This window comes from Hydrogenophaga sp. (assembly GCF_022844385.1).
Classification (GTDB): Bacteria; Pseudomonadota; Gammaproteobacteria; order Burkholderiales; family Burkholderiaceae_C; genus Hydrogenophaga.
Genome location: NZ_JALHLX010000004.1, coordinates 1 through 53575, shown reverse-complemented (window position 1 = coordinate 53575; position 53575 = coordinate 1). Strand labels below are relative to the sequence as shown.

At 63.9% G+C, this 53575-nt stretch carries 65 protein-coding genes and 1 pseudogene (1 of these 66 cut by a window edge); 26 read left to right on the top strand and 40 right to left on the bottom strand.

Features of this window, described 5'->3' with window-relative positions:
* Positions 1–457, top strand: the 3' portion of a protein-coding gene (locus Q0C59_RS01820; protein WP_291210860.1) for a hypothetical protein. It extends 986 nt beyond the left edge of the window; the window shows 457 of its 1443 coding nt (coding positions 987–1443); the start codon falls outside the window, past its left edge; it ends in the stop codon at positions 455–457.
* Here the strand turns inward: Q0C59_RS01820 and Q0C59_RS01815 are convergent.
* The 4 genes from Q0C59_RS01815 to Q0C59_RS01800 form a co-directional block, all read right to left on the bottom strand.
* Positions 377–925 carry a hypothetical protein gene (locus Q0C59_RS01815; RefSeq protein ID WP_251711552.1) on the bottom strand — a complete coding sequence of 183 codons (549 nt, stop codon included), beginning with the start codon at positions 923–925 and terminating at the stop codon, positions 377–379. The genes Q0C59_RS01820 and Q0C59_RS01815 overlap by 81 nt on opposite strands.
* The gene (locus Q0C59_RS01810; RefSeq protein ID WP_251711553.1) at positions 922–1266 is read right to left on the bottom strand and encodes a hypothetical protein; all 345 of its coding nucleotides are present in this window, start codon (positions 1264–1266) and stop codon (positions 922–924) included. The genes Q0C59_RS01815 and Q0C59_RS01810 overlap by 4 nt, the downstream gene beginning before the upstream one ends.
* A 9-nt stretch (positions 1267–1275) precedes the next feature.
* Positions 1276–1464, bottom strand: coding sequence for a hypothetical protein (locus Q0C59_RS01805; RefSeq protein ID WP_251711554.1), 189 nt, complete (start codon positions 1462–1464; stop codon positions 1276–1278).
* Between the two features lie 106 nt (positions 1465–1570).
* Entirely contained in the window at positions 1571–1903 is a 333-nt protein-coding gene (locus Q0C59_RS01800) for a hypothetical protein (protein ID WP_251711555.1), read from the bottom strand.
* 211 nt (positions 1904–2114) lie between these two features.
* Between Q0C59_RS01800 and Q0C59_RS01795 the strand changes: the two are divergent.
* Positions 2115–2267, top strand: a pseudogene (locus Q0C59_RS01795) (helix-turn-helix domain-containing protein); the annotation flags it as partial.
* A gap of 3 nt (positions 2268–2270) precedes the next feature.
* Here Q0C59_RS01795 and Q0C59_RS01790 read toward each other — a convergent pair.
* A complete protein-coding gene (locus Q0C59_RS01790; RefSeq protein ID WP_251711557.1) occupies positions 2271–2417 on the bottom strand; it encodes a hypothetical protein in 147 nt (48 codons plus the stop codon).
* 311 nt (positions 2418–2728) lie between these two features.
* On the opposite strand from Q0C59_RS01790, the gene Q0C59_RS01785 reads away from it, so the two are divergent.
* Together Q0C59_RS01785 and Q0C59_RS01780 are read left to right on the top strand one after the other, a co-directional pair.
* Complete coding sequence (locus tag Q0C59_RS01785) at positions 2729–3757, top strand: response regulator (protein ID WP_291210851.1); 1029 nt, start codon at positions 2729–2731, stop codon at positions 3755–3757.
* A 26-nt stretch (positions 3758–3783) separates the two neighbouring features.
* Entirely contained in the window at positions 3784–4263 is a 480-nt protein-coding gene (locus Q0C59_RS01780) for a PAS domain S-box protein (protein ID WP_251711184.1), read from the top strand.
* Positions 4264–4346: 83 nt separating this feature from the next.
* Here the strand turns inward: Q0C59_RS01780 and Q0C59_RS01775 are convergent, their stop codons facing one another.
* Positions 4347–4841, bottom strand: a complete 495-nt coding sequence (locus tag Q0C59_RS01775) for a helix-turn-helix domain-containing protein (protein WP_291210848.1) — start codon at positions 4839–4841, stop codon at positions 4347–4349.
* A 114-nt stretch (positions 4842–4955) separates the two neighbouring features.
* Positions 4956–6341, bottom strand: a complete 1386-nt coding sequence (locus Q0C59_RS01770) for an FAD-containing oxidoreductase (RefSeq protein ID WP_251711182.1) — start codon at positions 6339–6341, stop codon at positions 4956–4958.
* A gap of 200 nt (positions 6342–6541) precedes the next feature.
* Between Q0C59_RS01770 and Q0C59_RS01765 the strand changes: the two genes are divergently transcribed.
* Positions 6542–6745 carry a hypothetical protein gene (locus Q0C59_RS01765; protein WP_251711181.1) on the top strand — a complete coding sequence of 68 codons (204 nt, stop codon included), beginning with the start codon at positions 6542–6544 and terminating at the stop codon, positions 6743–6745.
* 240 nt (positions 6746–6985) lie between these two features.
* Here the strand turns inward: Q0C59_RS01765 and Q0C59_RS01760 are convergent, their stop codons facing one another.
* The 20 genes from Q0C59_RS01760 to Q0C59_RS01665 all read right to left on the bottom strand — a co-directional run bounded on the left by Q0C59_RS01760 (position 6986) and on the right by Q0C59_RS01665 (position 23090).
* Positions 6986–7207: a GDCCVxC domain-containing (seleno)protein gene (locus tag Q0C59_RS01760; protein WP_291210844.1), complete on the bottom strand. Its 222-nt coding sequence runs from the start codon at positions 7205–7207 to the stop codon at positions 6986–6988.
* Entirely contained in the window at positions 7204–7485 is a 282-nt protein-coding gene (gene merP / locus Q0C59_RS01755; RefSeq protein WP_251711178.1) for a mercury resistance system periplasmic binding protein MerP, read from the bottom strand. The genes Q0C59_RS01760 and merP overlap by 4 nt, the downstream gene beginning before the upstream one ends.
* A 7-nt stretch (positions 7486–7492) precedes the next feature.
* Entirely contained in the window at positions 7493–7864 is a 372-nt protein-coding gene (locus Q0C59_RS01750) for a mercuric transporter MerT family protein (protein ID WP_291210840.1), read from the bottom strand.
* A 77-nt stretch (positions 7865–7941) separates the two neighbouring features.
* Positions 7942–8370 (bottom strand): MerR family DNA-binding protein, encoded by a 429-nt coding sequence (locus tag Q0C59_RS01745; RefSeq protein WP_291210837.1) that lies wholly within the window; start codon positions 8368–8370, stop codon positions 7942–7944.
* Positions 8371–8938: 568 nt separating this feature from the next.
* On the bottom strand, positions 8939–12073 hold the full coding sequence (locus tag Q0C59_RS01740; protein ID WP_291210834.1) for an efflux RND transporter permease subunit: 3135 nt from the start codon (positions 12071–12073) through the stop codon (positions 8939–8941).
* Positions 12070–13674: an efflux RND transporter periplasmic adaptor subunit gene (locus Q0C59_RS01735; protein ID WP_291210832.1), complete on the bottom strand. Its 1605-nt coding sequence runs from the start codon at positions 13672–13674 to the stop codon at positions 12070–12072. Before Q0C59_RS01735 ends, Q0C59_RS01740 begins: the two co-directional genes overlap by 4 nt.
* Positions 13671–14945: a TolC family protein gene (locus tag Q0C59_RS01730; protein WP_291210829.1), complete on the bottom strand. Its 1275-nt coding sequence runs from the start codon at positions 14943–14945 to the stop codon at positions 13671–13673. Before Q0C59_RS01730 ends, Q0C59_RS01735 begins: the two co-directional genes overlap by 4 nt.
* Before the next feature lie 93 nt (positions 14946–15038).
* A complete protein-coding gene (locus tag Q0C59_RS01725) occupies positions 15039–15401 on the bottom strand; it encodes a hypothetical protein (RefSeq protein WP_291210826.1) in 363 nt (120 codons plus the stop codon).
* Between the two features lie 56 nt (positions 15402–15457).
* Complete coding sequence (locus tag Q0C59_RS01720; RefSeq protein WP_251711172.1) at positions 15458–16000, bottom strand: peroxiredoxin-like family protein; 543 nt, start codon at positions 15998–16000, stop codon at positions 15458–15460.
* A 78-nt stretch (positions 16001–16078) separates the two neighbouring features.
* Positions 16079–16774 (bottom strand): haloacid dehalogenase type II, encoded by a 696-nt coding sequence (locus Q0C59_RS01715; protein ID WP_291210820.1) that lies wholly within the window; start codon positions 16772–16774, stop codon positions 16079–16081.
* Between the two features lie 30 nt (positions 16775–16804).
* Positions 16805–17113, bottom strand: a complete 309-nt coding sequence (locus tag Q0C59_RS01710) for a hypothetical protein (protein WP_291210817.1) — start codon at positions 17111–17113, stop codon at positions 16805–16807.
* Positions 17114–17125: 12 nt separating this feature from the next.
* Positions 17126–17695: a carboxymuconolactone decarboxylase family protein gene (locus tag Q0C59_RS01705; RefSeq protein ID WP_291210814.1), complete on the bottom strand. Its 570-nt coding sequence runs from the start codon at positions 17693–17695 to the stop codon at positions 17126–17128.
* Between the two features lie 161 nt (positions 17696–17856).
* Positions 17857–18711, bottom strand: a complete 855-nt coding sequence (locus Q0C59_RS01700; RefSeq protein WP_251711168.1) for an AraC family transcriptional regulator — start codon at positions 18709–18711, stop codon at positions 17857–17859.
* 43 nt (positions 18712–18754) lie between these two features.
* Positions 18755–19099 carry a thioredoxin family protein gene (locus tag Q0C59_RS01695; RefSeq protein WP_291210809.1) on the bottom strand — a complete coding sequence of 115 codons (345 nt, stop codon included), beginning with the start codon at positions 19097–19099 and terminating at the stop codon, positions 18755–18757.
* Positions 19096–19665 carry a carboxymuconolactone decarboxylase family protein gene (locus Q0C59_RS01690; protein ID WP_291210806.1) on the bottom strand — a complete coding sequence of 190 codons (570 nt, stop codon included), beginning with the start codon at positions 19663–19665 and terminating at the stop codon, positions 19096–19098. The genes Q0C59_RS01695 and Q0C59_RS01690 overlap by 4 nt, the downstream gene beginning before the upstream one ends.
* Before the next feature lie 62 nt (positions 19666–19727).
* The gene (locus tag Q0C59_RS01685; protein WP_291210804.1) at positions 19728–20474 is read right to left on the bottom strand and encodes a YiiX/YebB-like N1pC/P60 family cysteine hydrolase; all 747 of its coding nucleotides are present in this window, start codon (positions 20472–20474) and stop codon (positions 19728–19730) included.
* 25 nt (positions 20475–20499) lie between these two features.
* Entirely contained in the window at positions 20500–20943 is a 444-nt protein-coding gene (locus Q0C59_RS01680; RefSeq protein WP_251711187.1) for a DoxX family protein, read from the bottom strand.
* Positions 20944–21038: 95 nt separating this feature from the next.
* Entirely contained in the window at positions 21039–21809 is a 771-nt protein-coding gene (locus Q0C59_RS01675) for a DNA-binding domain-containing protein (RefSeq protein ID WP_291210802.1), read from the bottom strand.
* Positions 21806–22732 carry a DUF692 domain-containing protein gene (locus Q0C59_RS01670; RefSeq protein WP_291210800.1) on the bottom strand — a complete coding sequence of 309 codons (927 nt, stop codon included), beginning with the start codon at positions 22730–22732 and terminating at the stop codon, positions 21806–21808. Before Q0C59_RS01670 ends, Q0C59_RS01675 begins: the two co-directional genes overlap by 4 nt.
* A 37-nt stretch (positions 22733–22769) precedes the next feature.
* A complete protein-coding gene (locus Q0C59_RS01665) occupies positions 22770–23090 on the bottom strand; it encodes a DUF2282 domain-containing protein (RefSeq protein ID WP_291210798.1) in 321 nt (106 codons plus the stop codon).
* Positions 23091–23282: 192 nt separating this feature from the next.
* Here Q0C59_RS01665 and nrtS point away from each other — a divergent pair, with 192 nt between their 5' ends.
* Positions 23283–23531, top strand: coding sequence for a nitrate/nitrite transporter NrtS (gene nrtS, locus Q0C59_RS01660; protein ID WP_291210795.1), 249 nt, complete (start codon positions 23283–23285; stop codon positions 23529–23531).
* 6 nt (positions 23532–23537) lie between these two features.
* On the opposite strand, the gene Q0C59_RS01655 is transcribed toward nrtS, so the two are convergent.
* Positions 23538–24437 carry a DUF547 domain-containing protein gene (locus Q0C59_RS01655; protein WP_291210793.1) on the bottom strand — a complete coding sequence of 300 codons (900 nt, stop codon included), beginning with the start codon at positions 24435–24437 and terminating at the stop codon, positions 23538–23540.
* Positions 24438–24476: 39 nt separating this feature from the next.
* On the opposite strand from Q0C59_RS01655, the gene Q0C59_RS01650 reads away from it, so the two are divergent.
* The 9 genes from Q0C59_RS01650 (at position 24477) to Q0C59_RS01610 (ending at position 31967) form a co-directional block, all read left to right on the top strand.
* Positions 24477–25172 (top strand): sigma-70 family RNA polymerase sigma factor, encoded by a 696-nt coding sequence (locus tag Q0C59_RS01650; protein ID WP_366518797.1) that lies wholly within the window; start codon positions 24477–24479, stop codon positions 25170–25172.
* Positions 25169–25804: a DUF1109 domain-containing protein gene (locus Q0C59_RS01645; RefSeq protein ID WP_251711160.1), complete on the top strand. Its 636-nt coding sequence runs from the start codon at positions 25169–25171 to the stop codon at positions 25802–25804. Before Q0C59_RS01650 ends, Q0C59_RS01645 begins: the two co-directional genes overlap by 4 nt.
* A gap of 104 nt (positions 25805–25908) precedes the next feature.
* On the top strand, positions 25909–26955 hold the full coding sequence (arsS, locus tag Q0C59_RS01640; RefSeq protein ID WP_291210792.1) for an arsenosugar biosynthesis radical SAM (seleno)protein ArsS: 1047 nt from the start codon (positions 25909–25911) through the stop codon (positions 26953–26955).
* A complete protein-coding gene (locus Q0C59_RS01635) occupies positions 26952–27818 on the top strand; it encodes a phosphate/phosphite/phosphonate ABC transporter substrate-binding protein (RefSeq protein ID WP_291210790.1) in 867 nt (288 codons plus the stop codon). The genes arsS and Q0C59_RS01635 overlap by 4 nt, the downstream gene beginning before the upstream one ends.
* The gene (gene phnE / locus Q0C59_RS01630) at positions 27815–28711 is read left to right on the top strand and encodes a phosphonate ABC transporter, permease protein PhnE (RefSeq protein ID WP_291210788.1); all 897 of its coding nucleotides are present in this window, start codon (positions 27815–27817) and stop codon (positions 28709–28711) included. Before Q0C59_RS01635 ends, phnE begins: the two co-directional genes overlap by 4 nt.
* Complete coding sequence (locus Q0C59_RS01625) at positions 28708–29553, top strand: phosphonate ABC transporter ATP-binding protein (RefSeq protein WP_291210786.1); 846 nt, start codon at positions 28708–28710, stop codon at positions 29551–29553. Before phnE ends, Q0C59_RS01625 begins: the two co-directional genes overlap by 4 nt.
* Positions 29550–30554: a hypothetical protein gene (locus Q0C59_RS01620; protein WP_291210782.1), complete on the top strand. Its 1005-nt coding sequence runs from the start codon at positions 29550–29552 to the stop codon at positions 30552–30554. The genes Q0C59_RS01625 and Q0C59_RS01620 overlap by 4 nt, the downstream gene beginning before the upstream one ends.
* A 3-nt stretch (positions 30555–30557) precedes the next feature.
* The gene (locus Q0C59_RS01615) at positions 30558–31403 is read left to right on the top strand and encodes an S-methyl-5'-thioinosine phosphorylase (RefSeq protein ID WP_291210780.1); all 846 of its coding nucleotides are present in this window, start codon (positions 30558–30560) and stop codon (positions 31401–31403) included.
* A gap of 111 nt (positions 31404–31514) precedes the next feature.
* Entirely contained in the window at positions 31515–31967 is a 453-nt protein-coding gene (locus tag Q0C59_RS01610) for a DUF302 domain-containing protein (protein ID WP_291210777.1), read from the top strand.
* A gap of 5 nt (positions 31968–31972) precedes the next feature.
* Here the strand turns inward: Q0C59_RS01610 and Q0C59_RS01605 are convergent, their stop codons facing one another.
* The 11 genes from Q0C59_RS01605 to Q0C59_RS01555 form a co-directional block, all read right to left on the bottom strand.
* Positions 31973–32611, bottom strand: a complete 639-nt coding sequence (locus Q0C59_RS01605) for a TIGR04282 family arsenosugar biosynthesis glycosyltransferase (protein WP_291210942.1) — start codon at positions 32609–32611, stop codon at positions 31973–31975.
* A gap of 8 nt (positions 32612–32619) precedes the next feature.
* On the bottom strand, positions 32620–33294 hold the full coding sequence (locus Q0C59_RS01600) for a TIGR04283 family arsenosugar biosynthesis glycosyltransferase (RefSeq protein WP_291210774.1): 675 nt from the start codon (positions 33292–33294) through the stop codon (positions 32620–32622).
* Positions 33295–33377: 83 nt separating this feature from the next.
* Positions 33378–35528 carry an FAD-dependent oxidoreductase gene (locus tag Q0C59_RS01595; RefSeq protein WP_291210771.1) on the bottom strand — a complete coding sequence of 717 codons (2151 nt, stop codon included), beginning with the start codon at positions 35526–35528 and terminating at the stop codon, positions 33378–33380.
* Between the two features lie 121 nt (positions 35529–35649).
* The gene (gene selD, locus Q0C59_RS01590) at positions 35650–37935 is read right to left on the bottom strand and encodes a selenide, water dikinase SelD (protein ID WP_251711147.1); all 2286 of its coding nucleotides are present in this window, start codon (positions 37933–37935) and stop codon (positions 35650–35652) included.
* 154 nt (positions 37936–38089) lie between these two features.
* Positions 38090–38776 (bottom strand): glutathione S-transferase family protein, encoded by a 687-nt coding sequence (locus Q0C59_RS01585; protein WP_251711146.1) that lies wholly within the window; start codon positions 38774–38776, stop codon positions 38090–38092.
* Between the two features lie 56 nt (positions 38777–38832).
* Positions 38833–39711: a glutathione-dependent disulfide-bond oxidoreductase gene (gene yghU / locus Q0C59_RS01580; protein ID WP_251711145.1), complete on the bottom strand. Its 879-nt coding sequence runs from the start codon at positions 39709–39711 to the stop codon at positions 38833–38835.
* A gap of 348 nt (positions 39712–40059) precedes the next feature.
* On the bottom strand, positions 40060–40665 hold the full coding sequence (locus Q0C59_RS01575) for a TetR/AcrR family transcriptional regulator (RefSeq protein ID WP_092701574.1): 606 nt from the start codon (positions 40663–40665) through the stop codon (positions 40060–40062).
* Positions 40666–40691: 26 nt separating this feature from the next.
* The gene (locus Q0C59_RS01570; protein WP_092701571.1) at positions 40692–41786 is read right to left on the bottom strand and encodes an alkene reductase; all 1095 of its coding nucleotides are present in this window, start codon (positions 41784–41786) and stop codon (positions 40692–40694) included.
* Positions 41787–42184: 398 nt separating this feature from the next.
* Positions 42185–42379 (bottom strand): hypothetical protein, encoded by a 195-nt coding sequence (locus Q0C59_RS01565; protein WP_291210755.1) that lies wholly within the window; start codon positions 42377–42379, stop codon positions 42185–42187.
* A gap of 384 nt (positions 42380–42763) precedes the next feature.
* Positions 42764–43051 (bottom strand): hypothetical protein, encoded by a 288-nt coding sequence (locus Q0C59_RS01560; protein ID WP_133156668.1) that lies wholly within the window; start codon positions 43049–43051, stop codon positions 42764–42766.
* Positions 43048–43977 (bottom strand): LysR family transcriptional regulator, encoded by a 930-nt coding sequence (locus Q0C59_RS01555; protein WP_008904225.1) that lies wholly within the window; start codon positions 43975–43977, stop codon positions 43048–43050. The genes Q0C59_RS01560 and Q0C59_RS01555 overlap by 4 nt, the downstream gene beginning before the upstream one ends.
* 117 nt (positions 43978–44094) lie before the next feature.
* On the opposite strand from Q0C59_RS01555, the gene Q0C59_RS01550 reads away from it, so the two are divergent.
* From Q0C59_RS01550 to Q0C59_RS01500, 11 genes are all read left to right on the top strand, one after another.
* Positions 44095–45201 carry a YeiH family protein gene (locus Q0C59_RS01550; RefSeq protein ID WP_008904226.1) on the top strand — a complete coding sequence of 369 codons (1107 nt, stop codon included), beginning with the start codon at positions 44095–44097 and terminating at the stop codon, positions 45199–45201.
* Between the two features lie 161 nt (positions 45202–45362).
* Positions 45363–45794 (top strand): nuclear transport factor 2 family protein, encoded by a 432-nt coding sequence (locus Q0C59_RS01545; RefSeq protein WP_008904227.1) that lies wholly within the window; start codon positions 45363–45365, stop codon positions 45792–45794.
* 120 nt (positions 45795–45914) lie between these two features.
* A complete protein-coding gene (locus Q0C59_RS01540) occupies positions 45915–46232 on the top strand; it encodes a hypothetical protein (RefSeq protein ID WP_231624607.1) in 318 nt (105 codons plus the stop codon).
* Positions 46233–46278: 46 nt separating this feature from the next.
* A complete protein-coding gene (locus Q0C59_RS01535) occupies positions 46279–46782 on the top strand; it encodes an RNA polymerase sigma factor (RefSeq protein WP_008904230.1) in 504 nt (167 codons plus the stop codon).
* Between the two features lie 19 nt (positions 46783–46801).
* Positions 46802–47701, top strand: coding sequence for an anti-sigma factor (locus Q0C59_RS01530; protein ID WP_291210748.1), 900 nt, complete (start codon positions 46802–46804; stop codon positions 47699–47701).
* Positions 47702–47862: 161 nt separating this feature from the next.
* Entirely contained in the window at positions 47863–49257 is a 1395-nt protein-coding gene (locus tag Q0C59_RS01525; RefSeq protein ID WP_008904209.1) for a YncE family protein, read from the top strand.
* Positions 49254–49613 (top strand): DUF305 domain-containing protein, encoded by a 360-nt coding sequence (locus tag Q0C59_RS01520; protein WP_008904210.1) that lies wholly within the window; start codon positions 49254–49256, stop codon positions 49611–49613. Before Q0C59_RS01525 ends, Q0C59_RS01520 begins: the two co-directional genes overlap by 4 nt.
* Before the next feature lie 70 nt (positions 49614–49683).
* Positions 49684–50217, top strand: coding sequence for an RNA polymerase sigma factor (locus Q0C59_RS01515; protein ID WP_050813810.1), 534 nt, complete (start codon positions 49684–49686; stop codon positions 50215–50217).
* On the top strand, positions 50214–50816 hold the full coding sequence (locus Q0C59_RS01510) for a hypothetical protein (RefSeq protein WP_008904212.1): 603 nt from the start codon (positions 50214–50216) through the stop codon (positions 50814–50816). Before Q0C59_RS01515 ends, Q0C59_RS01510 begins: the two co-directional genes overlap by 4 nt.
* A gap of 85 nt (positions 50817–50901) precedes the next feature.
* On the top strand, positions 50902–52134 hold the full coding sequence (locus Q0C59_RS01505) for a sulfite oxidase (RefSeq protein ID WP_008904213.1): 1233 nt from the start codon (positions 50902–50904) through the stop codon (positions 52132–52134).
* Positions 52131–52478 carry a cytochrome c gene (locus tag Q0C59_RS01500; protein WP_008904214.1) on the top strand — a complete coding sequence of 116 codons (348 nt, stop codon included), beginning with the start codon at positions 52131–52133 and terminating at the stop codon, positions 52476–52478. Before Q0C59_RS01505 ends, Q0C59_RS01500 begins: the two co-directional genes overlap by 4 nt.
* A 501-nt stretch (positions 52479–52979) precedes the next feature.
* Here the strand turns inward: Q0C59_RS01500 and Q0C59_RS01495 are convergent.
* Positions 52980–53441, bottom strand: coding sequence for a tyrosine-type recombinase/integrase (locus Q0C59_RS01495; protein ID WP_366518796.1), 462 nt, complete (start codon positions 53439–53441; stop codon positions 52980–52982).
* Positions 53442–53575 lie beyond the last annotated feature (134 nt).

Here is a 53575-nt window from a genome sequence, read left to right as displayed (position 1 = left end):
CTCGCTGCCCACCTTCGTGCAGTGGCTTCCTCAGGACGCGGCGGGCGCAGCCTATGCGGCGCGCTACCAAGTGTACAAGCTCTTCGCGCTCAACCTGCTGCGCATCCGATCCTTGCGCTGGATCGAGGAAGTGCCTTGGAATGAACAATTCGAACCGGCTGCCTTCTCAGCGCCATGGCGGCACGTCGAGGTGGGGGGCGAGGCGATGACGGAGTTTCGGTGTCGCATGAGCCTTGCAGGCGCCTTACGGCTGATTCGGCGGTATGGGGACCGGTTGTTGCCGTCCAAGTTGGAGCAGGGCGGTGGCAGTGTTCTCGACGCGCTCGATCCGATGCCGAATCTGGCCGCCGGCAGTGCTTGGCCTCCGTCCGGCCTTTCAGACCTCCGCGCGCGCTTTGCCGGCAAGGATTTCGCCCATCTCTGCCGGGTCGCAGGAACCCAGGAAGGCGGCGGGTGAGATCTTGCGCACGCGCGAATTGCCACCTATGGTGAAGGGCAACTCCCACCACAGAGCCTGGCGGTCCAACCCAGAATGGCCTACCGCCAGGTCCACGAGCTCTTGTGCAATTGCGCGTTGCCTGTAGTTGGCGGCAACCCATACGCGTGCGATCACAGGGTGGGCACGCATGGTGGCATGCTCTGGCCGCAGCTCTACGCCGCCCGGCTTCGCATCGTTCCATGCGAGGTGCCAGACATAGTCGGTCTGGCCGATGAACACCATGGCAATGCAACGTCCAGCGTCCGCCAGCACGTACAGCTGCTGCTCGGGCCGCCCGTCGCCGTCGACGCCAGTTGGACCTTCGATCTCGCGTTGCGCGACCATCGCGATGCTTGCCACCTTGGCCGCGATAGCTTTCGGCGCTCCGGCATCGATACGATGGGCGGCAACGCCTTGGATCGAACCAAGCTTGGGCAGCCGCTTCAAGCCCGGGGCGCGGGGCCCTGGGGCGAACGCGGCATGCTCGCGGAGTCACGGTACAGCCTCAAAAATTTGAACATCTTCGGCCAATGGGCTCGCGGCTTGTACACGATTGCAACCTCTTGATTGTCGAGGGCCGATTCGGTGAGAACGACGTGGTCTGCAACCTGCTTCGCGTTCTCGAACTCCTTGGCGTTTGCCTTGCAAACTGCCTTGAAGAACGGTCCGTTCAGCCACTCACGTACCTCTGGCGTGTGCTGAAACGTCAGATATCCAGCCAGTGACGCGTGCGCAACGGCCACCATGGCATATCCCAGCGGTACATCGTCGCGAACGAGTATGTACATATTCACAGTTCAGGAGAGATTGAAGTGCATCCGCGAATTCGCATCGACCCAGACGCGCCGCTTTCCGCAACCTTCGACCGCATCGAGCATCGCCTCGCGCCAGATGAACCGGCTGATTTCGTTTCGTACCACGCCATTTTGGACCTCACAGCCTTTGGCGAACCAGTCGCCGATTTTCTCGGTGAAGTGGGCACGCATCTCGTCGCCAGTGCGAGCGTATGCAATGCACGCCATGATTGAGCGCCCCTCGCCAGTGGCGGAATAGTCGCACCACGCAGTCCACAGGACCCGGTCGTCAGCCGTTTCACTCATCCGCGCACCGCAACATTTCTTCGGCGAGGGCGTCCGGCGATGTGGAGGTCGAAAGCCCGGTGATACGGGTCACGATTTCGCGTTCAAGGCCCACCTGGTAGATCTGGAAGGCACGCATCAATCCCGCGTCCGATATCTGCAGTTCGCTCTTGTCTCCGGCGCTATCAGGGTGTTGCATTAGTAGGTTCATGACGACATACAAGGCGGCGGTAAGCGAGGGCTCTTCGTCCTTCGTCCCGGATTCAAGTGTGCCCGAGCCAGCCTCGACACATCGAAAGTCCAGTGCAAGGCGAAGCAGCACGGTGTCGGGCAGAGACGTCGGCATGGCCGATCTCCATCCCCTGCCGTCCAACAGATTGTGAAGTTGTAGGAGGCTGGTCCCTTGTTTCGGGCGCAAGGCTTGCAAATGCATCGGCTTCCTGTGGGTAGTGCCTTGGGTCGTACTCCCTAGAAGAGCACTCAATCGGTATGTTGATCTGCATTTTGTACCATATATGCAGGTGCATAAATGAGCCAGTCTGCCCACAGTGCGGGGCATGCGAAAAGCTCAGGACCTACCGGTCCTCCGTGCTGCTGCGGCAGAGATCAAGTCACGCCGCGCCAGCTTGAAAATCAGTCAGGAAGAACTCGCTCACCGGGCGGGAGTACATCGCTCGTTTGTGGCTCGGCTGGAGATCGCTGAGACCCAGCCCTCACTTGCCGTGTTTTTTCGGCTTGCGGAAGCACTCGAGGTGGATGTCGTTGAACTTACGCAGGCGATGGCGCTGCGATATCGTAAGGAAGTAGGGCAGTCCCGCCGCGCTGGCCGGTAAGGTCTGGTTGGTGCCCTTCGTGGCCAAGCGATTAGGTCGGCGTGTTCTGCAAGAGAGAGGAAAGCTCACTGGTGAGGAATCGGAAGGAGCCCGCCGCCTCCACGGTTTCTTACTTGCCACCCAAGAAGAGCGCGGTGAGCAGTCCCAGCCCAATAGCGACGGCAACCGGATTAATAGGTGCCCTTCGGTTGGCCCTGATCAATGAGACGTGGCGTCACAGCGCGTCTTGAGGCTGACGTTGCACGCAGTCCGATTGCGTTTGCTTAGCGTTCTCAGCATAGCTCTCAGTTCAGATCCGCCTCCGGTACCAGACCGCGCTGAATGGAGAGCGCCACCGCTTGGCTGCGTGTGTGCATACAGTCAGGCACCTGTTCATCACGCGCGGTGCGCAGATTTGCACGGCCATTCCCGCACCGCAGGCGACTTCACTGGACGGCAACGGCCTGCAATCGGCCACTTTGGTGCGCATGGTCGCCTTTGCAGCTGGGCGGGCGTCCTCTCGCACCCCAGCATTTCGCGACATCCCATTCCCCAACCAGCCGCTGCGCGCACCGACCGTGGCAGAAGCGCGCGCCCAGGGCCGACTGATTCTGATTGCGGAGGACGACCGAATAAATCAGATTGTCATCCTGCGCCAGATCGAAGTACTGGGCTACGCAGGGGAGGTGGCCAGCAACGGGGCAGAGGCTTTGCGACTTCTTGACAGCGGCCCCTATGCGTTGCTGCTAACCGACCTGCACATGCCCGACATGGATGGTTACAGCCTAGCGCAGGCGATTCGTCGAGAAGAGGCCAGGCGGCAACGACCCGGGCAACAGCGCCTGCCAATTCTTGCGCTGACCGCCAATGCCTTGCGGGGCGAGGCGATCCGTGCCGAGGCGGCCGGCATGGACGCCTGCCTGACCAAGCCGATGCAGCTGCACCTGTTCGAGGCAGCGTTGCGGAAGTGGTTACCACAGGAAGTAGGGCGCAGCGAGTCAAGTTCCGTTCCGGGCGCCAACGCGTCGGCGCTGAGGACGGCGGCGGGCGTGATGCACATCGAATTGCTCAACAGTCTGATTGGCGATGACCCGGCAATGGTGCGTGGCTTGCTGCGCGAATACCAGATATCGTCCCGCCGTCTTGCGGAACGTATGGACGCGGCGTTTCTGGCCGAAGACTTCGCCCGTCTGGGATCTATCGCCCACGAGTTGAAGTCGTCTTCGAGGTCGGTTGGTGCGCTGAACTTGGGCGATCTCTGCGCCGAACTCGAGAACGCCTGCCGCACGCTGGTGCGTCAGAGCATTGCGTGCAGCATGAGCGATTTCGACGCCGAACTTCAAGTGTTCGACGCCCATCTCGACGAGTGGATCGCCCTTACGGCATAACCCGAGACAACCCAAGTCCGATTTGCATGACCCTGACACGCCTGAAAGACGGGCTTTACCTTGAGGTCAACGACGCATGCGAGCAGGTGTTTGGTGGTCCTCCCCAACACTTCATTGGGAAGACATCGCTGGAAACAGGTATCTGGCCAAGCAAACAGGTGCGCGAAAACTATGTCAACACCATACGGCGCAACGGTCGCCTGATGGGCTACGAAACAGAGGTGTGCAACCTCAAGGGCGAACTGGTCGAGGTCAAGGTATGGGCCGAGATCATCGACATAGAAGGCGAAGCATGTGCCCTCTCCTTCGTCCTCAATGTGGCTGAAGAGAAGCGGCGCCGCAACATGCTGATCAATCTCGCTGAAGGGGTTTCACCCAAAATCGGACAGGCGTTCTTCCTGTCGGTGACAGAGCATATGGTGGCGGCCTTGGGGGCCACAATAGTTGTGATTGGTGAAACGGCAGAAGGAGGTGGAATAAGCACAACACTCGCTGCAGGGCAGTAGTTCGGCTTTGAAAATCAAACTTGGGTTAGCGTGATGAAGCCGTTTTTAGGCTAGCCAGGGGTGACTACTGAAGTAATGCGCATTCAAGCGGCAATCTGCGACTCCGCCTCACGCTTACCAAGGGCCAGACGCTCCAGGATCTGCGGCACTCTCGAGGCGCGAGGAGAAGCCCCGCCAGACTCCCACTTCCAGATCGAAAGTGATGAAACCTCCAAGAGCTTGGCCATCTGCTCTTGGGTAAATCCCAATCTGGCGCGTTGAGCCTTAAGGCGTTCGGACGTGAACACCACTTTGCGCCCCGGTTTCCCTTTAATTTGCACTGCGCTCGATTCTTGTACTGCACGCTCCGCGACCCGAACCTTTTCCACCTTGCCTTTGCCCTGATTCCTATTCATCCGGTTGACATGTGCCTGCACGGCCTTCAGCTGCTTCTTCAACGCAGCGATTTCGGAACGATGAGCCGTAGATGTCTTGCGCATCGCTGCAATTTCTTCTCGCAGTTCCTTGCGGGCAACTCGGGCGATTTCTTTTTTGAGAGAGTCGGCGAATGAGGTCATCTGCACATAGTAATGCAACAAACTTACGCGTCCTATAACTTAGCTAGTCGAAGTGGCCCACCCTAGGCTCCTTGGAATGGCTTCACGGAGTATCGTGGGGAATAAAGCGCCAAAGGCTGATGTTGTGAAGCGCTCTCAGTGCCCGTCCAGTGGCTTCAACTGCTGCAGCAGCGTGGGCAGCAGCTCCGACACCGTGGGGTGAATATGTACAGTGCGCGCCATCACGTCGCAGGGCTGTCCGGCGGCCATCTGGTCCAGCAGGCTGTGCACCACTTCGTCGCCATTGAGTCCGAGGATGGCCGCGCCCATCAGCAGCCGCGTGTCGGCGTCCACCAGTACCTTCATGAAGCCCTGGGTTTCACCCGCTTCGCGCGCGCGGCCCACCTTCTGCATCGGCATCTTGCCCATCAACACCCGCCGCCCACTCGCACGGGCTTCGGTCTCGGACATTCCCATGCGGCCCAGGGCCGGGTCGATGAAGAGCGCATAGCAGGGGATGCGGTCCGAGATGCGCCGCGGGTCGTTGTCGAACAGGTTCGCAACGACGATCTCGTGGTCGTTCCAGGCGGTGTGCGTGAAAGCGCCTTTGCCGTTGCAGTCACCCACCGCCCACACACCCTCAGCGCTGGTGCGGCACTGGTCGTCCACTTCGATATAGCCCTTGGCGTCCATGCGGATACCGGCGCTCTCCAGGCCGAGTCCGTCGGTGTTGGGGCGGCGGCCCACGGCCAACAGCACATGGCTGGCGACGATGGGTGCTCGTTCATCCGAGCATTGCGCGCCCACCGCGATGCCATCAGCGCGCTGCGCGAGCGACAGGCAATCAGCCTCCAGTTCGAAGCGCACACCTTCTGCCTGAAGAATCTCGCGGATGCAGTCCGACACGTCGGCGTCTTCGCGCGGTAGCAGACGCGCCGAGCGCTCCACCACTGTCACCTGGGCGCCGAAGCGCCGCATCATCTGCGCGAACTCCAGGCCGATGTAGCTGCCGCCCACAATGACCAAGTGCTCGGGCACGGTCGCCAGCTCCATGATCGATACGTTGTCCAGGGTGGGCACGTCGTCAATGCCCTGCAGTTCCGGGCGCACCGAGCGTCCACCCACGTTGAGGAAGATGCGCGGTGCTGTGAGCTGACGGCCATTCACCTCCAGCGTGGCCGGCGCCACGAAGCGCGCCTCACCGGTGATCACCTCGGTGTGGGCGAGACCCCGCATCCACGCCTCCACCGCCTGCCGCGAGTGCAGCACGATGCCTTCCTTGCGCGCCTTCACCCGCGCCATGTTCACCCGGATGTCTCCCGCGTCAAAGCCGTACTCGGCGCCGCGCTGCGCCTGGCGCACGGCACGCGCGCTGGCCACCAGTGTCTTGGTGGGCACGCAGCCCACATTCACGCAGGTACCGCCGAAAAGATGGCGCTCGATCACGGCGGTGCGCAGCCCTTCGCGGGCACAGCGCGCGGCCAGGGCGGGGCCTGCCTGGCCAGCGCCGACGACGATGGCATCAAAAACTTCCTTGAGCATGCGGGGGATCTCTGGGTTGGTGTAAACGACCCTGTTGATCATGTACCTTCGGTATAGGTGCTGTCGACCCATTCAGGCGCGGCCTGTCCTGCGCGTCGGAATCCACTAGAGAGACACCCATGGGCACCAACCGCAGTGTTGAGTTTTTCGACCGGCATTTCGAGCGGTAGATTCACCTTGTGCCAGGCGGCACGATGGTGGTGAACGTGCTGCTGGACGGAACGATCTACATGGACAAGTTCGACCCTAATGCCCATTGCCTGATTCCGCGGAGTTTCCTGCAGGTGCAATATTCCTGCTGGCAGGTGATCCCCTCTGCATATCGGGAGTTTGCAGCACTGGGGGACAAGGTGAAGTCGTTCGCCACCACCGGCAGCAGCTCTCACCCATGTCCAGCATGGTGAATGTCGAGATCGGGGCGGCGCGGGAGAGGGTGGCCCGCATTGCCTGAAATAGTCAGCTTTTCCGGAATTGTCTTAGTAGCACCCCTGTGCCAAGTACCAGGCCAAGCAGAGCCAAAAGCAAAATCAGCACAGTTGGCGCCATCATCAAGCCCATTCCGCTCATTCCATCCATACAGTTCATCATGGTCATTCCCGGGGTTCGTGTGTAAGTGGTCAGACTATGGGTCTGTCGTGCTGATATCAGCCGCAGCAGCCTTTGGACACGCTCGCCTGTACCGGGGGACACGCAACGGTGCCGTAGGAGCAGTAGACGCAGCAGTCGCCGGCCTTTGGCTTTAGCACTGCGCCGCACCCCTCGCAGTCGTAGAACCACTGACACGCATCCGTGGGCATGGTCTCGACCTTCGCGTGTCCGCAGCTTGGGCAGGTCAACACGGAGATCAGTTCCGGCTGCGTTGTCACTTGGCCACCTTCACGGGTGTTGATGGGAAGCCGGCGTTTTCAGTGGCCCTCGAAAGGGTCGCCACATCTACCTTGGTGTCGTCGTACACCACAGTCGTCTGCCGCTTGGCGAGGTCGCTCTTGATGGAGGCGACGCCAGGCACCTTTGATAGCGCGGCCTTGATCGTCACGGGACAAGACGCGCAGCTCATTGTGGGTACAGACAAGGTGACGGTCCGGGTGTCGGCGAAAGCAGGACCAGTTGCGAAGACCGCGAGAACGAAGAGTGCAGTTTTCATTTCAACCTCAATAGAACAGTGGGGCGACAAGAGGAAATCCAAGAACGACGACGAGGAGGATCACCCCCATCACGAAAACAGTTTTCTGGGCATGCTTGCCCTCTGGCGTAGCACAGGCGCGATCGTCCTCGCACACAGGTGCGCGCCAAATCATGCGCCAGGCCATGAAGAGGGCCAGGCCGGCTATCGCAAGGAAGATGGGCTGGTACTGCTCGAAGGCAGTGAGCTGCCCGATCCAGGCGCCTGACACGCCAATTAAGACCAGGACCAATGGGGCAACGCAGCAAAGAGAGGCCACCAAAGCGGCAAAGATCGCTGCCCCAAGTACAGGAGATGCGGAGCTCGAGGCTCCTTGTGTCGGCGGTTTCTCAGTGTTCATGCTGCCAAGACTAAGGCCGTACTAGGCTACGGAGTCAAGGCCATTGGACCAGGGTGGTCACTCCAGCGTACCTGGGCTCATTCAGAGCAATTGGTTTCGGTCGGTGCATGAAAGGAAGCGATCAGCGGGCAAGCCACCTTGCCCCGACCAACGCGGCAAGCCTTCACCAGGCCGGACAGAGCCACTTCCATGCGCGCCAACTCCGCCAACTTCCTTCGGATCTCGACAAGTTTTGCTTCTGCAAGGGCGCTTGCCTGCTTGCATTGGGCACCATCCTCAAGTCTCAGAAGCTCCCCGACTTCATCCAAGCTGAACCCCACACTCTGCGCGGACTTGATAAAGCGCAGCCTTTCAACGTCGGCAGCGCCATAGCGGCGGATGCTCCCGGCCTGCCGCGTTGGCTCGGACAGCAGCCTCTTGCGCTGATAGAACCTGATCGTTTCCACACCGACGCCGGCAAGGGCACCAAACTCGCCAATGGTCAGGTGATCGTTGTGCAGGTTCATTCGATGCTCTGTAGTTAGCTACGGTTCCAGCATAGCGCAGTCCAAGCTACGATCCCTGCTGATCGATGTTCGGTGCTGCGTTTTGTCTGCGGTGTCCATGCACCTCCGCTGAGCGAATAGAGACAAGCCAATGTCGAACTCGCTGAACGCCGCTACAAGTGGTTCTTCGAGTGACTCATGCATCGCCGTCACTCTCTCTTGGTCGAGTACCAAGCCTTTGGCTATGCGGTGTGCCGTCACGAGATCGAGTGCAGACCCGACACATCTTTGCAGTTCTTGGGGAACAAATTCTCTGAAGTCCATTGCCAGTCCAATACGCTTGCAATTTCTGCGTGTCCGTCTCTTCAACAGGGTCTCGAACATTCGCGCTCAAGGGCTTGAGCGGTTGAAAGGGGCAATCACCGGTCGATTGCTGGCTGTATCGAGAACGGCGGTAGCGCCCCCGACAGCGGTATTTCCGCAGAAGTTGCGGGCAGCCCCTCGCTGGAATATGCGTTCCCAGTTCGGTCTGCACATGGATTTCATGCAGGCGTGTTGCCTAGAAGCATTCTGCGTTCCCACCGAGTTCCTAAACAGTGGACGCTTTGCGCGGCCGCCGCATCAACCGATAGACCACCGGCACCACCAGCAGTGACAGCAGCGGTGCGCTGATCATCCCGCCAATCATGGGTGCGGCGATGCGCTGCATGACCTCGCTGCCGGTGCCCATGCCCCAGAACAGCGGCAGCAAGCCGGCCACGATGGTGGCCACCGTCATGGCCTTGGGCCGCACCCGCATCACTGCGCCCTCCCGGATCGCTTCCAGCAACGACGGTTCGTCCGTGCGCCCGGCGTCCAGCCGTTCCTGCCAGGCCTGCTTGAGGTAGATCAGCATGATCACGCCGAACTCGGCCGCCACACCGGCCAGCGCAATGAAGCCCACCACGCTGGCCACCGACAGGTTGTGCCCGAGCAGCCAGAGGAACCACACCCCGCCCACCAGCGCGAACGGCAGCGTGGCCATGATCAACAGGGCTTCGTCGAAGCGGCGGAAGATCAGGTACAGCAGCACGAAGATGATGAGCAACGTGACCGGCACCACCAGCTTGAGCTTGGCGGTGGCGCGCTCCAGGAATTCGAACTGCCCCGACCACGACACGGAGTACCCCGCGGGCAGCGCCACTTGCTCGGCCACCGCGCGCTGCATGTCGAGCACCGCGCCGCGCAGATCGCGCCCGCGGATGTCCACGTACACAAAGCCGGCCAGGCGCGCGTTTTCGCTGCGCAGCATGAGCGGCCCTTCGTTGATGCGCAGGTCGGCCACGTCGGACAACACCAGCCGCTGGCCGCCCGGCGCCACGATGGGCAGCGCGCGCAGCTCCGGCAGCGAATCGCGCAGCTCGCGTGGGTAGCGCAGGTTGATCGGGAAGCGTTGCAGGCCCTCCACCGTTTCGCCGATGTTCATGCCGCCCACACCGCCAGCCACGATGTCCTGCACGTCGGCGATGTTCAGCCCGTAGCGCGCGGCGTCCGCACGGCGGATGTCCACGTCGATGTAGCGCCCGCCCGTGAGGCGCTCGGCCAGCGCGCTGCTCACACCAAGCACGTTCTTCACTGCTTTTTCTATCTCGCCGGTGAGGCGGTCGATGGTGGCGAGATCGGGCCCGGCCACCTTCACACCCACCGGGCTCTTGATGCCGGTGGCCAGCATGTCGATGCGGTTGCGGATGGGTGGCACCCAGATGTTGGAGAGGCCCGGCACGCGCACGGTGCGGTCGAGCTCTTCGATCAGCGCCTCGGGCGTGAGGCCGGCGCGCCACTCGTCACGCGGCTTGAACTGGATCGTGGTCTCGAACATCTCCAGCGGCGCCGGGTCGGTGGCGGTCTCGGCGCGCCCGGCCTTGCCGTACACGCTTTGCACTTCGGGAATGGTCTTGATCAGGCGGTCGGTCTGCTGCAGCAGCTCGGCCGCCTTGGCGGCTGAGAGGCCAGGCAGCGCGGTGGGCATGTAGAGCAGATCGCCTTCGTCCAGCGGCGGCATGAACTCGCTGCCCAGCTGGCGCAGCGGCCAGACGCTGACCACCAGCACCAGCGCCGCCACCACCAGCGTGAGCTTCGGCGCCTTGAGCACCGCGTCCAGCACCGGGCGGTACAAGGCGATCAGCGCGCGGTTCAGCGGGTTGGCGGTCTCGGCCGGAATGCGCCCGCGAATCAAATAGCCCATGAGCACCGGGATCAGCGTCACGGCCAGCCCGGCGGAGGCCGCCATGGCGTAGGTCTTGGTGAAGGCCAGCGGGGCGAACAGCCGACCCTCTTGCGCCTCCAGCGTGAACACCGGGATGAAGCTCAGCGTGATGATGAGCAGCGAGAAGAACAGCGCTGGCCCCACCTCAGCCGCAGCGTCGCTGATCACGCGCCAGCGCGGCTCGCCCTGCAGCGTTTCGCCCGGGTGCTGGTGCGCCCAGCGCTCCAGGTGCTTGTGGGCGTTCTCGATCATCACGATGGCCGCGTCCACCATGGCGCCGATGGCAATGGCAATGCCGCCCAGCGACATCACATTCGCATTGATGCCCTGCTGCTGCATCACGATGAACGCCATCAGCACACCCAGCGGCAGCGAGATGCTGGCCACCAGCGCACTGCGCAGGTGGAACAAAAAGGCCAGGCACACCAACGCCACCACGATGAACTCCTCAATCAGCTTTTCGCCCAGGTTTTTCACCGCGCGCTCGATCAGGCCCGAGCGGTCGTACACCGGCACGATCTCCACACCCGCCGGCAGGCTGCGCTGCAGCTCTGCCAGCCGCGTCTTCACCGCCGCGATGGTCTTCAGCGCGTTCTTGCCCGAGCGCATCACCACCACACCACCCACGGCCTCGCCCTCGCCGTTGAGCTCACCGATGCCGCGCCGCATCTCGGGCCCGGTCTGCACCCGCGCCACGTCGCCCAGGCGCACCGACACACCGGCGCTGCTGGTGATCAGCGGAATGGCGCGGAAGTCGTCCAGCGTCTTCAGGTAACCATTGGCGCGCACCGCGTACTCGGCCTCGCCCAGCTCCAGCACCGAGCCCCCGGCCTCCTGGTTGCCGCGCGCCACCGCATCGGCCACCATGGCCTGCGTCACGCGGTAGGCGGCCATCTTGTCGGGGTCGAGCACGATCTGGTACTGCCTGACCATGCCGCCCACGCTCGCCACCTCGGCCACATCGGGCACGGTCTTGAGCTCGAAGCGCACGAACCAGTCCTGCAGGGCGCGCAGTTGGGCAATGTCCTGCCCGCCGGTGCGGTCGACCAAGGCGTATTGGTAGATCCAGCCCACGCCGGTGGCGTCGGGCCCGATGGATGAGGTCGAGCCGCGCGGCAGGCGCGCCTGCACCTGGTTGAGGTACTCCAGCACGCGCGAGCGCGCCCAATACGGGTCCACATCGTCTTCAAACAGCACATAGACAAAGCTGTCGCCGAACATCGAGAAGCCACGCACCGCGCGCGCACCCGGCACCGACAGCATGGTGGTGGTCAGCGGGTAGGTGACCTGGTTCTCCACGATCTGCGGCGCCTGCCCCGGCCAGGTGGTGCGGATGATGACTTGCGTGTCGGACAGGTCGGGCAGCGCATCCAGCGGCGTGCGCTGCAAGGCCAGCACACCCCACGCGCTCAGCAATGCGGTGGCCAGCAACACCAGGAAACGGTTGGCGATGCTCCAGCGGATCAGCCCGGCGATCATTGGCGCGGCTCCGGTGCCACGCGCTGCAGGCTGGTGATGCGCGGCACGTCGCCGTCCTGCATTTCAAACTCGATCTGCAGCCGGTCACCGGCCTCCAGGTCGCGTGGCTGCTGCGCGCGCGGGGGCAACATGAAGTCCATCTGCATCTGCGGCCACTTCAGTGCCGGGATGGGTGGGTGCGTGAGCGTGACCGTGTCGCCGCTGAGCGCATCGATCACCGCGTCGGTGGTGTAGCGCTGTTGTGTGGACGGAGCTGCAGGCTCCTGGTTGAGACGCGCTTCCAAACCGCGCAGGCTGGCTTCGGAGTCGATGAGGAACTGCCCGGAGAGCACCACGCGCTGACCCATCTGCAGCCCCGCGCTGATCTCGGTCTGGCCACCCACCTCCAGGCCCGCGGTCACCTCCACCGGGCGGAAGCGCCCGCCGTCCTCGGCCACCATCACCACGCTGCGACGCCCGGTGTGAATCACCGCATCGCTGGGCACCAGCAAGGTCGCGGCGGCCTTCGGGCGGTCCAGCCGCATGCTCACCAGCATGCCGGGCACCAGCCGCCCCTGCGGGTTCGCCAGCTCGACCCGCGCACGGATGGTGCGTGTGATCGCGTCCACCTCGGGGAGCAAGGTTTGCACCTGGCCCTCGAAGGTCTGGCCGGGCGCGCCGGGGCTGGTGGTGCGCACGCGTGCGCCCGGTTGCAGCAGCGCCGCCTGGCTCTCCGGCACGGCGCCTTCGGCCCACACCGTGCGCGTGCCTTGCAGGCGCATCAGCGTCATGCCCGGCATCACGGTCGCGCCCTCGCGCACCATGAGCTCGCTCACGATGCCGGCGATGGGCGCGGTGAGCGTGAAACGCGCTTGCACTTGTCCGGAGGTGACCACGCGCTGGATGTGCGCGGGTGTCATGCCCGCCTGGCGCATGCGCTGGCGCGCGGCGTCCTGCAGCGCGTCGATACCATCGCCCGTCAGGCGCGCCAGCGCCAGGTACTCCTCCTGCGCGGCCACCCAGTCGGGCACGTACAGCTCGGCCAGAGCCGCGCCGGCCGCCACGCGATCGAGCGCCGCTTTCACATGCAGCTTCTCTACGAAGCCCATGGCACGTGAACTCAGCTCCACCCGCTCGCGCTCGTTCCAGGCCACGTTGCCCACGGCTGTTACTTCCGACACCAGCGAGCCTTCGACCACCGGCGCCGTGCGCAGCCCCAGGTTCTGCTGGATGCGGGGGCTCACGGTGACGCTGCTGGCATCAGCCGCATCGCTGCCGGCGTAGCGCGGCACCAGCATCATGTCCATGAACGGCGACTTGGCGGGGGCCTCGAAGTTCTTGCCCGGCACCATGGGGTCGTGGTAATTCAAGATGCGCCGGCCCGTGACCGGGTCCACATCCCCCGCCTTGAGCGATTCGCGGATGTGCCGGCGCGTGGCTGCTTCGCCTTGCGGGATGGTCCACAGGGACGGGTCGTCGCTGGCGGTGGTCGCCGCAACCGGTTGTGGCGCTGGCGAGGTGTGGCCCATGCCCTGCTGCATGCCCAGCCACCAGGCACCCGCGCCCACGGCAACGAGCAGGGCCACAGCGGCCAGCGCGACGAAGGATGTTTTTTTGCTCATGGTTTCACTCCTGTCGGGCTGTCGGGGATGAGGTATTCGAGTTGGGCCCACAGGCCTGCGGTGTCGCGCTCCAGCGCGAGGCGTTCGAGCGCGAGGTTCAGTGCGTCGCGGCGCGCCTGCAGCACGGTGCCCAGGCTTTCGCGCCCGCCCCGGTAGGCCGCCAGCGCGGCATCCACGCGCTGTGTGACCAGCGGCAGGCGGTGCGCGTCCAGGAAGGCCAGCCGGTCCCGCCCAGCGCGCCAGTCCTGCTGCCAGCGCTGCACCTGCAGCGCCCGCTCGCGGGTCTGTTCCTCGCGCTCGGCCTCCAGTTCGTTCACACGCGCCAGGCGCGCGGCGAGTTCGCGTTGCTGGCGCTGCGGGCGGTCCCATTGCAGCGGCACCGACACGCCAATCGACACCATGTTGGAGAACTGCGAGCCGCGCTGGCTGAACATGACCTCGGCGCTCCAGTCCGGCTTGAGCTCCTGGCGCGCCACTTCGGCCTCGGCCCGCGCCACGGCCTCGCGGGCCTGCAGCGCAACGAGATCGGGCAGGTTGCGCAATGGGTCCGCTTCACCTACCGCTGCGGTGGTGTGCCGCATCGGCGGCGGATCGGCCAGCGGCTGGTCGGGCGGCCCGCCGGTGAAGCGCGCCAGCGTGAGGCGGGCGTTGGTGCGCTCGGCCTGCGCGCCGATCAAGCCTTGCTCCAGCTGGGTCAGCGCCTCGCGGGCATCCAGCGCATCGGCCGTGGAACCGCGACCGCCGCGAAGAGCGGCTTCCGTGGTCTGCACCAGCACACGCGCCTCGGCGATCTGCGACTGCAGCAACAACCAACGCTGCTCCTGCATTCTGCGCTCCAGCCAGGCCTGCGCCACCTCGGTCTGCAGCAGTGCAACGCGTTGTGCACGTTCGCTCAGCGCCGCATCGGCTTCACGCTCGAAGCGCTCGCCCCGCGCACGGCGCTTCTCCGCGCTGGGCAAGGTCTGCATGAGCGCGATCGAGCGCATGGTCATGAAGTCACGCGTGGTGCTGAACCGCTCGGGGCCGTTCACCGGCAAGTTGTCCAGCGAGAGGCGCAGCACCGGGTCGGGTCGTTGCGCAGCGGCTACCGCCATCTCGCGCGCGCCTTGCACGGCAGCGGTTGATGCGTCGAGACTGCGCGAGCGGGCCAGGGCGGCGCTCACCGCAGCGCTCAGGCTCAGGGGTTCATCGGCAGCAGCGGGCGTGACCAGCACGAGCAGGCCAGCGAGGGCCAGCACGGCGCGTGCAAGAAAAAGCGAAGGGTGTTCCATGTCTGAGCTCCGGAGCAGGCACGCCCGGGCACAAAAGCCCTGACAGCGCGCGACAGCAGCGCCACCGGCGGGTGGGCTGCGCTGTGCGGGGAATCAGACGGAAGTGGGTGGACGCCAGAGGCGCGAAGTGGCGCCCGGGGGAAGGCTGCGCCAGGCCGGCGCTTGAGGGTCCTGGGTGACCGGGGTCTGGGTCAAGAGGTAGGGGAAAGACGGCAGGCCTGCAGCTGACGTAACACAACTCTGGACGCTCTTGCAGGGCTGACCCGTGCGCTCAAAGGTGACCATGTCGTTGCAGCAATCGTCCATGGTCTCGGCCAGGGACTCTGTCATCTCGCCGGCTTCGTCCGCCATGGCCATCATGTCCTGCATGGGGCATGGTGACGCAGGAACCTGCCACGCCGCGAACCCCTGCAGGGGCAGCAGCAGACACAGGACGAGGACGAGCAGGCGGCGCATCAGCGAATTCTAGAAGAAGGACTTGCAATGTGGTGCGGTCTCACCATCGAACTCCATCACTGAGGCAAGGCTCCGCTGTATTCACCGCGCGCGGGATAGCTTTTGGCCACCGCGAAGTCCAGGGCTGCGATCAGTTCATCAAAATGGGGACGGGCAAAGGGCATGGTCTGGACGGCGCCGTAGTACAGCGTCGCGTCTGGACGAACAATGAAGACCCCCGGCTCGGAAAACAACGCGGGCTCCTCGATGCCGATGGATGTCGCCCCACGGGACGCGCTGATGTAAAGACCCCACGCGCGTGCAACCTCCAGGGGCAGGCTGTGCCCCACCCGCAGATCAGGAGCGTTCAGCTTGTCGGCCATGGCCTGGGCACGTTCTTCAGTGTCGCTGGACAACGCAATCACCTTCACGCCGCGCTTTGTGAACTCGGGAAGGAGTCGACCAAGCTCGAGCAGGTATTTGTGGCAGATCGGGCAGTGCAGGCCGCGGTAAAAGACCACCAGAGAAAACTGTTCTGGCGAATCGGTGGCGATGTTGAAAGTACCGTGGGACAGGGTCGGGACAGCCAGCGCCGGTACTGTTTGGCGGGGAATGAGCATGGTGTATCTCTCGTAGGTTGTTGTGATGGCGATGTCGCCGGCGACAGCGCTACCGGGGGCGTGGTGAATCGAAACGCCTCAGGCACCCAAGTGTTGTGCCAATGTTGGGAAGTCGTCTACCACGATGGTGCAGTCGGGGTGTGGATGCGGATCGGGGGGGCCGGCGGGGCCCCACTCCAAAGGGCGCCGCACGAAGGCGGTGTGGTAACCGCATGCGCGGGCTGCGTTGAGATCGAAGTTGTGGCATGCCACCATCAAGATTTGACCAGGCGCTACATCCATCCAACGCGCCGCCTGTTCGTAAGCCAGCGGCTGCGGTTTGTAGGCGCCGATCATTTCGCACGAGACCACGGCGTCCCACTCAAGGCCATTGCGTCTGGAGACGGCCATCACCATGGCCAGTGGCAACATGGTGAACGAGACCACCGGAAACTTGCGCTTCAGGCGACCCAATGCCCCGGCAAAGTCTGGCCAGGCGTTCAGGCTGTTCCAGGCGCGATGAATCTGCGCGTGATCTTGCGGCGCGAACATCTCAAGCCCGTGTTGCGCCATCACGCCGTCAAGCACCGTGCGGTGCACGTCGTCCATGTTGAACGCAGGCTGCAGTTTGCCCACGATGCCTGCCATTGACGCGCGCCGGTAGTCGTTGGTTACCGCGTGCCAGTCGCGCTCTACACCGTGGCGCTGTCCGGCCAAGGCGAAGGCCTTGCAGATGCCGCTGTGCCAGTCGAGTACCGTGCCACCGGTGTCAAATGCCAGTGCCTTGATGTTCATGAGGCGGTTCCTTTGTTGTCGAGAAGCGCTTCAACCGCCGCCACGGTGGGTCTGCAGGTCGAAGCACTTCTGAATGCGGTAACGCGCTTCGTCGTCCAGGCCGTCGTACGCGAAGTTCACTTGCAGCTGCGGAATCTCCAGCAACGCAATACGCCTGGGCGGCAGGGTATTCCAGCGCAACTCCATCGATCCCCCGGCCCAGAAGGCCACGTTACGTTGTCCTGCCACATCGGTGGTCAGCTCGGCACCTGGCAGAGCGCGCGGCAACCATGAGATCAGCTCCGAAGCGGTGCAGCCCATCACCCGCTTAAACGTTTGTGGAACAAAGGTGGGCGTCATGGATTTAATGGATCAGTCGACTTTGTAGGCCGAAAAACGCTCGTCCACTGGCGTGGCAAAGGCGTGGTTGGAATAGTTGCTCAGAACCTTCACGGACACAGCCAGCACGATGTAGAGCAGATCCCGCTCCTGGTAACCCGCCTCAAGGAACGACTTTACCGTGGCGGGGCTGGGCTGGCCCAACGACTTCACCATCTCGGTGGTTGTTGCGAACAGCGCGGCCAGTTTGGCATCGGGAATGGGTTGCTTTTGACGGATGGCCTGCAGAACTGGGGCGGGGACGCCAGACATCTTGTCGGCGATCATGCTGTGCGCTGCGGTGCAATAGGTGCAGCCGTTGGTCTGGCTGACTGCGAGGAACACCACCTCCTGCTCCGTGGGCGTCAGGCCAGACTCACTGCGGAACAGTCCGTAGCCATGCAGGTACGTACTCAGCACGGCCGGAGCGTTGGCCATGTTGGCATACATGTTCGGGATGAAGCCGACCTGCTTGAGGGCAGAGTCCAGAATGGCCTTCTGAGGGCCTTCTGCACTGGCGTGGTTGATTGGGTTGAGTTGGTGGATGTATGGGGCGGCAGACATGGAAGGAGGGCTCCTGAGTTGCGATTGCAAAGCTTCACCGATCACTGGGTCAGGTGCTCGACGAACGTTGCTTCATACTAGGTGGTCACCGTACCCAACGAGAGACCAGCCGTCTCTATTTCCATACCCGACGTTCCCTGGAAGGTGAGCACACGGGAGCGTCAAAGACTGAGCGCGGTTTCGGTCTGCGTTGGCAAGGCTTGCTGCCTCAGCCATTGCCCCGGTGCTATTCCGAGCCGGCGCACAAACGCGCGCGACAGGGCGCTCGCGCTGCCATAGCCCACGTCTTCGGCCACCTGCTTGACCGGTGCGCCGCGGGTAAGCAGGCGCTGCGCTGTCATCACGCGCCAAGCGGCCAGGTAGTCAGCCGGGGTGTCGCCAGTCACCTCGCGAAACCGCACCGCAAAGCGGGCGCGTGACATGCCGGCCAGTTGCGCCATGCCGAGCAGGTCCCACGGGTGCTGGGGATCTTCGTGCATTGCGGCCATCACAGGGCCCAGGCGCACATCGGCCAGGCCTGCGAGTGCGCCCCCTTGCGTCAGGCCCAGGGCCATGCAGTGGCGCAGCAGACGAATCATGAGCACTTCGCACAGGCGATCCAGCACTCCTTGTCGGCCCGCGTGTTCGTGAAAGGCCTCCTCGAACATCAGATCCAGCAGAGCGTCGACTCCCGACATCTGCGCCAAAGGGACCATCACCAGATCGGGCAGCGATGCGGTGACGGGATTGACGCCCGAACCACCGAACTGCACCGTGGCACAAACCACGTCGGAGCCAGGTCCGTCATCGGTCACCAGCCGGTGCTGGTCCGGGCGGGGCAGGAACATCAACGTGGGTTGTGTCACCTCGAACCGTCGCCGAGTCACGCCGCGCACCTGAACCCATCCGCTGCGAATCAGGTGGAGGTGTCCGCGTTCTGTGTCGCGCTCGAAGTCGTGAATGCCACAGATGTTGCCGGTATAGAACACACCCGCATGAAGAGAGAAATTGCTTAGCAGTGAGACGAGAGCATCCATGGCCAGATGATACGTCTGGTAAATGAAGCAAAGGTAATGATGATCATTCGTCTCGAATCTGCAGGGCGCGCAGCAAGGGCTGCCAGGTCGCAGCTTGGTCTTCAGTGGCCCTGAGTGAGCCTAGCTGTGCTGCCTGGCACAGTCGCTGCAGCATGCCTGGCTGGGGCGTGACCGGACCAGCAAAGCACAGCGTACCGGCGCCGTCCACGATCAGGATCAGGGGAAAGGTTGTGATGTCGACGTCGTCGAGCACGGTCTCAAAATCTTCCACATCAACCCAGCGCGTACGCCAGTCGGGCTGTGCGCCTGTCAAGGTTTCGAATTCGGGCCGGTAGTCGCGGCAGGTGCCGCACCAATCGGCACACAGGCACACCACGTCCAGCGTCATGCACTCGGCGCGGCTTGGACAGCCGCATCAAGAAACGCCAACAGCGGTTCGTAGCCGTCGTCACGCAGCGCCTGCCCGCGCGTGTTGAACACGCCAGGGTTGCCTTTGACCCCATGACCTTCGAGCAACCGGTTCATGAAATTGAACAGGCACACGGTGAGCACGGCATCGTGCAGCGCGATCTCGGTCCACCCGGCGTCGAAGACAGCTTGCGCATCCCCCTGGGTCATGCGCGTTGGCTCCAGGGTGAGTTTTCGCGCGTAGCGCAAGAGCGGCTTGAGTCGCTCTTCAACATCGGCCGAATCCACATCGGCCAACAAGGCTTCCAGCACACCCTCACCCATGCCGAAGGCCTGCGCGGTCTGCGAATGCACACCGTAGCAATACTGGCAGGCGTTCAGACCAGACACGTAGGCGGCGATCAGCTCTTTGTGAGCGGGCGTCAGCGGACTGGCGTTGCGCAGCGCTGCGGTGTGAAAAGCAACCAGCGCTCGCCCGGCTTCCGGGTTGAGTGTGAGGATGTGGCGCACGCCAGCGTCCTCGGGCAGGGAGGGAAAGAAGCTCATCGGTCGAATCCTGTGGTCAAGGCAACGTGAGTAGTTGTCGCCGGGGTGGTCAAGTCGCCCCATTAGACACCATGAAAATCGAACCCTTGCCGCAGGGTCGGTTTGACGATGTCGAAGTACGGCGACACATCGAAGTCGCGCGGCGCAAACAGGCTGTGGTGGCGAACCATGTAGATCTCGTCTTGGCAATCGGGGCACAGGGGATCGTTGCGGTTCATGAGCCGGACCTCTGGCAGCACGGGGTAACCGATGGCCTGGAAGGCCTGGGCAATCAGGGTAGAGCAAATGGCCTTGGTGGGATCACCGCTGCCCAGCGAGAGCATCCGACGTCGGAAACGGGCAGGCACCGGAGGTGTCGGGAACAGGTAACGCGCCAGGTCGATCACGTTCCTCAGGTCGTACTGCCGCCCGAGCTGGGCCACGGCATGCTGGATCAGCGCTTGCCGGTCTGCGGCGAGCAGACCCACCGGTCTGCAGATGCGTGTGTGGTGCGGCGCGAACAGCTCCAGGCCGACGGCACGCACACCCATCTGCACATCGGCCTCGATGAAGCACAAGTTTTCTGTTTCATCCTGGCCGACCAGGGCGTCGCGGCCAACAAAGAGGGCCGCGTGCGACCAGGTGGACTGGGTGAGGTATTTGATAGCAGTGCTGAACCGGCTGTGTCCCTCAATCAGCAACACATCGCCTGGCACCAGCGTGTCCCTGAGCCACTGCACCGGCGTGGGAGGCGCTGTGCCATGCACATGCACCTCGCGCGCCAGGTAGCGGGCCAGCTGGCGTCCCACGAACCGGGTGAGGCTTCCCACGGTGCTTCCCTTCCCGGTGCACGCTTCAGCAACGCGATGGGTAGCGGATGAACTCATCCACCGAGATCTTGCCCGGCCCGTGGGCCATGAGGTATAGCAATACAGCGGCCCAGACCCCGTGTGTGGGGTAGGCGTCGGGATACACGAAGACCTGGATGACGGTGGTCATGCCCAGCAGCGCCAGCGCCGAGAAACGGGTGGACAGACCTATCAGCAACAGAATGGGAAAAAGATGTTCGCTGAACGCGGCCATCCAGGCCGCCAGGTGCGGCGCAACGATGGGCAAGCGGTATTCATCTGCGAACAGGAACACGGCATTCTCGGAAAGCTTGGGCCATCCCAGCACGAAATCGCCGTTGATGAAGTCGATGGTCAGTCCTTCGATCTTGGTCTGGCCCGATTTCCAGAACACCGCAGCGATCGAAAACCGCGCGAGCAGCGCCAGCAATGAGTTCGGCAGGCGCGTCATGGCGAAGTGGCCACCAGATCGGCCAGTCGATCGAGCAGTGAGGCCGGTTGGGTGCGGGCGGGCGATGGTGATGCGGATTCCATGAGTTGCTCCAGTCATGCGTTGCAAAGGGGGAGATCAACCACCAGGCCGTGGTGCAACAAACCCGCCAGGCTGATTGAAAAATCGAAGTTGTCGTGCTGCGTTCCCATCCCTTCCACTGCCTTTGCCAGTGGTACACCGTCCATGAGAAGTCGAACCAGCGCGACCGTGCCCACCGGCGGCTCCCACACCACCACACCGTCCCCGCGGCGGAGGACGAAGACGTCCTGAGATCGCGTGGTATCTATGGTGGACAAAAGCAGGTCCGACCCGGGCTGGTGCGCCCTCCAGACGTCGGCGCCGGCATGGCTCAGGCTCAAGGGCACGAGGGATGCATCCAGGCGGCACCCGCGCTGCAGCAGCGTGTCGCCGTCGGCGATCACCTCGGCCACCAGGGCAATGTCCATGGGGATGTCGTCGGCCGCATGCAGGCTGTGCATGCAGGCCGCTTCGACGCGCGCCACCGACGGCAAATAGGGCACGCTTTCAGCGGGCTCGAACTGCGCAATGAAGCGATCGAAATCCGCTGCGTAGCGCACCAGCACAGGCTGGTGGGGAGGGGACTGCCGGACGTAGACCGCAGCCATGCTGCGAAAGAACGGCTCGCCGACCAGCTCTGCCGTCACTGGGTAGATGGCGAGCAAGGCATCGACCAGCGAGACGACGGTGTTGTTGCGGTGCACCGCGAAGCGATCGGCCAGATTTCCACCACCCCGCAACACAAGACCCGCCGGCACAGGCAGGGAGGGGTCCAGCAGCGCGTGGGCGAAGCTGTGGTGGCTCATCGCACCACCTCGGGTGTCATGGCATGGATCAATGCTGCAGCATCCAGTGATCGGTTGGCACGCGCCAGCTTCGAGTCTGCCAAGCCCACCTCGGCCATCAGCACGGCAAACGCAGGGATGTTCTGGTCACGCTCCAGCAAGGTGGGCACGGGCCCCACCCGAGCCAGCACCGTGTCGAACAAGGCCCAGACCGCACTGGCGACGCTGGCGCCATGGTTGTCAATGAGCAGGCGCACGCCCGAGCTGTCAAACGATTCGGCAAACCCGGCAAGGTGAATCTGCCCGGCGTGGCGCAGTGGCAGTTCGAGCAGGGCAGCGACGGGGTCCGCGCCCTGGTTGATCGCCGACACGTACACGTTGTTCACGTCCAGCAGCAGACCGCAGCCGGTTCGCTGAACCACCTCGCTCATGAAGGCGCCCTCGCTCCAGGTGGACGCCGCCCATGACAAGTAGGTGGAGGGGTTCTCCAGCAACAAAGGCCGCCCCATGCGGTTCTGGATCTGGTCGATGTGCCGGCAGACCCTGTGAAGGGTAGGCAGGTTGTAAGGCAATGGGAGCAGATCGTTGAAGTGCGTGCTGCTGTGGGACGACCATGCCAGGTGTTCGGAGAAGACCGCCGGCTCGAAACGCTGCACCAGCGCCGTTACCGCCTTGAGGTGTTCTTCGTCCAGGCCGGCTTCCGATCCGATCGACAAACCGACACCATGGATGGTCAGCGGGTAGTCAGCGCGGACCGCTGCAAGGTGGCGCAGCATCGGCCCACCCGCCACCAGATGGTTTTCGGCATGGACCTCGAAGAAGCCCACGTCGGGACGGGTGTCCCGAACGTGGGCGAAGTGCTCTGCCTTCAGGCCCAGCCCACCCCGCATTGGCAGCGCGCCAATCCCCAAGACGGTTTTGAGATCCTGGGCGGAGAGTTTCATAAGAAAGCCTGGTTAGTGAGAGTCCAGCTCAAGCGCATCAAGCCTTTTCCTTGAACTCCTTCAATTGCCCGAATCCGGATGGCGACTTGGGCGATGCGGTCTTCTCGCACGTTCCTTTTGGAACCAGCGACCAGGCGTTGCCCTGGTAGTCCACCTTGGACGTGCCGGCGCAGGTGGTGCCTGGCCCGGCGGCGCAATCGTTCTTGCCCTTCAGCGCGACGCCGAAGCATTTTTCTTTGTCCGCGCTCTGTGCGGCAACAGGTGCAGCCGCCAGCGTGAGCGCGGCACCCATGGCCAGGGCCAGGGCGGCGCCGGATGCGAGGCGGGTGGCGGTGCGGCGATCGACAGTGTTTTCCATGAATCACTCCTGCAAGGGGTTGGCAAATCCGCTCATGGAAATTCCTCCGAGCGGGCAGGTCAGACAATCTGGCCTACCCTGCATGGTCGAAAGCGCGTCTGGTTCGTTACATCAAAAAAAGATTCTTTTCTTGATCGGCGATGTAACCGATCGGGTCAAGCGAACGAACCCGCCATCACATGAAGCCCTCCAATGAAAAATCTCATCAGCACAGCCTTGTCCAGATCCATCGTCCTGAACGCACTGCGTGTGTCTGCCGTTGTCGGCACTGCACTCAATGTGATCAATCAGGGTGAGGCCATCTTGGCCGCTCACGCGCCCTCGTGGATGCATGTGGCACTCAACTACCTGGTGCCCTACCTCGTGTCCAGCTACAGCGCAGCCAAAAACGAAGTCAGCAGAAGCCAGCTGCCTCGCGAAGACGTGCGTCACCCTCAGTAAAACGACTCAGCGGCTTGCGTCGTTCAGGGACCAGTCGTAGTCGAGGTAGGTGATGTCAACGCGCCCGCTGCGGATCCGATCTCGGCCCGCTGCAGAGTCCGACAAGCGTTCGGCGTACAGCCCGGCAAAACCGTGCAATGAGGTGACGCCCCGATCACCTCGCTTGAAATCGTCGGCATACCAGTCAAAGATACGCGAGAGTTGCAGTCGCCCCGCGGCTTCGTCAAACCGGTTGCGCGTCCGGTCAGCCATGAAACGGTTCGACTGCTCCTCCAGTTGGGCGTCGATGCGCGTTGCTACAAAGGCTTCTTCGCGCAACATTGGACACCCGATGGACGCGCAGTTCACGGCGAAATGCACCCTGGGATCGTCATAGACGCCCCGCTTGCGCAGCATGCCGTGTTCGATGTCGTCCAGCGACACCTTGCTGCCCAGCAGGGAAATCCATTTCGGCTTCCAGGGACTGGAGAGGAGGCTGCCCAACTCCTTGATCGACGTCAGGTCCGGGTATTTGGTGAGGATCAGTTCGACGGTGAACGCGTTGTAGGCGTTGATCAGGAACGCCTGGCGCTGCGCCAGGGAGAAGGCCGAGAACCCGTCAATGGTGACGGCGGAAAGTGACGACAGATAGGCCGTGAGGTCCCCGCGGTCCTTTGAGAAGCCTGCGTAGCGAACCTGCGATGCCTGCCCGCCGCGAAGCAGCACGACATGCCGTTTGAGCAGACCGGTCCAGGCGGCGTGGCTGTGATCGAACACTGCAGCATGGCTGTGGCCCAGGGGCAACAAGGCCGGAAGGCACCCGGCAGTGAAGAGGAAAAACTGGCGTCGGCTGGTGCTCATGACAAGGCCCTCGGACAAGGGCTGCGTCGTGACCACGCGCGAGGCGGGCGTGGAAGAAGTTTTCATCTGGCTTGTCTTGACGGGTTGAAAGGGATGGAAGGGCCTTTGATTTACGAAGCCGGAGGCCTTTCGGTTACAGGCAGTGCAGAATCCCGGGCCAACAACCCTGCCTTTGGTCGGCACTTGTTCATGCCGCCCCCCCATTTGTGTAACCAAAGCAGCCGCTGCCACGAAATGCCTAGAGAGACAGGTCCCAACGATTTCGAAGCCAGCCTGAAACCGCTGTGGCTGCGTGCGCAGCAAGGCGATGAGGTCGCTTACCGCGAGGCGCTGGAGAAGATCGCGTTGCGCATCCGCGGATTCCTGCGGCGGCGCATGCAGTCGACGCCAGACGACATCGAAGACCTGGTGCAGGAAACGCTGCTGGCACTTCATCTGCAACGCGGAACCTTTGACCCGACGTTGCCGGTCAGCGCCTGGGTCACCGCGATCGCTCGCCACAAGCTGGTCGATCTCTGGAGGCGCCGTGGGCGGCGGGAGAACCTCCACGACGCGCTGGACGATGTGGACGAGGCCTTGCTGGCAGCCGAGCCGGTCGAAGACGGTGCGCAGCGAGACCTTGAAAGGCTGCTTCAGGAGTTGCCACATGTTCAACGTCAGGCCATCGTGTTGACGAAGATCGAGGGGCTGTCGGTAACCGAAGCATCGATGCGCACCGGCATCTCGGAGTCGGCCATCAAGGTACAAGTGCACAGAGGGTTGAAGCGGCTGGCGCAATGGGTGAAAGACACAGGAACATGAAAACGCAATCGTTGATCGAGATGTTGGCCAAGGGCGCAGGGCCTGCCCCCCAGGCGCCCGTGCTGCGGCGACTGGCCCCAGTGGTGGCGCTTGGCTTGATCGCCAGCGCCTTGTCCGCGCTGGTGAGCATGGGATCGATCCCAGTGACCATGTGGGCTACGCAGGCACCGTGGCTGAAGCTCATGTACGGCGGCAGCTTGGCGCTGGCGGCTGGCTGGTTGACGGCGAGGCTTTCCCGGCCGGTGGCGCGCACGCACTGGCCCGTGCGGGCCGTGTTGGCTGTGTTTGCCACCATGCTGGCCCTGGGCGCGCTCACGCTGGTGTCCAGCGCGCCGGATCAACGCATGGCGGCCCTGTTTGGCGAAACCTGGCTCAGCTGCCCAACGAATGTGGTGGCGCTTTCGTTGCCGGCACTGGCCGGCGCACTGTGGGCGCTTCGCGGACTCGCACCCACCCAACTGCGGGCTGCCGGCTTCAACGCTGGATTGATGGCCGGCGCACTGGGCGCCATGGGTTATTCCCTGGTGTGTCCTGAGGTCTCGGCCACGTTTGTGGCAGTCTGGTACTCGCTGGGAGTCCTGCTGACTGGGCTGCTGGGCGCGGTCCTCGGTCCGCGGCTGCTGAGGTGGTGAGGCCGCGACAACGCCCCTGGCGGTATTTTTTCTGCCGGGCTGTAACAAACAATCGGTTGTGAACGACTGATGGTGTCGAACCTTCAACTTCACCAGTCCGTCCCATGCACGACACCCTGCCGCTGCTCACCGCCACCGACTTTCCCGCCATCCGGCGCCAACCCCTGACCACTCTGCAGGTCAACCTCGGTTACCGCTGCAACCAGTCCTGCCTGCATTGCCACGTCAACGCCGGCCCCAACCGCACCGAAATGATGGACGGGGCAACGGTGGACCTGGTGATCGAGGTGCTGAAAGCCAGGCGCATCACCACGCTGGACCTCACCGGGGGCGCGCCGGAACTCAGTGACCACTTCAGGCGCCTGGTGGTGGCGGCACGGAGCCTGGGTGTCGCGGTGATCGACCGCTGCAACCTGACCATCCTCAGCGAGCCCGGTCAGGAAGACCTGGCGGCCTTCCTGGCTGAGCAAGGTGTTCAGGTGGTGGCTTCCATGCCGTGTTATTCCCCGGCCAATGTCGATCGTCAGCGGGGCGATGGCGTGTTCGATCTCAGCATCACCGGGCTGCAGCAACTCAACGCGCTGGGTTACGGAGTGCCGGACAGTGGTCTCACGCTCAATCTCGTCTACAACCCCCAAGGCCCGTCGTTACCACCACCGCAAGGTGCACTGGAGGCCGACTACAAGCGCGAGCTGCTGCAGCACTTCGGCATCCGCTTCAACCACCTGTTTGCGCTGACCAACATGCCGGTGCAGCGTTTTGGGAGCACCCTGGTCTCCAAGGGCACCTTCGTCACCTATATGCAACTGCTCAAGCAGGCGTACCAGGCCGACAACCTCAACACCGTGATGTGCCGCTCCATGATCAGCGTGGACTGGCAGGGCGATCTGTACGACTGCGACTTCAACCAGATGCTGGGGCTGCCGGCCCGCCTGGGCAAGACCTACCGTCCGCACCTGCGGGAACTGCTCGGTGCGGATCCCGAAGGCGAGGCCATCCGGATTGCTGACCACTGCTACGGCTGCACCGCAGGACAGGGCAGCAGTTGCGGTGGTGCACTGGAGTCGGCCGACCCAGCGGCAGCGACGATTTCTGTTCATGCCGCGCATCAAAGCCCATCCCAAACCGTAACTTCAGGAGAGACCCCATGATCGTGTTCACCCGCTGGCTGGCCAGCCTGTTCCTGCTGCTCGCAACGCTCACCGCACAGGCACAGACCACGCCGCTGAAATTCGGTGTCGGCCTGTTCCAGCCCGATCGCGAGCGCAACGACGCCACCTACCGGCCGCTGGCGCAACACCTCTCGCAGCGCCTGGGTCGCCCGGTAGAGCTGCGCACAGTCGACAGCTGGGAAGGCTTGGCCAAGTCGCTCGCCAATGGTGAAACCGACCTGGCCTTGATGGGTCCGTGGGGCTACGTGCTGGCCAACCAGGCGGCCAATGCCCAGGTGGTCTCGACCATCCTGTACGAAGGCAAGCCCGAATACTTCGCGATGATCGTCACCCATCCGGACTCGGGCATCAATTCGGTGGCCGACCTCAAAGGGCGCACCTTTGCCTTTGGCGACAAAGGATCCACCTCCGGTTACCTGATCCCGCTGCATTTCTTCATGAAGCAGGGCATCGATCCCGCGAAGCATTTTTCTCGCGTGCTGCACACCAAGCACCAGGCGATCCAGACCCAGGTCACTGCCGGGCAGATCGACGCTGGCGCCGACTACAACCGCAACCGCGACGCGATGATCGCGCAGGGCCTGATCAAAGCCGAGCGCTCGAAGATCATCTGGCAGTCCGATCCTTTGCCCAACGACGCGTTTGCCGTCAGCGAAGCGCTCCACAAGGACAAGGCCTTCGTGGCGCGCCTGCAGGCGGCGCTGGCTGAGGTTGGCCCCCTTCTCAAGACGCAGCCCGGTCTGATGCCGCCGAGCTACACCGGCTTCATCAACAGCGACAACCGGGCCTACAAGCCGATCCGGGACGCTGGTCTGGCCACTGGCACGCTGCAGCCCAAGTGAGCGCGCTGCTGATCCAGCCGCCTTTCTCGCCACCGCGTTGGTCCGGTCGGGCGCGTTTTGCGCTGCTGGTGCTCGCCTATGCGCTGCTGGTGGGCGTCTGCCTGGGCAGCCTCTGGGTGGCGGGCGAGTTGTCGCTGGGGCGCAACCCCGTGGCCAATCTGATCAAGTCGATCGGTGAATTCGCGTACCCGAGTTTTCTGGATGTGTGGTTCGGGCCGGAGCGCCTGGAATACCGCAGCGACGACGGCACCTTGCTGCGCGTGGAAGACCGCCGCGTGGTGGAGGCCGATTTTCTGGCGGCACTGGGGCGTGCCACCTGGGTCACGTTCCAGATCGCCACCCTGGGTTCGCTGCTGGGGGCCTTGCTGGCCTTGCCCCCCGGCCTGCTGAGCGCGCGCAACCTGGGCGCACCTCGCTGGCTGGCCTGGGCGAGCAAAGGTCTGCTTGACGTGCTGCGCGCCATTCACACACTGGTGTTCGGCCTGGTGCTGGTGGGCATTGTTGGCCTGGGTCCGACCGCCGGCATACTGGCCATTGCGCTGCATTCCATGGGCACCTACGGCAAGCTGTACGCGGAGTCGGTCGAGTCGCTGGACATGGGCGCCATCCACGCCGTGCAAGCCACCGGCGCGTCGCGCACCCAGGTCTTCTTCAACGCCGTGTGGCCCGCCGTGCTGCCCCAGTTCGTGTCGAACCACCTCTACATCTGGGAGTTCAACATCCGCGACTCGACCATCCTGGGCCTCATCGGCGCGGGCGGCCTCGGCCTGCTGATCTCCGAGGCGGTCAGCCTGTTCCAGTGGAGCCGCCTGGCCACCATCCTGCTCGTCGTCATCGCGCTGGTGGTGGCGTTCGACAGCCTCTCTCGGCGCATACGCCAGGCTTTGCTGTGAGCGCCACAACACACGACATCCACATCCGCAAGCTGGCCGTGAAAGCCGGTGCGCGGACCTTGCTGCGACTGGACGAACTGCACATCGGTGCCGGCGAGCGGGTGGCCATCGTCGGGCACAACGGCGCGGGCAAATCGACGCTGCTGCGGGTGCTCGGTGGCCTGGCGGTTCCCACCGAAGGATCGGTCAGCGTGCTGGGGCGGCCGCTGCAGGAGCCGGTGTCCGACGCCGCGCTGCGCGCCTGGCGGAGCGAGGTGGGCCAGGTCATGCAGGGGCTGCACATGGTGTCGCGCTTGAGCGCGCGCGAGAACGTGTTGATCGGCGCGCTGGGACGCCTGAGCGGCTGGCGCAGCTGGAGCCGCCTGTACCCCGCGACGCTCGTGGCTGAGGCCGACGAGGCGCTTGCTGTGGTTGGTCTGGAGGGTCTGGGCGATACACGCACCGACCGTCTCTCGGGGGGCGAACGCCAGAAGCTCAGCATTGCACGCCTGCGTCTGCAGCGCCCGCGCCTCATCCTGGCCGACGAACCCACGGCCAATCTGGACCCGGCCGCCGCCGCCGATGCCTGCCGATGGCTGTGCAGCATCGCCGGTGGCGCCACACTGATCACCGTGGTACACCAGCCTGCGCTGCTGCCGTTGTTGGCCGATCACGTGATCGGCCTTCGCGATGGCGCGCTGGAATTTGACTTGCCGATCGCTCAGGTCGATGCCGAACGGCTGCAGGCGCTGTATGCGTCTAGCCTGAGCCCGATGCCAACCGACCGCTGTTCAACACCCAACCCATGCCCGACGCCGGCGCTGACGGCTTGCCTGCCAACCCTGCAACGAAGTACCCCATGAACATTGACGCTCCCACGCTCGATGCCTCGCCTGCGACTGCCGGCAGAAGCTGCCCACTGCACTACCGCTACGCGCCCTCGGTGTTCGCCAGCGCGGCGCCTGAGCACCTGAGAGATCTCGATGTGCTTTATGTGGTGGGCGGCTTGTATGGCAACGAGGCCGCACTGCAGCGCGTGATCGAACTGTTCGGGCAGGAGCGCGGGCGAGCCCGCATGGTGTTCAACGGCGACTTCCATTGGTTTGACGCCGATCCAGCCGTGTTCACCCGCATCCAGCAATCGGTGATGCGCTTTGATGCCTTGCGCGGCAATGTGGAGACCGAGCTGGCCGACCAGAACGCCGATGAAAGCGCCGATGCCGATGCCGGCTGCGGTTGCGCCTACCCCGACTGGGTGGGAGACCAGGTGGTCGAACGCTCCAACCGCATTCACAAAGCGCTGCGCAGCTGCGTCACACCCGAGCAGCAGCGCGAACTGCGGTCCTTGCCGATGTGGCTGCGCGCCGATGTCGGTCCACTGCGTCTGGGCGTGGTGCATGGCGACGCGCAGTCGCTCGCCGGCTGGGGCTTTGCGCAGGAGCACCTGCGCGACGCCGTGCACCGCGAGGCGGTGAAACGCTGGTTCGACGAGGCTGACGTGCACGCCTTTGCCAGCACGCACACCTGTCTGCCCGTGTTCCAGCGCCTTGCTTCAAAGCAAGACCACGCACGCTGGGTGTTCAACAACGGCGCCACCGGCATGCCCAACTTCCAGGGCGATGCGGCGGGCCTGATCACCCGCATCGCGCTCTCGCCGTACACGGGCGCCGAGCGTCGTTTCGGCGTGGTCGAGCGTGAGGTTCACATCGACGCCATCGCCATCGAAATCGATACCGCCGCCTGGCAGCGGCAATTCCAAAAGCTGTGGCCCGAGGGCAGCGACGCCCACGCCTCCTACTTCAACCGCATCCAGCACGGTCCGGCCTATCAGCTGCAGGACGCCGTGCGCCCACTGGAGAACTGAACCATGCTCGCCATCATCGGAGGCACCGGCCTCTACGAACTCGACGGTCTGGACATCCACGAACGTCAGGGCGGCGACACGCCGTTCGGCACGCCATCGGGCGAGGTGTTGCGCGGCACCTTGCACGGCCAGGCGGTGCTGTTTCTGGCGCGCCACGGGGCCGGTCACCGGCTGTTGCCGCACGAAGTGAACTACCGCGCCAACGTGTATGCGCTCAAGCGTGCAGGCGCCACCATGATGCTGGGCTTTTCGGCCGTGGGCAGCCTGGCCATCCAAGTCGCGCCTGGCGAGCTTGCGATGCCCGAGCAGTACATCGACTGGACGCGCGGTGCGCGCGAGCGAACTTTCTTCGGTGACGGTGTCGCAGCACATGTCTCCACCGCCAAGCCCGTGAGCAGTGCGCTGGTCGATGCGGTCATGGCCGCTGCAGACAAGTCTGGCCTCTCGGTGCACCGCGGCCTGACCTACGCCTGCGTGGACGGCCCCCGCTTGGGCACCCAGGCCGAGAGCCACCTGCTGCGGCAGATGGGTTGCCACCTGGTGGGCATGACCAACGCACCCGAGGTGTTTCTGGCGCGCGAGGCCCAGATGGCCTATGCCACCGTGGGCCTGGTGACCGACTACGACTGCTGGCTCGACGACCCCACGCAACACGTCAGCGTGTCGGCCGTGTTCGAGCTCTACGGCCAGAGCCTGGCCAAGGCACGTCGCCTGCTCGACGCGCTGTTGTCGCAGACGCTGCCAGTGCCCGAAGCCTCGATCCGCACAGCGCTCACCGGGGCGCTGCTCACGCCCGACGAAGCGATGTCCGAGGCACAGAAGACCTGGGTGTCCCAGCTCCGGTCTTGATCCAGTTCCGAAGTCATCTGCGTAGAACCTGAGAACTTGTTGGAGGCTGAGTGCCTCTCACAAGCTCTGAAGCAGCCAGGCTGCGCCACCCCAACCCCAAGGAGGCTTCCCATGCGAGTTTTTCACGCCATCGCTGCACTCGTTCTGACATCCACCCTCGGCCTGGTCAATGCCGCCGATGGTCTGATCGCAGTCAAGAGTCCTCATGGTGCGAAGGCGACCATGGACCGGCTGGAGGACATCGTCAAACAACGGGGCCTGAACGTGTTCGCGCGCATCGACCATGCCGCTGGCGCGACCAAGGTGGGCAGGCCCCTTCGACCCACCGAGGTGCTCATCTTCGGCAATCCGCAGGGCGGAACACCTTTCATGGAGTGCGCGCAATCGGTTGGCATCGACCTGCCGCTCAAGGCGTTGGTGTGGGAGGACGCATCAGCCCAAGTCTGGGTGGGTTACAACGACCCAGCCTTTCTCGCCCAGCGCCATGGTGTTGCGCAGTGCCCCGTGGTCGAGAACCTGCGCAAGGCGCTCGAAGGTATCGCCGCTGCGGCGACTGCCAACTGATCACATCACTTCGGCTGCTGAATGCCAGCCGGCAGCAAAGCCTCGGGCAGCCAACGAAGATCATCGGGCTCATCGATGTCGTGCAGCGTTGACAAGGTGGTCGCGCTCCAGCCCAACTGGCCCATCCGAGACCGCGTGACCTGCGCCACGCTGGAGGTGCTCCAGGCGATGTCTCGAAATAGGCTGGCATCAAAGCGGTTCAGTGCCAGCAAGACATAGCCACCGTCAAAGGCTGGTACGAGCGCGGCATCGCTGGTGAGCAAGTTCGCTGCCGCCATTCGAATTCGCTCGGCGGTGAGATCCGGGCAATCGGTTCCCATCAACAGCACCGCGTGGCCCGCGGCCAACGCACGTTGAGCAGCCCGCGCCATTCGCTCTCCCAAGTCACCATGGCCTTGATCGCTGATGCGCAGCGCTGCGTGCTGCGGCAACAGCTCCGACCACATGGGATCTTCAGGCGCAGGCGTCACACACACCTCCACAGTGCCCACCTCGCTGGCCAGCGCCTGTGCTACCGCATGTTTCAACATCAAGGCAGCCAGGCGGGCAGCGCCCGTTGCTCCCAGCGCCGGGATCAGCCTTGTCTTGGCAAGGCCTGCGACGGGTGCTTTGGCGAAGACGATGATGTGGACAGAGTGATTCATGTGGTGTCCTATTTGTACAGCTGTGCCAACTGATCCGCAGGTGCTCCTCGCCAGTACGCCCAGCGCAGCCGCCACATCAGAAGGATGGTTCGCCAGATGCCACGGCTCTCCCATCGGCGTCCCGACGTCAACACGGTGTTTCCGATGCAAGCAGGGCGCGATCGTTCGAGGAGGCGCTTGGACAACTCGATGTCTTCCATCAAGGGCTGGTCGGGGAATCCAACCGCTGCATTGAAGGCCTCGCGGGTGACAAACATCGCCTGGTCACCAGTGGCGATGCCCGTCCAGCGCGAGCGAAGGTTCATCAGCTGGGCCACCACGCGCAGCATGGGATGAGGTCCGTCGATGACCACATCGAAACGGCCCCAGACGGCACCGGAGCTTTGCATCGCTCGGCGGATGGTGATGATCGCCCCCTCGGGCAGAACGGTGTCTGCGTGCAGGAACAGGAGCACGTTGCCCGTCGCATGAGCAGCGCCGTGGTTCATCTGCCGGGCGCGACCTCTTGGCGAAGTCAGAACCTGCAAGCCCTTTCGAGCGGCCAATTCAGCGCAGCCGTCATCGCTTCCACCGTCCACGATCAGTACCTCGCATCCCTGGCTCTTCAGCACGGACAGCCGATTCAGCAGGCGGGGCAGCCCCGTTGCTTCGTTGAGCATGGGGACGATGATGGACAGACGCATGGGGGTGTGAGGCACGAAGGTCTTCATAAAACACCAGGCCGGCCAACCGCAGTGCAGGGCGCCAGTTCCATGGTGGTCATTGTTCAGCCTCGGCGCCAGGCGTGATAGCGACCCAACCAGGCCAGGACGCGCTGAGGAGCGTGAGCGCGTTTCCATTCACCAGCGACGTATTTGTTCGCCTCGGCCATTGTGGGATAGGTGTGGATGGTGCCCAGTATCTTGTTCAGTCCAAGCCCGTGCTTCATGGCCAGCACGAACTCGGCCAACAGGTCGCCTGCATGTTCGCCCACGATGGTCACGCCCAGAATGCGGTCTTTGCCCGGCACGGTCAGCACCTTGACGAATCCGTGTGCCGAACCATCTGCGATGGCGCGATCCAGATCGTCAATGCCGTATTTCGTGACTTCGTAGGGAATGTTCTTTTCCTTGGCGTCCTGTTCATTCAGTCCCACCCGGGCAACCTCGGGCTCTATGAAGGTGGCCCAGGGGATGACGGAGTAGTCGACCTTGAATTTCTTGAAGCCGCCGAACAGCGCGTTGACGGCGGCGTACCAGGCCTGGTGCCCGGCGGTGTGGGTGAACTGGAATGGTCCGGCCACGTCACCCGCAGCAAAGATGTTGGGGTAGAGCGTTTCGAGGTACTCGTTGACCACCACCGTGCGCTCGGTTGGTATGCCCAGATCTTCCAGTCCGTAGCCCTGCAGCCGTGCCGATCGGCCGACTGCGCACAGCAAAGTGTCGAACCCGATGCGTTTTTCCTGACCCTGATGTTCCACCACGATGAACTTGTGGTCTCCCTCCCGCTCGCAGCGCAGTGCCTTGTGACCGGTCAGTACATCCACACCGTCGCGTTGCAGCGAATCGCGAGCGAGGTCGGACACCTCCTGGTCCTCCCGGATCATGATCCGGGGCGCCATTTCGATTTGTGTGACCTTTGAGCCTAGGCGCGCGAAACTCTGTGCCAGCTCGCAGCCGATCGGACCACCGCCCAGCACCACCATGCGCGCCGGAGGCGTGTCCAGTTTGGCGAACTCATCCCACAGGGTGTCGCTGGTGACATAGCCCACGTCGTCCAGCCCAGGCAGCGGCGGCACGAAGGGGCGAGCACCCGCGGCGATGACGATGCTGCGGGTGGTCAGGCGTTGGATGCCACCGTCGTTGAGGGTGACTTCGACCGTCCAGGGGTCCACGATTTTGGCGCGACCCTGCAGGACCTCGACACCCAGCCCGGTGTAGCGCTCCACGCTGTCGTGCGGAGCGATCTCGCTGATGACCCGGTGCACCCGCGCCATCACCTGCCGGAAACTGAAGGCCGGTGTGGCAGCCTCCAGTCCATAGTGATCTGCATGGCGCATTTGTTGGGCGAGTTTGGCCGACTTGATCAATGCCTTGCTGGGCACGCAGCCGTAGTTCAGGCAATCGCCACCCATCTTGTGTGCCTCGACCAGCGTGACCTTGGACTTGACCGCAGCCGCGATGTAGGAGGTGACCAGGCCTGCAGCGCCGCCACCGATGACCACCAGATTGCGGTCAAAGGTTTTGGGCCGTTGCCACTTGGCGTAAACGCGCCGGCGTTGCAGGTAACCGAGAGTGGCTTTGGCGATCATGGGGAAGACGCCGAGCAGAACAAAGGACAGCAGAACACCCGGCGACAAAATACCCGAGAGACTTGAGAGCTGGGCCAGCTGGGTGCCGGCGTTGACATAGACCAGGGTGCCCGCGAGCATGCCGAGCTGGCTGACCCAGTAATAGGTGCCGGTGCGGATGGGTGTCAAGCCCATGAGCAGGTTGACGAGGAAAAACGGGAAGGCCGGGATCAGGCGCAGTGTGAACAGATACAACGCGCCGTCCTTGGCCATGCCGTCGTTGATGGCCTTGAGGCGGTCGCCAAAACGCGCCTGCACGCTGTCCCGGAGCAAGTAACGCGAGGCCAGAAAAGCCAGTGTGGCGCCCAGGCTGGAGGCGAACGAGACGATCAGCGTGCCGCCGGCCAATCCGAACAGGGCGCCAGCCGCGAGCGTCAGGATCACCGCACCGGGCAGTGACAGAGCTGTGGCCAGCACGTACAGACCGAAGAAACCGAGCGCGGTGGCGATGGGAGAGGCCTGGCGGATGGCTTCGAAGTCTCCCAAGCGGTCCTGCACGGCGGCGAGTGTCAGGTAGCGGTCCAGCCCAAGCAAGAAATAGGCGGCCACCAGCATCGCGACCGTGGCGAGGATCAGAGTTCTTTTCATGCGGCGAAGGCTTCGTGGGTTCAGGCTTTGGCAATCGTTGATTGCCCGAATGCTCTTCAGTCGCTGCCGGGTCCTCTTTCGTTACAGCTGGTTTCGGAGGGCGCGAATTGGTGCTGGCTCCTTATGCGCTGAGCACCACGGGTTCCAGTGAGTCGGACGCGCCGCTGACATGACCTATGGCTGCTGTGTGCAGGTAGCCTGCCGCCTGCAGGGAACGGATGCAGTCGGCTGCCCGGTCGCCCGGCACGCTGGCCAGCAGGCCGCCCGCCGTCTGCGGGTCGAACAGCAGCGGATAGCGCGGGTCTTTGACGAAGTCTTCGGCGTTGCGCAGGGCTCGGCGCAGCCGCACATTGGCCGGCTGCAGCGAGCTGACGATGCCCGCTTCAACGCATTCCAATGCACCATCCAGCAAGGGCAGGGCGCTCAGTTGCAGCTCTGCGTCCACTCCCGAGGGACGGGTCATTTCCACCAGATGCCCCAGCAGGCCGAAACCGGTCAGGTCGGTGCAGGCGGTGGCGCCATGTTCGCGCAGGATCTGCGCGCCGACCTGGTTGGACACCACCATGGATTTCAGCGCCGCATCGATCCAGCGGCCCTTGGCGGCGTGCCGCGCGTGGGCGGCGAACAGCGTGCCGGTGCCGATGGGCTTGGTGAGCAGCAACACGTCACCCGCTTGCATGCCGCCCTTGCGCATGACGCCATCCATGTTCTCGTCGATCAGTCCGTTGATGGCGAAGCCCAGTGCGAGTTCGCGGCCCTCACCGGTGTGCCCACCGACCAAGGCGCAGCCGGCGGCGTTGAGCACCTCGACCGCGCCGGTCATCATTTGCAGCAGCAGGTCTTCCACCTTGGATTCGAGGCCTGGCGGCACGGTGGCGATCGCTGTGGCGGACTGAGGCTCGGCACCCATGGCAAAGATGTCGCCCAACGCGTGATTGGCCGCCACCTTGCCGAACAGGTAAGGGTCGTCGATGAAGCTGCGAAAGAAGTCCACGGTGTGAACCATGGCCTTGCCCGGCGGCACGCGCACCACGGCGGCGTCGTCGGGCGAGTGAAGCCCGATCAGCACGTCGTTGCGCTCGACCGGTTGCAGGCTGCCGAGTGCGCGGGTCAGGATGCTGGCGCCCACCTTGGCGCCGCAACCACCACAGCGCATGGCAATGGCCGAGATGGCCTGGCGGGATTCTTCGGCGCTCAGCGCCAGGCTGCTGGCCGGTGCAGCCGAGGGGGCGGCACCGGGCGCCATGTCTGGCAGCTCGGTGAACTGGCGCATGAAGCGGCGATCGATCCAGTCCTTCCAGGACCAGACCCAGGTACCGGCGAAGCCGATGGAGCCGCGCGAGGCCACGGCGTATCGATTGCCGGTGGAGATCAGTGCCAGCCATTTGCGTTGCGGGTTGAAAGCCACCGTCGGCTGATCGCGCAGGCACAAGCGCAGGTTCTTCACCAGCGGTGGGCCCATGCGCACGGCAAACACACCGGCCTTCTCCAGCGGGCGGTTGGTGAACGAGGCCACATCCCCTGCGGCGAAGATTTTGGGGTCGTCCAGCGTCTGCAACCGGTCGTTGACTTTGACGAAGCCGTGTTCGTCCAGTGCCAGACCGGTGCCTTGCAGCCAGGCCGGCCCACCGGCTTGCGTGACCCACATCGTTTCGTCGGCATCGAAGGTTCGACCGTCGCGCGTGTGCAGGCAACCGGGCGCGACCTGATGCACCTCCGCACGCGTATGCACCGCGACGTGGCGCTCTTTGAGCACGCGGGCAAAGCGCGCGCGTACCCCGGCGTTGTGCGTCGGCAGGATGGAGTCGCCCGCCGTGAGCAACACAAAGTGCAGCCAATCGGGATTGCGCCCCAGCTTTTGCAGCTCGCTGCGCAGCCGGTACTGCATCGACAGCACCAGTTCAACCCCGCCCGCACCGCCGCCGACCACCGCGATCGTGAATCGATCGCGCAGCAGGCGCACGCGCTCGAGCAGATTCAGCCAGCGGAGGTTGAAGTGGGCGATGGGCTTCACGGGCACTGCGTGTGCTTGCGCGCCTTTCACCTGGCGCACATTGGGTGTGGAGCCGATGTTGATGGAGAGCAGGTCGTACGGCACCGAGGGCCGGTCCTTCATGAGCACACGCTGGTTGGACCGATCGAGGCCCGTCACTTCACCATGGATGAAGCGCGCTCCGGCAAACGAGGCCAGACGGCCCAGGTCGATGTGCACCTCGTCAAAGCTGTAGTGGCCCGAGATGTAGCCAGGCAGCATGCCGGAGTAAGGCGTGTCGATGTCGGTGCAGATGAGGGTGATGCGCAGGCCAGACTCGGGTTGCATGGCGAGCATGCGCAGCACGACAACGTGGCTGTGGCCCCCTCCGACGAGAACAAGGTCGCGCAGGATCGGTTGTTCGGAAACTTGCATGGAGGAAAGTTGAGTCGGTGAACGTCGAAGCCCTCTTCGGACGTTATGGGCCGTCATTTGAGCGGGATCGCGTCAGCCCGGCGCCCCTTGCCGGACCAAGCGGCTGCGGCCAAGCGAACGCCGCCCGTTGGTGCACCGACGACGCCGCCTGCGCTCAGGCGGTCAAACGGGCGTTTTGCGGGAACATGACTGCCCGTGCCTCTTCGTCCATCTCGGCCTTGAAGGCGTGCTTGGCCTTGAGAGCTTCGGCACGCTGAGCGGCCGGACGGGTGTTGATCTCATCGAGCAGGCGCTTGACGTTGGGCAACTGCTCCCACGCGGCGGCCCCGAGCACAAACGGCACGGCGCGCGCCCAGCCCCAGACAGCCATGTCGACCAGGGTGTAGGTCTCGCCGAGCATGTAGCGATGCTGGGCCAGTTGCTGGTCGATGATCTTCCAGTGGCGCCAGGCTTCGAAGTCGTAGCGGTTGACCGCATAGGCCTTGGGCTCGGGGGCAAAGTGTTTGAAATGAACCGCCTGCCCGGAATACGGGCCGACCCCGGTGGCGACGAACATTAACCAAGACAGCATCTGTGCACGGGCCTCGGGCGTGTCTGGCGGCAGGAACTGGCCGGACTTCTCCGCCAGATACAGTAGGATGGCATTGCTGTCGAACACCACCGCGTCGCCGTCGACCAGGGCCGGCGTTTTCGCGTTGGGATTGATCGCCGTGAACGCGGCCTCGTGCTGCTCGCCCTTGCGCGTATCCACCGGCACCAGTTCGTAGGGCAGTCCGGTTTCTTCGAGCAACAGCGCGACCTTGGCCGGGTTGGGAGAGGGGTGGTAGTAGAACTTGATCATGAAGGTCTCCGTGGCAATGAGTGGGTGGTCTGAGCGGTGTCGGGCCGCTGGATGGCTCAGCCGGCTGCTGGCGACAGCTTGTCTTGGGTGCGTGTGTCGAAGTCCTGGGCGTCATGCCTCTCGTGCAGCTGCTCTTCTGCTGGACCCCAGTTGCGGTTGACCATGCGCCCGCGGCGAACCGCCGGTCGCGCAGCGATTTCTTGGGCCCAGCGTTGGACGTTTGTATAGGTCTGTACCTGCAGGAATTCGGCCGCGTTGTAGAGATGACCCAGCACCAGCGCACCGTACCAGGGCCACACTGCGATGTCAGCGATGCTGTAGTCGTCACCGCCCAGGTGGCGACATTGCGCCAGGCGTCGGTCGAGGACGTCGAGCTGGCGCTTGGTTTCCATGGTGAAGCGGTCGATCGGGTACTCAAACTTGGCCGGCGCATAGGCGTAGAAATGGCCGAAGCCGCCGCCTAGGTAAGGGGCGCTGCCCATCTGCCAGAAAAGCCATGACAGCGCTTCGGTGCGTGCGGCTGGATCTTCGGGCAGCAGCGCATTGAATTTGGTAGCCAGGTACAGCAGGATGTTCCCTGACTCGAACACACGCTGCGGCACCGCTGCGCTGCGGTCGAGCAACGCCGGGATTTTCGAGTTGGGGTTGACGGCCACAAAGCCCGAGCCGAATTGGTCGCCTTCGGAGATGCGGATCAGCCAGGCGTCGTATTCAGCGCCGCGGTGGCCCATGGCCAACAACTCTTCGAGCATCACGGTCACCTTCACACCGTTCGGCGTGGCTAGCGAGTACAGCTGCAGCGGGTGTTGGCCGACCGGAAGGTCCTGGTCGTGCGTGGCACCGGCAGTCGGACGGTTGATGCTGGCGAACTGGCCGCCGTTGGGTGCGTTCCAGGTCCAGACAGCGGGTGGGACATAGTCAATTGGGGTGGTCATGGGCGAGGTTGCTCAGGTGTCTGGGAAGAAGGACACGAAGCGGTGTACAGCTATACAGTTCATGTTACGGGAAAGCGGTGTTGAGCCGCTCGCTGCACCTGAATTGCCCGGAGTACCGTCTGCCTGTAGGCGTATAGAAGCGCCTGACGTCTCCCCCACACTCCAGACTTCTCAAAACTAAAGTTAAGGTTGCTTCCACATAGCCTCGACCGATGTCCGACAGCTAGCGGTTCATCATCATCCAGCGGAATTAGCGGCCAGATAGCGGGGGGGGAGGTGCGAAAAAAAGAATGTGAATTTTCTACCCTTTGGCGGTCCCGTGCTGCGCGCGGAACGTGTTGATTGCGGTCAGGTCAGCCCGGCCTGGTTCGCCACCCAGTGACTCGTCTGCGCCAGCGCCCGGTCGAGCGGCCCGGAGCTGCGCTGCACGCGGGACAGCAAGGTGGCGCCCAGCCACTGCTGGTAGAGCTGTTCCGCCACCTCGGCCGGGTCGGGGCAGCCGGTCAGCTCACCGTCTGAAATGCCTTGCCTCAGGCAGCCTTCCAGCCGGGCCAGCACTTGGGTCGTGCCGTGTTCCAGCGTCGCGCGCATCGACTCCGACAAGTCGCAGACCTCGGCGCTCAGCTTGACCACCAGGCAGCGCTCTGTCAGGTCATCACCCGATTGCAGCGCATGCCACCGGCCGAAGAAAGCGAGCAGCCGCGCCGCAGCGGTTTGCCCTGGCGCCGCCAGCAGGGCATCCGTCTGCTCCAAGTACCCCTCGAAGTGCCGCTCGAGCAAGGCCTCGCCGAATTGGTCCTTGGAGCGGAACCAGTGATAGAACGAGCCTTTGGGCACCCCCGCCGCAGCCAAGATCTCGCTCAGGCCCACCGCGGCGAAACCCTTGCTGACGATGATCGACCGCGCGGTATCCAGTATCTGCTGGCGCGTATCGACGACCGGATTTGCGTTCATGGCCGCAGGGGTATGCGAGCGGTGCGTCAGGCGACGGCTGTTTCGAGTGCCGGGTAGTCGTCGTAGCCTTCGGGGCCACCGGCGTAAAACGATTCGGGCCTGGGCGTGTTGTACGGGCCGTCACGACGCAGCCGCTCGGGCAGGTCCGGATTGGCGATGAACAGCTTGCCGAAGGCAATGAAGTCGGCCTGCTCCCGAGCGATCGCCGCCGTCGCCCGGGCACGGTCGTAGTCGCCATTGGCCATGTAGGCGCCGTTGAAAATTTGCCGCAGCTTCTGGAAGTCGAAGCTGCTGCTGGGGTCTTCCACCACGTGGAGGTAAGCCAGCCCGTAGGCGTTGAGCTGTTCGGTGATGGCTTCGAACGTCGATTGCGGCATGGAGTCGGCGATGTCATTGAACGCGTTCACCGGCGACAGCCGAACGCCGACGCGACCCGCTTCCCACACTGTCAGCACCGCCTCCGTGACCTCGCGCAGCAGGCGGGCTCGGTTGGCCACCGAGCCGCCATAGCCGTCTGTGCGATGGTTCGTGCCGTCACGCAGGAACTGGTCGATCAGGTAGCCGTTGGCGGCATGGATCTCGACCCCGTCGAAACCCGCCGTCTTGGCATGCACGGCGGCACGGCGGAAGTCTTCAATCAGCGCCGGGATCTCTTCGGTCTCGAGTGCGCGCGGCGTCTCGAAGGGCTTCATGCCCTGTTCGGTGTAGATCTCGCCGGCCGGACGGATCGCCGAGGGCGCCACCGGCAAGCTGCCGTCGGCCTGCGTCAGCGGGTGGGAGACGCGCCCGACGTGCCACAGCTGCAAGAAGATCTTGCCGCCGTGGGCATGAACGGCTTGCGTCACGCCCTGCCAGCCAGCCACCTGTTCGGGGCTGTGGATGCCCGGCGTCTTGGGATACCCCTGGCCCTGCGGCGTGATCTGCGTGGCCTCGGAAATGATCAGACCGGCGCTGGCGCGCTGCGCGTAGTAGCGCGCGTTCAAGGCGTGAGGTACGTTGCCTGCCGCAGCGCGGCTGCGCGTCAGCGGCGCCATCACGATGCGGTTGCTCAACGAGACGCTACCGAGGACGGAGGGAGAGAACAGGGCGCTTGGTGCCAGGGTCGAAGTGCTTTGGTTCATGTATTGATGCAGTTAGGGGCAAAACATGCATTGTATTAGACCAGTCGTCTAGCGCAAGATTGCAAGGCTATTCTCAGTGCGCGATACCAAGCCAGGCGACTTTCAAACATTCGCCGTGAGCCGATATCGACGGTTTCAGCCTCCACTCTGCCGTGCGTTGCGCGGCCGACACCTCCAGGTATCGGTGCTACACCTCGCAACGGGACCATGAAGCAGGAGTTGCGCACACCCTCGTACAAAAGGGGTGGGAGGACATGCCGGTGGTCAGTGCGTGAGGGCGCTGTAGGAGCGTGACCTCACTCACGCCGAAAAGATGGATCGGGAGGTTCGTGTTTTTGCTCGCGGATGAGTTGGAGCGCTATTTCGATAGAAAGTGTTTGCGCAGCTTTCTGCCACGACTATGACCAAGGCATGGGGCCGATGTCGATCTCGCTAAACGCCGCGACAAGTCGTTCTTCGAGAGACTCGCGCAATGCGGTCACGCGTTCCTGATCGATTACCAAGCCCTTGGCGATGCGGTGTGCCGCCACGAGGTCAAGCGCAAACCTGACTGATCGCTGTAGTTCGCGTGGATCGACTTCGTTGAGGTCCATAAAGCGAGAAGGTACACCCAACACCAGCATGTAGGAATTCGGCGAAACCTCCAGAACTTTCTCGCTGTCATTGGGGAGCTTTCATCTGCTTCAGACTGTTAGAGACTGATTGCTGCCACTTAGGTTCGACGGCAGAGTCCATGGGCGCCAACGCAAGCGGTCGCTTACCGGTCAGGATCTCAAGCGACCGATCGATTACCTGTACCGGTCGTTCGGCACTGTAGCGAAGTGCAAAGTTCTGGAATGGCCCTTTGCGTCACGGACGAAACGGTGTTCTGGACCATGGGCAGGCCTTCTTCAAGCGCCAGCAGGGAGGGCGAATCACTTCTTTTGGTCCTTCAGTGTCCGTAGCGCAATACCCGCCACCCGGGTTCCCTGTGCTCCTCAAAGTGCGTGATAGACGGGCAATAGTTCACTTTGACCTGATGCTGTTGCAACATTCTGATCATTGCTCTCGCCGCAAATAAAGAAGGAAACAAGGGGTGGCCGTTGGATCGCAATGCCCAAGACATCGCGCGCGGTATGTGGATATGCGGCAGTCTTGACGTCGCCATCCGCATCCGGCATTTGTGCAGGTGAGCCTGCCGTGAATCTCGTTGAAGGTGCGTGGATAAACTTTGAGCGCCGACTGGCGAGCTGCTCAGGCCTGACCTCGATGGAGTCACATTTCATGGCGCCGTGTTCTCGGCGCCAAATACCTGGTCGACAAATGCCAGCAGCGAAGCGGTGGGCTGTTTGTCGCGATGCACGACCAGGTGAGATTGTCGGAGCTGCCGCGGCAAGGTCGTGGAGATGCGGCACAGGCGGCCGGCCTCCAAAGCGTCGCTCACGACCCACGACGAAAGGCAGGCCACCCCCATACCCGCCTCGGCCGCATGTTTGATCGCCTCCGAACTTCCCAGCTCGATGCTTCGACGGTAGGAGCGCAAGTGGGGCAGCAGACTTTGGTCGGTGGCCTCGCGCGTTCCCGAGCCCGACTCACGCAACAGCCAGACCCCTTCACGCAGTGTCCGCATTGGCACCCGCTCGCCGGCCAGGCTCATTCGTGCCCACGCGCTGTCAGGCGATGTAACGACCACCATCTCGTCCTGGTGCCATGGCGTGACGGCCAGCGCCGCTTGGTGGCAAGGCCCTTCGATCAGGCCCACGTCCAGTTCAAACGCAGCGACCGCGTCACAGATGGCCGCCGTGTTTCCGATCACGACCTTTGAGCGCCAGGCACTGGCATGGCCCGGTTGCGCTGCGACAAAACGGGCCAGCAGCCTGGGCAGCACATAGTTGCCGATGGTGGTGCTGGCGCCGATGCGCAGCGACTGCGCCTGGGCGCTGCCATCGCGGGACATCAGCTCGATGCCGGCGGCACCGTCCAGCAGCGCCAGGGCCCGCGGCAGTAACGCACGGCCGTTGTCGTTGAGCAGCAGGCGCTTGCCCGCGCGGTCGAACAGGCGCAGCGACAGCAGCCGCTCAAGTTCATTCACGGCCGAGCTGGTGGCCGACTGCGACAGCGCAATCTCGGCGCTGGCTGCCGTGGTAGTGCCGCTGCGCGCAACCGCCACGAAGATCTGCAGCTGTCGCAGCGTGAGGCGAAGGGTATTCATGGCGGATTCGTTTGCAAAGCGATTAGATGGGTACATCTTAGCGATACAACCCGTTTGACGGGTCATCCATGAAGCCGGAAGCTTTGTCCTCACGAACTTCAACCGGAGGCAAGCAGCATGACCATCAACGTACTTCCTGAGCCACGCACATTGGCCTCTGCATCGGCTTTCGCACGCATGCTCCCCGGCCTGGCCCTGAGCGGCGCCTTGGCTGCCACCGGTATCGCGCTGGGCCGCATCGCCTGGCTGCAGGACCATGGCTTCAGTGCGCTGACGCTGGCCATCGTGCTGGGCATGATCGTGGGCAACACGGTTTACCCGTGGGCCCCGCGCTTGGCGGTAGCCAGCGGCGCCGGCGTCAACTTCTCCAAGCAGAACCTGCTTCGCCTGGGCGTGGTGCTGTACGGCCTGCGGCTCACCGTGCAGGACATTGACCATGTCGGCATCGCTGGTGTCGCCATCGACGCGATGATATTGGGTTCGACCTTCGCACTGGCCTGCCTCATCGGCACGCGCTGGCTGGGCCTGGAGCGCAAGACGGCGATGCTGATCGGCGCTGGCAGTGCCATCTGCGGCGCTGCTGCGGTGATGGCCGCCGAGCCGGTGGTCAAGGCGCGCGCCGAGCAGGTCACGGTGGCGGTGGCCACGGTGGTGGTGTTCGGCACGCTGGCGATCTTCCTGTACCCGGCGCTGTTCGAGCTGAACCGGCACTGGGCGCTGATCCCCGGCGGCGCCAACGGGTTCGGCATCTACGTCGGATCGACCATCCACGAGGTGGCCCAGGTGGTGGCCGCAGCACGTTCGGTGGGCCCGGACGCAGCCAACTCGGCCGTCATCGCGAAGATGGTTCGAGTAATGATGCTGGCGCCGTTCCTGGTGATGCTGTCGGCTTGGCTGGCGCGCGACAGCACCCTGCAAGCCCTAGTGGAGGCAGAGCATGCTCACGCCAAGGGTCAACTCGCTGTGCCCTGGTTCGCCTTCGGCTTCGTCGCGGTCGTGTTGCTCAATTCGCTGCAATGGCTGCCGGCGTCGGTGGTGGCAGTGACGACCGAGATTGACACCGCGCTGCTGGCGATGGCGATGGCTGCGCTCGGCCTGGCCACGCACATCGGCGCCATTCGCAAGGCCGGGGCCAAGCCGCTGCTGCTGGCGTTGATCTTGTTCGGCTGGCTCATCGTCGGAGGCGCGCTCATCAACCGCTGGGTGCCGGCCCTGCTGGGCTGAAGCCTCGAATTCACGGCCCAGGGCCCTGACCCTAAATTTCTTTGCACGCTCTGGAATAGACCGCATGCCGACGCCGTCTGCTCTTTTGTCGGGACCTATCTGACCCTTCGTCCCGCACTCACCCCCCTTCACTTCACACCAACCCTTCATCGGAGCCCACAATGTTCAAGACTTTCGCTTTCGCCGCCACCGCCCTGACGCTCGCCTCCGGCAGCGCCTTCGCCGCCCCCAGCGACGACGCCCGCACGCACTTCCAGGCCATCGCCTCGGGCGACACCCAGATCGTCATGCGTGCCTATGCCGACCAGGCCCAGCTGAACTGGGTAGGCGGCCCACTCGACGGCACCTATGCCACCACCGATGCCATTCGCGGCACCTGGGAGAAGTTCGGCAAGGCCGTCGGCCCACTGAAGCTCACAGTCGGCCAGATTGAAGAATCGGCCAACCCCAAGGGCGCCACCGTCTCGGCCAACGTCGTCTTCGAAGGCAAGATGCCCATCAAGGTGCGCTACGTGCTGACGTTCCGTGAAGGCAAGATCGTCAGTGAAACCTGGCAGATCGACCCCAAGCTGGCGGTGGCTGCGGCTTACTGAACGGCACGCAGCGTGGCTACTCTCCACCAGACCCCAAAGGACAACCCCATGAAGCACCTTTCGACTCTGGCCGCGCTGCTGATCACAGCGGCTTCCTTCGCGGCACCACTCACCGGCGCTATGGCTGCCGACGCGCCGGCCAAGCTCGCCAACGGCGCGCTGGTCGACGCCAAGGGCATGACGCTCTACACCTTCGACAAGGACGTGGCAGGCAGCGGCAAGAGCACCTGCAACGGCGGCTGCGCCGCGCTGTGGCCGCCCGCGATGGCCGCCGCCAGCGACCAACCCGCCGGTGCATACACGATCGTCATGCGCGACGACGGTGCGCGCCAGTGGGCCTACAAGGGCAAGCCGGTCTACACCTACCAGGCCGACCAGAAGCCCGGCGACCGCGCCGGCGACAACTTCAAAGACGTCTGGCACATCATCAAGGAATGACATTTGCTGTCGACTTCCGTCCAGTCCCTCAGGCCACGACCCCCCGATGCAAGACGACGCAAGCCTGCTGAGCTGGGTGCCGCGCCTGCGCCGCTATTCGCGCGCGCTGGTGAACAACCGTGACGACGCCGACGATCTGGTGCAGGACACGCTGGAGCGGGCCTGGGCCAAGTCGAACCTGTGGGGCGGCGTGGCCGACATGCGCGCCTGGCTCTTCAGCATCATGCACAACCTGCACGTCGATGGCGTGCGCCGTCCCAGGCTGCACACCGTGACCATGGACGACGACACGCCCGAAGTGCCGGTGGCGCCGACACAAACCGACAGGCTGGCTGTACTGGATCTGCAGGCTGCACTGGACTTGCTGCCCGTCGAGCAGAAGGAAGTGCTTCTTCTGGTGACGCTGGAAGACATGGCCTATGCCGATGTGGCGCAGGCCCTGGGTATCCCCATCGGCACCGTGATGTCGCGCCTGTCGCGAGGCCGTGAGCGCCTGCGCGGCCTGATGGAAGGCCGCGCAGAACCGGTGCGGCTGAAAGTCGTCAAATGAATGTATTGCGAAGCAACCCATGAATACCGACCGTCCGCCACCGTCCATTCCCCCGGTCACCGAGGCCGACCTGCATGCGTTCGTTGATGGCCGCCTGCCCGCTGAGCGCCAGGTCGAGATCGCCGCTTATCTGGCCGCACGCCCTGAAGACGCGCAGCGCCTGGAGGCCTACCGGGCGCATAAGCGCGAACTGCACGCCTTGTTCGATCCCGTGCTGGATGAACAGCCGCCGCAGCGCCTGCTGAAATCGGCGCGCCCGCGCGCCGTGCCGCAGACGCCTTGGTACCTCCAGCGCCTGGCCGCTGGGATCGCCATCGCCGTCATCAGCGGCGCCACAGGCTGGGGCTTGCGGGGCGGCCTGCCCGCGGGGGGCGACGATGCCGGCCGCATGGCCGCCGCGGCACCCGCCGAGCGCGGCCTGACGCTGGCGTCAGCGGGCGGCTTCGCGCAGCGCGCGGCGGTGGCTCACGCGGTATACAGTCCCGACGCGCGCCGCCCGGTCGAGGTGGACGCGGCGCACGAGGACCAGTTGGTGGCATGGCTGTCCAAGCGCATGGGCGCGCCGATGAAGCCGCCGCACCTGCAGGCCCAGGGCTACACGCTGGAAGGCGGGCGCCTGTTGCCGGGCGGCCAGGGGCCGGTGGCGCAGTTCATGTACCGCAACGAGCTCGGCAGCAAGCTGACGCTGTACGTGTCCAACGATGTCGCCGACGTGGGCAGTGCCGCGAGGCCGGACAAGGCACTGCAGGCCAGCGTGAAGAACACAGACACGGCCTTCCGCTTCGCACGCGAAGGTGTGGTCAATGTCTTCTACTGGGTCGACGGTCCCTTCGGCTACGCCCTGTCGTCCGACGCCGACCGCAGCGTGCTGGCGCAGGTGTCGGCCGAGGTCTATCGGCAACTTGGCACCCCGCGCTGAAGGCCAGGGCGGCGTCGGCGCGACGCGCTGTCGGCATGCCCAGGGAATGAAACGGCCCGAGCCGCGCTCTTGACCTGAAGCAAGCGCTGGGCAGTGGTTCATCGGCGGCTGCCGGCCCACGACCCAAGCGATCACTCTCCACACCAACTCAGAAAGCACACATGACCACCCAACGCCGCGACATTCTCAAGTACACCCTGGCCGCCGCGGCAGCCAGCGCGCTGCCCGCAGCACATGCCCAGGCCCCGTCCGGCGCTTCAGCGGGAGCCGCAGCCACCGGCATCGACCCGCGCGACCGCGTCTTCATCACCAATGAAGACTCCAACACGCTGGTCGTCATCGATCCGAAGACGAACACCGTCGAGAGCACGATCAACCTGACCAGCTTCGACGAAGACCCTCGTCCCCCGTTTCGCTTTGTGACGGCCGGCGTGGCGCCAACGCACGCGGCGATGGTCCACAAGCCGCTGTACCACGGCTGTATCGATGCGCACGGCGCGGTGCCGTCGCCCGATGGCCGGTTGCTGGCCACCAGCGGGCGCGGCTCCAGCAACATTTATCTGATCGACGCCGAGCAGCGCCGCGTCATCGGCAACACACCCAACCCTGCGTCTGGGCCCACCACCAACCCCGAGCGCCTGAGTAGTGGCCTGCTGCTGGGCCGCGAACCGCACGAGCCCACTTTCACGCGCAACGGCCGCGAGCTGTGGGTCACGCTGCGCGGTGAAGACCGTATTGCCATCGTCGGCGTCGATCGTGCCGTTCGCCAGCTCAAGGGGGCCGACAGCCCGGGCTCCAGCGCGGTTCGCCAATACCTGCCCACGCTGAGCGGCCCGGCGCAGGTGTGGTTCAACCGTGAGGGTACGTTGGCCTTTGTGGCCAGCCAGAAGGTGTCGAAGATCGACGTGTTCCGCGTCAACCCCGGCGCGGATGGCCACAGCCAACCGCAGCGGCTGACCACGCTGGACATCAGCGCACAGGACAAACCCGGCTTCACGCCCTTCATGAAGACCACACCCGACGGTGCCGAGGTGTGGTTCTCGCACAAGCTGGCTGATGCGGTGTCTTGCCGCTCGACGCAGGGTGGCTTCGACCTGATCGACACCGTGCCACTCGGCATGGGCGCTCGGCCCAACCACGTTGAGTTCGTGCGCAATGCGCGCGGCAGCGTGGTCTATGCCAGCCTGGCGCGCATCGACGATGGTGGCCCCGGCGGCGTGGCGTCGAGCCCGATCGCCATCATCGACCGCAGCGCTCCGGGCGGACAGCGCAAGGTGGTGGGCACCTTCTCCAGCCGTGGCCGCGAGTCGCACGGGTTGTGGACCAACCCCGAGAACACGCTGCTGTATGTGGCCCACGAACAGGACGAGCTGCCCGGCACGCCCAACGCGGGCCAGACCGTGTGCAGTGCATTTGATGTGAGCGACCCGCTGCGCCCGACCTTCATTGCGCAGATCCCCCTGGGCAATCTGACGCTGCCCTCTGGCGCGCTGCGCAACAAAAAGAGCATCAACCTCGTCTACGTGCGTGTGGGCGAGAAGGGCCAGACGGCATGAGCGGCGCGCACACCAGCCACGGCGCCAGCGCCGCGCACACCAGCGCATTCCAGCGGGATATGGACGAATCGATGGCCCGCATGATGCAGGCCATGCACAGCCCGGGCTACGCAGGCCAGGCCGACCAGGACTTTCTGGCGATGATGATTCCGCACCACGCCGGCGCTGTGGACATGGCGCGGCTGGTGTTGCAGCATGGGCGCGATCCTGTCACCCGGCAGTTGGCCGAGGAAATCATTGCCGGGCAGACGGTGGAGATCCAGAGCATGCAACGCCGACTGCACACCCTGCAGCAGCGCACAGCCAAAGGTGCGGAAGCGGAATTTCCGTCGCTGGGTGGGACGCGGGGGCCTTGATCGACAGCCCTAGGGAAAGTACCGATGAGCGCCACGGAATGAACCAAGCCACGCAGCGCTCTTGATCACCATGCTGTTCCAGTCTGCCGAGTCCCGCTATAACCAATGGGTGCGTGAGCACTACCGTTTTTTGCTGCGCAGTGCGTGGGCGCTCACTGGTTCGCGCGCCATTGCCGAAGACGTGGTGCAAGACTGTTTTGCCAACGCCTGGAAGCACCGGGAGCAACTGCGCGACGCTGCGCTGGCACGGGCTTGGCTCTTTCAGATCATGCGCCGCGCCGCCTTTCGCCAGGCCGCACCCAGCATGCAGTCGCTGGACGATGAAGAGCAGCCCGAGCAAGCGGCGCCCGACGCGGGGCTGGACGACAAACTCGATGTCGTCAAGGCGCTCGCGCGCCTGGCGCCCATCCACCGCGAGGTGCTGGTGCTGTTTTATTTCGACGACATGCCCACCGCCCAGATGGCCGAGGCGCTGGAGATCGCGCCCGGCACGGTGTTGTCGCGCCTAGCCCGTGCGCGCGACGCTTTGAAGCTGGCCATGGGGGTACCTGCGACACCCAAGGCCGATGTCAACGTTACCCCGTTTCGCAGGACCAAGACATGAGCCCCGATACCGACGCGCCTTTCCTGCCCGACAGCGAATTCGATTTGCGCGCGCGCGCCGAGTTGGCGATCGCCTTCGAGGCCAGCGACGCACCGGCACACCTGTACCGAAAGCCGCAGCCGCTGCTGGCGCGACGCGGCTTGCAGCGTTTTCTGGCTGCGCTTTTGCTGGCCGGTGGCACCAGCGGCGGGGTGCTAGCCGTGCGACCGCCAGCGATGGTGCGCGACGCGATCGACCACGAATACCACGAGCGCAGCTTGCGGGGCAGTTTCATGGAGCAGCGCCAGTTGCTCATGCACCTGGGCATGCGGGACGCCAACGTGGTGCCCGGGTTTCCCCAACTCATGCGGCCATGCGATATCGAAGGTCACCTCGCTTACCACCTCACCACGTTCTTCGAGAAGGGCGGCATGGTGACGGTGTATGCCTTTGACCAGCCTGTGGACCTGCGCGAGGCCAGCGGCTGGTGGAGCAACGTGCACTGGAAGGTGATCCGCTCGCGCGAGGGCAAGCCCTTGTTGCTGGTGGCCCAGAAAAAGAAGGCACTGGCGGTCGCGCAGACGGCACTGCAGGCACCTCCCGTGTCCGGGCCAGGCTGAGGCACCGCGTCCCTGTCAACGAATCAACCGCTCACCCCTTTCACCCCAACCGGCGCACGACGCCCAACCACCGGAGACCCCAGAAATGAACCAACAACCCACCTCGCTCCCCCGGCGCCACCTGCTGGCCGGCAGCGGCGCTGCTTTGGCTGCCGTTGGTCTGGCCAGCTTTGGCCGCACCGCAGCCGCTGCTGGTGAGACCGCGCCCGTCGCCGTGGCCGGTGCTGCCAAGCCTCTGCCAGCGTACGTGGGCTGGAAGGACCCGGCCAGCCTGATCGTGCACAGCAGCACCACCATTGAGACCAAGCGCAGTGTGTTCGGCACCAGCGTAATCACGCCGTCCGAGCAGCTCTACATCCGCAACAACCTGCCCGCGCCCGACGTCTCGATCCTGGGCAACCGCGATGCCTGGGAGATCAACATCGAGGGGGTGAAGAACCCGCGCAAACTCACGCTGGGCGACCTCAAGCGCATGGGCATCGAGACCACGGCGATGGTGTTGCAATGCTCTGGCAACGGACGCGGCTACTTCCCCAACAAGCCCAGTGGAACGCCTTGGCAAGTGGGCGCAGCAGGCTGTGTGGTGTGGAGCGGTGTGCCGGTGCGCTGGGTGGTGGATGCCCTGGGCGGCGTGGAGGCCGGCATGGCCTACCTCACCGGCACAGGCGGCGAAAAACTCCCCGATGGACTGGACCCCAAGAGCGTGATCGTGGAACGCTCGGTGCCTGCTGCCGCACTCGCCGATGCCCTGCTGGCCTGGGAAATGAACGGTGTGCCGATTTCGCTGGCCCACGGCGGCCCACTGCGCTTGATCGTGCCGGGTTACACGGGCGTGAACAACATCAAGTACGTCAAACGCCTGGCCTTCACCGCTCAGGAGACCGACGCACGCATCATGTCGCACGGCTACCGCATTTCACCGCCCGGCGCGAAGGGCGACCCGTCGCAGCCATCGGTGCAGGAAATGACGGTGAAGTCGTGGATCAACGGTCCCGGCACGGACGGCGCCCCGCTTAAAGCGGGTGACACACAGATCCATGGCGTGGCGTTTGGCGGCATGAACGCGGTGGCCAAGGTCGAGGTTTCTCTGGACGGCGGAAAAACCTGGCAGCTCGCGCGCATGGTGGGGCCCGACCTCGGCCGCTTTGCGTGGCGGCAGTTTGTTTTTGCGGCACGCCTGCCGGCGGGCCAGTTCACCCTGGCGAGCCGAGCCACCGACACCGCAGGCAACGTGCAGCCCGAACAACGCATGGAAAACGCGGGCGGCTACAACAACACCAGCTGGGCCGACCACGCCGTGAAAGTGAGCGTGGCATGAAGCGCACAATCCAAAAACACGCGTTGGTCGCTGCCCTGTGGTCGTTGGCATTCACAGTGCTGCCCGTGCACGCCGCCGACGATGCCGCGCAACTTCAACAAGGCAAGGTGTTGTTCGGCCAAGGCGCGGTGCCTGCCTGCGCCCTGTGCCATGCGCTCAAGGACGCGGGAGCCGAAGGCGCCGTGGGCCCCAGCCTGGACGAGCTCAAGCCCGATGCCAAGCGCGTGGCCACCGCGCTGCGCAACGGGATTGGGCAGATGCCGTCCTACAACGGCAAACTCAGTGATGCGCAAATTGCCGCCCTGGCGGCCTACGTGGCCAAGGCTTCGGGTGGATCAAAGTGATGGCTGGTTGGCCACAGCGCTGCTGCGCCAACTGACAAAAAGGACGGGATCACCTGCAAACAGCGATCCCGACTGAGTGGCTGACCCAGGGCGGGTCAGCCACTCACCATCACTTGCCTGGTTTGATGTCGGGGACCACCATCCAGCCAGCCCCCATCATCACAACCGCCGGGAACTTCTCGCCGGCCTAAGTCTTGCCCAGCATGGCCTTGTGCTCGCGGTAAGCCATCAACGCTGGCGACACGCCCAGGTGATTGATCGCACCATGCTTGATGCTGCTGCAGTCTTGCTCGTCGAGCTTGCAGATCTCTGCACGCTGTTGTCAACTCTCTAGCAATGTCAACTACGCGCCTGAAACCTGTCTCTGCGCCTTACCACGATGCATGAATAGGAGTGATCGCAATCCGGCACGCCAAGGGCATGCACGTTGAAAACTCGAACGGCAGCAACCGCTGCACAAGAGTCCTTGGCTTGTCCGTCGCGGTAAACCGCAGCGAGTCGTCAAGAACCCGTTGAAATCTCACCCAGAAGATTCGAAGCAGCACTTCTTGATGTTTCGCCGTGGCGTTGATACCCGAGCACCACCGCCACGGATTGATGACCCGTCATCGCCATGGTGTCTGCAAGAGAGACCTTTCGTAAGGCGGCCTCAGTTACGAAGCCAGCGCGCAAGGAGTGCGCAGAAAACTCCCCATCAACACCTGCCAACAAACACCGCGCCTGCACGATGTCTCGCACGGATGCGGCCGACAGCGGCCCACCCAGGTGACCGCCCTTGAGCACGCGACGGAAGAGGGCGCCCTCCCGAATCCCGCTTATCAATAGCCAATCCTCCAGTGCGGCACCCGCTGCTCCGAGCACGGGCTTGTGGTTCTCTGGTCGGTCGACGCCGCTCTGGTTCGTCTTTGAGAAAACAAGTTCATAAGAAAACTCCCCCGGCGCCAGGCGTTTCAAGAACTTCATGTCCGCGGCTGCCACCTCGGGGTCTCCTCGTTTTCAGTGCAATAAGTGACGGTACGCAAAGCTAGCACTGGCGCGGGGGTGGTCTGGGTAGACCGTTGATTTCATTGACTTTCCTGTTCGCTTTGTAAACGGGT

What these genes read in the sequence shown, in the direction of transcription:
- Q0C59_RS01690 (WP_291210806.1), bottom strand. Translation starts at nt 19,665, where the DNA reads ATGAGCTTCTTTCCCTCCCTGCCCGAGGACGCTGGCGTGCGCCACATC.
- Q0C59_RS01565 (WP_291210755.1), bottom strand. Translation starts at nt 42,379, where the DNA reads ATGGACCTCAACGAAGTCGATCCACGCGAACTACAGCGATCAGTCAGG.
- Q0C59_RS01745 (WP_291210837.1), bottom strand. Translation starts at nt 8,370, where the DNA reads ATGAACCTGCACAACGATCACCTGACCATTGGCGAGTTTGGTGCCCTT.
- Q0C59_RS01570 (WP_092701571.1), bottom strand. Translation starts at nt 41,786, where the DNA reads ATGAACCAAAGCACTTCGACCCTGGCACCAAGCGCCCTGTTCTCTCCC.
- Q0C59_RS01700 (WP_251711168.1), bottom strand. Translation starts at nt 18,711, where the DNA reads ATGGATGCTCTCGTCTCACTGCTAAGCAATTTCTCTCTTCATGCGGGT.
- Q0C59_RS01605 (WP_291210942.1), bottom strand. Translation starts at nt 32,611, where the DNA reads ATGAATCACTCTGTCCACATCATCGTCTTCGCCAAAGCACCCGTCGCA.
- Q0C59_RS01495 (WP_366518796.1), bottom strand. Translation starts at nt 53,441, where the DNA reads ATGAAGTTCTTGAAACGCCTGGCGCCGGGGGAGTTTTCTTATGAACTT.
- Q0C59_RS01545 (WP_008904227.1), top strand. Translation starts at nt 45,363, where the DNA reads ATGTTCAAGACTTTCGCTTTCGCCGCCACCGCCCTGACGCTCGCCTCC.
- Q0C59_RS01560 (WP_133156668.1), bottom strand. Translation starts at nt 43,051, where the DNA reads ATGAAATGTGACTCCATCGAGGTCAGGCCTGAGCAGCTCGCCAGTCGG.
- Q0C59_RS01535 (WP_008904230.1), top strand. Translation starts at nt 46,279, where the DNA reads ATGCAAGACGACGCAAGCCTGCTGAGCTGGGTGCCGCGCCTGCGCCGC.
- Q0C59_RS01710 (WP_291210817.1), bottom strand. Translation starts at nt 17,113, where the DNA reads ATGACGCCCACCTTTGTTCCACAAACGTTTAAGCGGGTGATGGGCTGC.
- Q0C59_RS01735 (WP_291210832.1), bottom strand. Translation starts at nt 13,674, where the DNA reads ATGAGCAAAAAAACATCCTTCGTCGCGCTGGCCGCTGTGGCCCTGCTC.
- Q0C59_RS01595 (WP_291210771.1), bottom strand. Translation starts at nt 35,528, where the DNA reads ATGAAAAGAACTCTGATCCTCGCCACGGTCGCGATGCTGGTGGCCGCC.
- Q0C59_RS01770 (WP_251711182.1), bottom strand. Translation starts at nt 6,341, where the DNA reads ATGCTCAAGGAAGTTTTTGATGCCATCGTCGTCGGCGCTGGCCAGGCA.
- arsS (WP_291210792.1), top strand. Translation starts at nt 25,909, where the DNA reads ATGCACGACACCCTGCCGCTGCTCACCGCCACCGACTTTCCCGCCATC.
- Q0C59_RS01585 (WP_251711146.1), bottom strand. Translation starts at nt 38,776, where the DNA reads ATGATCAAGTTCTACTACCACCCCTCTCCCAACCCGGCCAAGGTCGCG.
- Q0C59_RS01740 (WP_291210834.1), bottom strand. Translation starts at nt 12,073, where the DNA reads ATGATCGCCGGGCTGATCCGCTGGAGCATCGCCAACCGTTTCCTGGTG.
- selD (WP_251711147.1), bottom strand. Translation starts at nt 37,935, where the DNA reads ATGCAAGTTTCCGAACAACCGATCCTGCGCGACCTTGTTCTCGTCGGA.
- Q0C59_RS01615 (WP_291210780.1), top strand. Translation starts at nt 30,558, where the DNA reads ATGCTCGCCATCATCGGAGGCACCGGCCTCTACGAACTCGACGGTCTG.
- Q0C59_RS01695 (WP_291210809.1), bottom strand. Translation starts at nt 19,099, where the DNA reads ATGACGCTGGACGTGGTGTGCCTGTGTGCCGATTGGTGCGGCACCTGC.
- Q0C59_RS01540 (WP_231624607.1), top strand. Translation starts at nt 45,915, where the DNA reads ATGGCTGCCGACGCGCCGGCCAAGCTCGCCAACGGCGCGCTGGTCGAC.
- Q0C59_RS01610 (WP_291210777.1), top strand. Translation starts at nt 31,515, where the DNA reads ATGCGAGTTTTTCACGCCATCGCTGCACTCGTTCTGACATCCACCCTC.
- Q0C59_RS01655 (WP_291210793.1), bottom strand. Translation starts at nt 24,437, where the DNA reads ATGAAAACTTCTTCCACGCCCGCCTCGCGCGTGGTCACGACGCAGCCC.
- Q0C59_RS01665 (WP_291210798.1), bottom strand. Translation starts at nt 23,090, where the DNA reads ATGGAAAACACTGTCGATCGCCGCACCGCCACCCGCCTCGCATCCGGC.
- Q0C59_RS01805 (WP_251711554.1), bottom strand. Translation starts at nt 1,464, where the DNA reads ATGCGTGCCCACTTCACCGAGAAAATCGGCGACTGGTTCGCCAAAGGC.
- nrtS (WP_291210795.1), top strand. Translation starts at nt 23,283, where the DNA reads ATGAAAAATCTCATCAGCACAGCCTTGTCCAGATCCATCGTCCTGAAC.
- Q0C59_RS01600 (WP_291210774.1), bottom strand. Translation starts at nt 33,294, where the DNA reads ATGCGTCTGTCCATCATCGTCCCCATGCTCAACGAAGCAACGGGGCTG.
- Q0C59_RS01720 (WP_251711172.1), bottom strand. Translation starts at nt 16,000, where the DNA reads ATGCTCATTCCCCGCCAAACAGTACCGGCGCTGGCTGTCCCGACCCTG.
- merP (WP_251711178.1), bottom strand. Translation starts at nt 7,485, where the DNA reads ATGAAAACTGCACTCTTCGTTCTCGCGGTCTTCGCAACTGGTCCTGCT.
- Q0C59_RS01645 (WP_251711160.1), top strand. Translation starts at nt 25,169, where the DNA reads ATGAAAACGCAATCGTTGATCGAGATGTTGGCCAAGGGCGCAGGGCCT.
- Q0C59_RS01520 (WP_008904210.1), top strand. Translation starts at nt 49,254, where the DNA reads ATGAGCGGCGCGCACACCAGCCACGGCGCCAGCGCCGCGCACACCAGC.
- Q0C59_RS01550 (WP_008904226.1), top strand. Translation starts at nt 44,095, where the DNA reads ATGACCATCAACGTACTTCCTGAGCCACGCACATTGGCCTCTGCATCG.
- Q0C59_RS01670 (WP_291210800.1), bottom strand. Translation starts at nt 22,732, where the DNA reads ATGAAACTCTCCGCCCAGGATCTCAAAACCGTCTTGGGGATTGGCGCG.
- Q0C59_RS01525 (WP_008904209.1), top strand. Translation starts at nt 47,863, where the DNA reads ATGACCACCCAACGCCGCGACATTCTCAAGTACACCCTGGCCGCCGCG.
- Q0C59_RS01515 (WP_050813810.1), top strand. Translation starts at nt 49,684, where the DNA reads ATGCTGTTCCAGTCTGCCGAGTCCCGCTATAACCAATGGGTGCGTGAG.
- yghU (WP_251711145.1), bottom strand. Translation starts at nt 39,711, where the DNA reads ATGACCACCCCAATTGACTATGTCCCACCCGCTGTCTGGACCTGGAAC.
- Q0C59_RS01725 (WP_291210826.1), bottom strand. Translation starts at nt 15,401, where the DNA reads ATGCGCCGCCTGCTCGTCCTCGTCCTGTGTCTGCTGCTGCCCCTGCAG.
- Q0C59_RS01705 (WP_291210814.1), bottom strand. Translation starts at nt 17,695, where the DNA reads ATGTCTGCCGCCCCATACATCCACCAACTCAACCCAATCAACCACGCC.
- Q0C59_RS01635 (WP_291210790.1), top strand. Translation starts at nt 26,952, where the DNA reads ATGATCGTGTTCACCCGCTGGCTGGCCAGCCTGTTCCTGCTGCTCGCA.
- Q0C59_RS01575 (WP_092701574.1), bottom strand. Translation starts at nt 40,665, where the DNA reads ATGAACGCAAATCCGGTCGTCGATACGCGCCAGCAGATACTGGATACC.
- Q0C59_RS01530 (WP_291210748.1), top strand. Translation starts at nt 46,802, where the DNA reads ATGAATACCGACCGTCCGCCACCGTCCATTCCCCCGGTCACCGAGGCC.
- Q0C59_RS01510 (WP_008904212.1), top strand. Translation starts at nt 50,214, where the DNA reads ATGAGCCCCGATACCGACGCGCCTTTCCTGCCCGACAGCGAATTCGAT.
- Q0C59_RS01800 (WP_251711555.1), bottom strand. Translation starts at nt 1,903, where the DNA reads ATGCCGACGTCTCTGCCCGACACCGTGCTGCTTCGCCTTGCACTGGAC.
- Q0C59_RS01500 (WP_008904214.1), top strand. Translation starts at nt 52,131, where the DNA reads ATGAAGCGCACAATCCAAAAACACGCGTTGGTCGCTGCCCTGTGGTCG.
- Q0C59_RS01505 (WP_008904213.1), top strand. Translation starts at nt 50,902, where the DNA reads ATGAACCAACAACCCACCTCGCTCCCCCGGCGCCACCTGCTGGCCGGC.
- Q0C59_RS01715 (WP_291210820.1), bottom strand. Translation starts at nt 16,774, where the DNA reads ATGAACATCAAGGCACTGGCATTTGACACCGGTGGCACGGTACTCGAC.
- Q0C59_RS01555 (WP_008904225.1), bottom strand. Translation starts at nt 43,977, where the DNA reads ATGAATACCCTTCGCCTCACGCTGCGACAGCTGCAGATCTTCGTGGCG.
- Q0C59_RS01810 (WP_251711553.1), bottom strand. Translation starts at nt 1,266, where the DNA reads ATGTACATACTCGTTCGCGACGATGTACCGCTGGGATATGCCATGGTG.
- Q0C59_RS01730 (WP_291210829.1), bottom strand. Translation starts at nt 14,945, where the DNA reads ATGGAACACCCTTCGCTTTTTCTTGCACGCGCCGTGCTGGCCCTCGCT.
- Q0C59_RS01750 (WP_291210840.1), bottom strand. Translation starts at nt 7,864, where the DNA reads ATGAACACTGAGAAACCGCCGACACAAGGAGCCTCGAGCTCCGCATCT.
- Q0C59_RS01675 (WP_291210802.1), bottom strand. Translation starts at nt 21,809, where the DNA reads ATGAGCCACCACAGCTTCGCCCACGCGCTGCTGGACCCCTCCCTGCCT.
- Q0C59_RS01780 (WP_251711184.1), top strand. Translation starts at nt 3,784, where the DNA reads ATGACCCTGACACGCCTGAAAGACGGGCTTTACCTTGAGGTCAACGAC.
- Q0C59_RS01680 (WP_251711187.1), bottom strand. Translation starts at nt 20,943, where the DNA reads ATGACGCGCCTGCCGAACTCATTGCTGGCGCTGCTCGCGCGGTTTTCG.
- Q0C59_RS01620 (WP_291210782.1), top strand. Translation starts at nt 29,550, where the DNA reads ATGAACATTGACGCTCCCACGCTCGATGCCTCGCCTGCGACTGCCGGC.